This window comes from Cryobacterium sp. 10C3 (genome assembly GCF_034314285.1).
Classification (GTDB): Bacteria; Actinomycetota; Actinomycetes; order Actinomycetales; family Microbacteriaceae; genus Cryobacterium; species Cryobacterium glucosi.
On sequence record NZ_JAVIWF010000002.1, the window covers coordinates 55603 to 113273 of the forward strand.

Consider the following 57671-nt stretch of genomic DNA (forward strand, 5'->3'; position numbering starts at 1 on the left):
GGGCGAAGAGGGCTTCCCGCATCGCGAACGTCAGTCCGGGTCCGACCTTGAGGATCGCCCAGTGGTCTTCGACGAGTTCGGCGAGCCGGCCCGTCTCCTGGTAGTCGGTGGAGTGGGCCTCGAACACCAGCCCCGGCTCGTCGTTCAGGACGGTCCGCAGCTGCACGGTCCCTTCGCGGTGGTAGTCGATGACCTGCAGGTGGTCGAATTCCACGGCGGGCTGCACGACGAGCGCGATGATGCGTGGCCAGATGTCGGTGAGGCCGACCTTCTCGAACGCGGCGCGGTGTCGGTCGAGGGTCGCTCGGGCCGCCACGGCGGATGTCGCAGTCAGGGTGCCGAGGGTCTCGTGCGCGCCTCCCGGTACCGGGACCTCTGTGCCGATCACGTACAGGATGTCGCTCGGGAGGCCGGCGCGCGTGGCTGTATCCTCGGCAACCCGCAACAGCCGTGCTGAGCGATCGGCCGCGAGGTCGTCGCCGGCCGGCACGGGATCCCCGGCGCAGGACATGCTGCAGTCCAGGTGGATCTTGGTATAGCCGGCTTCGACGTATGCCGTGACGAGGGCGTCGGCATTCGCCATGGCCTCGTCAGCGCTGAGGTTCTGCCATCGGTTGGGACCGAGGTGGTCGCCACCGAGGACAAGCCGGTCCCTGGCGAAGCCGACCCTGTCGGCGATCGAGTAGACCAGATCGCGGAAGTCGGCCGGACGCATGCCGGTGTACCCGCCGAACTGGTCGACCTGGTTGGATGTGGCCTCGATGAGAACGTAGGTTCCGTCGGCATCCGCCTGGCGGATGGCAGCCTCGAGCACGGTCGGGTGCGCCGAGCATACTGAATAGATTCCGACGGTTTCACCCGCCTTATGCCGACGTACCGTGTTCCAGAGTTGATTAACCATTGTGCTCCTTTGCAGTCCCACGGGCGTCCCGTTGTTCGGGGCGGGGTGGTTCGATCGATGGGTCTCGGGGGTGGATGGGTCAGCGGGTACCCAGCCCGGTGAGGAGGGCTGAATCCGAGGTGGTGGGGTTGTGCGCCGCTGCCGTGTCGAGCACGGTGCACAGGTGCGTGACGGTGCGGGAGATGGACTCGCAGCCGTCGCGAATGTATGTGCGCGGATCGGTGACATCCGGGTTGGTGGCCAGGAACCGCCGGACGCCGCCCGTGAATGCGATGTTCAGTGCCGTTCCGACGTTGATCTTGCGCATTCCGGCGGCGATGGCCGCGACGAGCGTCGTGTCGCTGACGCCGGAGGATCCGTGGAGGACGAGGGGGACGGGCACGATTCCGGCGAGTTGGGCGATGAGCGCGAGGTCGAGCTCGGCAACCTGTGACGTCATCGCGTGTGAACTGCCGACCGCAACGGCGAGCCCGTCGACGGTGGTCTGCGCGACGAAGTCACGCGCCTCATCGGGCTGGGTGCGTGCGAGCGGAGAGTGTGCGCCGTCTTTGCCGCCGATTTCGCCCAGCTCAGCCTCGACCCAGAGGCCGCGGGCGTGGGCGCGCCGAGCCAGTTCGCGGGTCTGGCGAACGTTCTGGTCGTGGGGGAGATGAGCGGCATCGACCATGATCGAGCTCACGCCGAGATCGTTCGCCAGATCGATGGCGTGTTCGGTGAGCGCAAGGTCCTGGAAATGGTCGAGATGAATGGAGATGGGCGCGGAGGACTCGGCGGCGATCTTCGCGCAGGCCGCGATGATCGGCGAGATCCTGCCGTTGTGGAACCGGATCGCGTTCTCGCTCACCTGGAGAATCGCGCCGGTATTGGCGCGCTCCACTCCGATCGCGATGGCTTCGGCGTGCTCGAGGGTGATCACGTTGAAGGCGAGAACGGCACGGTTGCCTGCGCCGAAGTGGTCGATGAGATCGCGAGTTGTGGCGAGCAAGATGACGAGCTCCTCCCGGCAGTGATGGAGTGCGATTCGGGCGATGTCGGCTCGACACCATCCGTGCACTGCACCATCACGATGGCCATGGCTTGATACTGCGCCAGAGTGCGCGGAGCGCGCAATTTTGCTGCTAAAGTGGACAGAAATACTGCGCGTTTCAATTTCGGTAAGGCGTCTCATGATCCAGAACGGCTCGTATCCATCCACCCCTCGTGCGGTCTCCGGCAAGCGCTCAGAGCGGATGCGCTTGGTGCTGTCGCTCCTTCACGAACAGACGAGCATGTCGCAGTCCGCGCTCGCGGAGGCGCTCGGTATTTCGGCGGCGACCCTGCGGCGCGATCTGGCGGACCTGGACGAACAGGGGCTGCTCGTGCGGACGCATGGCGGGGCCCGCGCCCTGGATGCCCGCAGCGAAATTCCCGTTCGGCTCCGGAATACCCAGTTCCGTGAGGCCAAGCAGTTGATCGCGCGTCGTGCGGTGGAAATGATCCCCGCTGGACCGTATGCGATAGCCCTGAGTGGGGGGACCACGACGGCCGAGGTCGCCCGGGCGCTCAGTAATCGGTCAGGACTGACCATTGTGACGAATTCGCTCACTATTGCGCTGGAGTGCGCGGCACGCCCGAAGCTCAAGGTGATCATGACGGGAGGCGTCGTTCGGCAGAGCTCCTTCGAGGCGGTCGGCTCGCTGTCCGAGAACACGTTCAAAGCGATCAACGTGGGCACTGCCATTCTGGGCACCGACGGCATCAGCGTGTCAGGGGGTGTGACGACCCACGATGAAACCGAAGCGCGCACCAATCACGCCATGGTTGCCAACGCCCAGCGTGTGATCGTCGTTGCCGACGGTTCGAAAGTCGGACAGGTCACCCTCGCGAAGATGGCCGACCTGAGCGAGATCGACGATTTCGTCACAGATTCCGACGCGGACCCCGCCGCGCTTCAGTTGATCGCAGACGCCGGGGTAACCGTACACATCGTCGACCTCAGCGCTGTGCGTCGGTAGGGCACGGCATAGTCCTCAGAATGTTCGCCGTGACACAGAGGCCGCGGCCGACACGCAGGCGGGAGGACGTTGCGCGCGCGGCGATGTGGTCGTGATCAAATTTGATTTCTGAATAAGTAAGCCATTTAATTAACTGAGTAAGTCTCGTATTCGTATTCGATTCGGGGTAGAATCGGGGCATGGCAGGAGCTTCCGATCCCCAGTCACACACCCCGCAGGCCCACGATTCAGTGGCCGCGGGTGATCAGCCCACCGCAGTCGTCGAGTCGGCCTATTCGGTCGCGGTTGCCGAGGGTTTCGAGGGCTCGGAGGGTCTGGCCGGCTCGGTGCCGTCGGTGCATGCGGATGCTGTCGCAAGGCTCGCCGAGGCGCAGGCGGTTCTCGCCGATGCCCTGGCGGCGATCCCGGTCGGGCTGCTCAGCGACACAGAAGCTGTCACGGCGCTGAGTACCGTGGAGGCGATCGGTCGGACGGTGGATGCGGCCCGGGTGAGCACGGCGACGGATGTGGACCGGAGGGCCCGGGTCCTCGGCCGCGAGGGCCTGGCCTGGCGGATGGGCTGCACGGGCCCGTGGGATGTCCTCACCCGGGTGACGCGGGTGTCGGCCCGGGAGGTGAAGCGGCGCGTCAAGCTCGGCGACGCGGTGTTGCCGCGGCCGTGCGGCGGGAGCAGCTGGTTGCCGCCCTTGTTCCCGACCGTTGGGGCCGCCCTGGCGGCGGGGGAGATCGGGGTGGAGACGGCGGAGTTGATCGTGGCGGGGTTGCAGGTGATCAGTCACCGGGTGGCGCCGGATGACCTGCTCACGGCGGAGCGGGCCCTGGTCGCCACGGCGGCGGGGCTGATCACCCCGGAGACCGAGGATTTGGCCGGGGCCGGTGTGCCGGTGACGACGGACTTGATCCGGGGCATGGTCGCGCAGTGGCAGGCGGCCCTGGACCCCGACGGGATACTGCCCCAGGAGGACCTTTTCGAGGCGAAATCCAACATCGGCTTCGGCCAGTTGAAGAACGGCTTGTATCCGGTGAAGGGTGGGGTGACGCCGGAACTGTTCGGGATCATGAACACGATGTTCGACGCCTTCCTGAGCTTCCATTCCCGGCCCGCGTTCCCCACCGCCGAGGAACAGGCCCTGATGGACTCCGGGCAGATGATCCCCGGCGCCGAGACCGCGGGTACCGACGCCGACACAGGCCCGGAGCTGGACGTGATCGAAGCAGAGCTCCGGGAGCGGCGCGCGGACACCCGCACGAGTGGGGAGAAACGCGCCGACATCCTCCGGGCGTTGTTCGAACACGCCGCCCGCGACGAGGACACGCCCAGCATGGGCGGATCCGCCCCGACCGTGATGGTGCACGTGAACGCCGCAGACCTCGCCTCCGGGGTCGGGGTGGGGTGGATCGACGGGGTCGAGGCCCCGGTATCGCTCAAGACAGTGCACCAGCGCATCTGTGACGGCGGCTTCCAAGGGGTCCTGTTCGGGGCGAACAACGAAGTCATCAAGCTGGGTCCGGAGCGGCGCTATTTCAACCGGGCGCAGCGCCGGGCGATTACCGCCCGGGACGGCGGCTGCATAATCCCCGGCTGCAAAGCCCCGGCGCACTGGGCCGAAGTACACCACGTGAAGCCCTGGGCGCAGGACGGACCGACCAACGTCGACAACGGGGTACTACTGTGCTGGTTCCACCACCACACCATCGACACCTCCGGGTGGGAAATCCGGATGGTGAAAGGCTCACCACAAGTCCGGGCCCCCGGACTCATCGACCCGCAACGACTCTGGCGGCCACCGAACCGACACCGCGCCCACCAGATCCTCACCGGACCACCCAACCGCGACTGACCGGCCCGGCTGAATCAGGTGACAGTGATGTCCGGCACCGACGGGATGTTCCTGACCGCCGTGGACCCGAAAGCCACGATAGCTTCGCCGCGGAGCGTCTGGGACTGTCCCGGCGCGACCAGCATGGCGTCGCGGAGGCCCAGGGCAAGGGAGTCCGTGCCTGGCGCGCCGTCGATCTCGACCTCGCCCTCGAGGACGACGACCAGGACGCTCTCGTCGGGTCCCGGCATCACCGATAACGGGTCGGTGAGACGCTCGACCCGGAGGGAACCCGTCGCGGCGGTGCGGCGCAGCATCAGGTTCAGGTCGTCGGAGCTCTCCGCCGAACCTGTCGATGAGACGAGGCTCTCCCCGGGAAAAGCGCAGACCTCGTACTGGCTGATGTGTTGCAAGGTGCCGTCGATGGTCAGGTCGAGCCCGGCCGCGGACAGCGGGACGAGGTATCGGTCGATGCCGGCGAACTCGGAGAATGCCGAGTCGCCGGCGATCGTCGCGATGCTGACCCTCCAGTCGAAATCGTCCATTGTCGCCGCAGGGGGCGCTACGGCCACAGTGCTCGTCCAGCCTCCGCCATTACGCCAGGCGACCGGCACCCGGGCGCTCGCGCGGGAGACGGCGTCAGAACGCTGCTCGGGCGGCATGGGTCACCACCGTGGGCACGCGCTGTCCGAGCAGCCAGGTGGCGGCGGTCAGCGGCACCCCCGGCCGATAGGCGATGTGCGAGATGGAGGGCGCGTCAAGTACCTGCAGATCGGCGCGACCGCCGACCCGGAGCGAGCCGACGGCATCCACCCCCGAGTCACGCCCGAGGGCGCGGGCACCGCCTCGAGTGGCCGCGCGCACGGCTTCCTCAACGGTCAGGTGCATCTGCAGCACGGCCGTTGCGATGCAGAACTGCATCGAGGTCGTGTATGAGGTGCCGGGATTGCAGTTGGTCGCGATCGCCACGGTGATGCCCGCGTCGAGGAGCGCGCGGGCCGGCGCGAGTGGTTCCCGGGTGGACAGGTCGCAGGCCGGCAGTACGGTCGCCACCGTGTCCGACGCGGCGAGGGCATCGAAGTCGGCGGGAGTCAGGTAGTTGCAGTGGTCGACGCTCGCCGCCCCGAGCTCGACGGCCAGGGCGACACCCCCGCCGTGCCCGAGCTGGTTGCCGTGCACACGCAGGCCGAGCCCCGCCGCCCGGCCGGCGAGCAGGACCTCCCGGGATTGTTCGACGTCGAAGGCCCCGCGCTCGCAGAACACGTCCATGAAACTGACCCACGGCCTGACGGCGGCCAGCATCGGGCCGGTCACGAGGTCGAGGTAGTCGCGGGCGCTGATGCCCTCCGGAACCAGATGCGCGCCCAGGAAGGTCACCACGTCCGCCCCGCGAGAGGCGATCTCCGCGGACCGGCGCTCCGTTTCGACGTCGAGGCCGTAGCCGGTCTTGGTCTCGAGGAAGGTGGTGCCCTGAGCCCGCGCCTCGTCGCGCAAGGCTCGGAGATTGGACTCGAGTTTGGCATCCGTTGCGGCCCTGGTCGCGTTCACGGTGGTGCTGATGCCGCCGGCGGCATATTTCGTCCCGGCCATGCGCGCCTCGAATTCAGCGGAGCGGTCGCCGGCGAAGACGAGGTGGGAATGTGAGTCGACCCACCCCGGCAGCACGGCCCGCCCGCCGACACTCGTGCGCACGTCGGCGACGGGCGGATGCTCGGCGTCGCCGATCCAGGCGATCCTGCCGTTGTCGATGACGAGCGCGGCGTTCGCGCGACGGTCCTCGTGGCCGGCGAACGTGCTCAGCTCGCCGATATCGGTGATCAGTTCGGAGGTCATGCGCGTTCCTTCGGGATCAGGCGGACCGGGTTCATGCGGTCGATGGTGTCGTCGAGCCGGTGCAGGGCGGCACCGAGCAGGACTGCGGGGTCGGCAGCGGGCGACACGAGAAGCCCGTCGCTCGCGATGATACGTCCGCCGACGATGACGCGGCGCACATCGCTCGCGGTAGCGACAAGCGGGAGCTGGTCGGGACCCGCGCCGACGGTGCGGACCGAGGCGGTGTCGAGTTCGACGAGGTCCAGCCACGCACCGACCTGCAGCCCGCCGGTTCCGAGCCCGAGCGACGCGTAGCCGCCGCGGGTGAGTGTCTCGGTCAGTTCCGGTGGTGAGAATCGGCCGCGCCGACCGGAGGCGAGACGTTCGCCGGCCTCGAGGCCGCGGGCCTCGAGAAAGGGGTCGACAACCGCGTTCTGGTCGGATCCGAGGGCAAGCCGGGCGCCGGCATCCGCCAGGCGTCGAGCGGGCCCGATCCCGTCGCCCAGGTCGGCCTCTGTGGTCGGGCAGAACACGGCCGTCACGCCGGCGGCGCCGAGGAGTTCGACGTCGTCGTCGGTCAGGTGGGTCGCGTGGACGACGCTCAGCCGGGGAGTCAGAGCGCCGAGTTCGTGCAGCAGGCTCGTCGGGGTGAGGCCGTATTCGGCGAGGCACTCCGCGTTCTCCTGGGGCTGTTCGGAGAGGTGGATGTGTAGTGGAACCGTTGCCGGCAACCCGGCGAGGATCGTCGCCATCGCCGACCGGGGCACAGCCCGCACCGAGTGCACGGCGGCACCGAGCGTGACGGCAGGGCCTGGACCAGCCAGAGTGCGAGCGCTGGTATCGAGGGTGTCCCGCAGGCTCGACCAGCGTTGCAGCCAGGCCTCCGCCGAGCCGTCGCCGAACCGCCGCTGCAGGTCGGCGAGCGGACGATCCGCGCCCCCGCGCAGGTAGCAGGTGTCGAGCAGGGTCAGGCGGATCCCGGTGTCTCGTGCGGCGGCCGCGACCGCGAGCTCCATGGCGTGGGCATCCGGGTACGGCCGCCCGTCCTGCCGGTGGTGCATATAGTGGAATTCGCCGACGGCCGTCCAGCCGCTGACGAGCATCTCGGCGAACACCGCCGAGGCGAGTTCGTAGTACAGGTCGGGGTCCAGAGCGGATGCCGCGGCGTACATTCTCTCCCGCCAGCGCCAGAAATCGCCGCCGTCGGCCTGCGTGCGTCCGCGCAGGGCGCGGTGGAAGGCGTGCGAATGCGCGTCGCCCATCCCGGGGACCACGGTACCGAGGACCGTGTCGCCGGCGCGCGCCGGAACGCCCCGCTCCAGCCGGGCGATCGTCCCGTCCGGGGCCGCGTGCACCCGGACCGCGTCAACGGGCGCGCCGTCGATCAGGGCGCGTGCGCACCAGAACGTCACGGTGATTCCCGGTTTCACAGCAGCTCCCGGAGAACCTGCTCGAGCGCCGCGACGCCGGCGAGGCAGTCGTCGAGCGTAGCGAACTCCTCTGGCGAATGGGAGATGCCGGTCGGGTTTCGCACGAAGATCATCGCCGTGGGCAGGCGACTCGACAGCACTCGGGCATCGTGGCCGGCGCCCGTCGGGAGAGTGGGGACGCCGTGCAGGGAGTGAACGAGCCGGTCGCGCAGCGCCTCATCGAAAGCGACGGCGCCGCTCCAGGATTCCTCGGCAACGAACGCGGTGCATCCCTCTGCCGCGGCGGCTTCGTAGACCCGCGCGGTGATCTCCGTGACGAGGCCCTGTGCTGCGGCATCCTCGGCGGCACGGGCGTCGAGCCAGACAGTGACCTGCGAGGAGATCACGTTGGTGCCACCGGGCACGGCCTCGATCCGGCCGATCGTGGCCCGGGAGCCGGTGCTCGCGACGGCGGCATCCCGAACCGCGAGCATCGAGCGGGCGGCTGCGAGCATCGGGTCCCGACGGTCGGTCATGCGCGTGGCACCGGCGTGGTTGCCCTCTCCGGTGAAGGTGATGCGCCAGCGCCCGTGGGCGAGGATCGAGGAGGCGACCGCGACCGGGCTGTCCAGATCGATCAACCCGCGGCCCTGCTCCACGTGCAGTTCGAGGAACAAGCCGATGCGTGCGAGGGCGGCCCGGTCCTCGCCGAGGCCGGCCGGGTCGATGCCGGCAGCGGATGCCGCTGCTTCGAGCGAGATTCCGTCCGCGTCGACGAGAGCGCGGGCCCGACCGGCATCGAGTGCGCCGGTCATCAGCCGGGAGCCGAGGCAGGCGATACCGAACCGGGAGCCCTCCTCCTCGGCGAAGACCAGAACGGCGCAGGGGCGTGCGGGCCGGAACCCGCTCGCCTGCAGTCGGTATATCGCCTCGAGGGCACTGACCACGCCGAGGGGGCCGTCGTACGCACCGCCGCCGGGAACGGAGTCGAGGTGGCTGCCCACGACGATCGCGTCGTCGCCGCGCGGCCCCCACCACGCCCAGGTGTTTCCGTTCCGGTCGATCTCCACGTCGAGCCCGAGCCGGACGGCGCGTCCGGTGAACCAGTCGCGCAGTTCCAGGTCGGCCGGCTGCCACAGGTGCCTGGAGTAACCGCCGCGCCGGGCATCCCTGCCGATGTCCGCGATCTCGTCGAGGCCGGAGAGCAGGCCGTGCGCCGTTGCCGGCGCCGTCATTCGGCCTCCCACATCGGCACACGCAGCCCGCGCTCACGGGCAACGGCGGCCGCCCGCTCGTAACCGGCGTCGACGTGACGCATCACGCCGGTGCCGGGGTCGTTGATCAGTACCCGTTCAATCTTCTGGGCGGCGAGATCCGTTCCGTCGGCGACGGTGACCTGGCCGGCGTGGATCGACCGGCCCATGCCGACACCGCCGCCCTGGTGGATCGACACCCAGGTCGCGCCGGACGCCGTATTGAGCAGGGCATTGAGCAGCGGCCAGTCGGCGATCGCGTCCGAGCCGTCCTTCATCGCCTCGGTCTCGCGGTACGGAGAAGCGACGGAGCCGGCGTCGAGGTGGTCGCGTCCGATCACGATCGGGGCACTGATCTCGCCGGAGGCGACCATCTCGTTGAACCGCAGCCCGGCGAGGTGCCGTTCCTTGTAGCCGAGCCAGCAGATCCTGGCGGGGAGGCCTTCGAACTGCACCTTCTCCTGGGCGCCGTGGATCCAGCGCGCGAGTTTCGCATCGTTCGGGAACAGTTCGAGGATCGCCCGGTCGGTCGCGGCGATGTCGGCCGGGTCCCCGGAGAGGGCGGCCCAGCGGAACGGTCCCTTGCCCTCGGCGAACAGCGGCCGGATGTAGGCGGGAACAAAACCCGGAATCTCGAATGCGCGCTCGCATCCGCCCAGGACCGCCTCGGCACGGATCGAGTTGCCATAGTCGAACACCTCGGCCCCGGCGTCGCGAAACCCGACCATCGCGGTGACGTGCCTGGCCATCGATGCCCGCGCCCGGATCGTGAAGTCCTCGGGGTCCGCGGCGGCGCGGGTGTGCCAGTCGGCGACGCTGATGCCCTCCGGCAGGTAACTGAGCGGGTCGTGCGCACTGGTCTGGTCGGTGACGATGTCGATCGCGACTCCGCGTTCGAGCAGTTCGGTGAAGACGGATGCCGCGTTGCCGACGAGTCCGACGGAGAGCGCCCGGCGCTCCGCCTTCGCGGCGAGGACCCGGGTGACGGCGTCATCGAGGTCGTCCGTCATCTCGTCGAGGTAGCCGTGGTCGACGCGGCGCTGCAGTCTGGCGGGGTCGACGTCCACGATCAGCACCGCGCCGCCGTTCATCGTCACGGCGAGGGGCTGGGCCCCGCCCATGCCACCTGCCCCGCCGGTGAGGGTGAGCGTTCCGGCGAGAGTGCCGCCGAATCGTTTGTCCGCGATCGCGGCAAAAGTCTCGAATGTGCCCTGCAGGATGCCTTGGCTGCCGATGTAGATCCAGCTGCCGGCGGTCATCTGGCCGTACATGGCCAGGCCCGGCCTGCTCGAGCTTGCGGAACTCGGGCCACGTCGCCCAGTCCCCGACGAGGTTGGAATTGGCGATCAGCACCCGTGGCGCCCAGGTGTGGGTGCGGAAGACCCCGACCGGCTTGCCGGACTGCACGAGCAGGGTCTCGTCGTCCTCGAGCTCACGGAGGGTGCGCACGATCGCGTCGAACGCCTCCCAGCTGCGGACGGCCTTCCCGGTGCCGCCGTAGACGACGAGATCGTCGGGACGCTCGGCGACTTCGGGGTCGAGGTTGTTCATCAACATCCGCAGCGGGGCTTCGGTCATGCCAGCTTTTAGCCGTCAGGGTGGTGCCACTGAGCAGCGCGAACCGGACGGGGGAGATGCTTCTGGGCCACGATTTTCTTCCTTCTGGTTGATGCCGGCCGGCGCCGGTTGGTTAGTCGGTTGGTTTTGTCTGATTCTGCGGCAGCGGGTCGGAACCCAGCCGTTCGGAGATCTCGCCGGCGACCCGGATGAGAAAGGCGCCGATGCGATCCAGTCCGGGATCGGTGACGCGGTAGTTCGGGATGACGACCGACACGGTTGCGACGATCTTGCCGACCGAGTGAACGGGCACGGCGATCGCAGTCGAGTCATGGTCTGCTCCGCTTCGGACGACGGTGAAACCCCGGGGACCGACAGCGCCGGCGAATGCCCGTCCGGCAGCCGTCGTCGAGCGGGGAATGACCCGGCCGACCCAGTTGGCGAGCTGGACCGGATGTGTCCCGTGCACGCCGGCCGCGTACAGCATGGTGTCCGACGTCGACGGCAGTCCGAGGTAGGCGTTTTCGCTCGTGAGCTCGACGATCTCGTGCAGCTTCGGCTCCGCGACGGAGACGATGGTCTCCCGGGAGAGCGCCTGGGCGCCGAGCCGGATGGTGATGCTCCCCGGCCGGTAGTCGCCGCTGTCGTCCCGCGAGACGAACCCCGTGGTTTCGAGGGTCCGCAGGAGCCGGAGGGCGGTCGAGATCGACAGGTCGCTGCCGCGCGCGGCTTCGGTCAGGGACACGGCGCCGTGTTCGCACACGTAGGCGAGGAGGCCGAGTGCGCGTTCAACGGTCCGGGTGCCCGTGGATTCCGGAGCGTCCAGGCTCATGCCGCCGCCTTTCGAGAGAATCCGATCAACTGCGACCGGAGAATTTCCATCTAGTGACAACATGATTTCATTTTTTACGCTCCGGACAAGGCCCGGCAGTTCCGCACGGGCAACTGTTGCCGTGCTCAGCCGGGCTGGGGTGCCTCGAGGGGGATGGCTTTCGGCTTGCGCAGGGCCCGGGTTGCGGGCAGGACCAGGACCAGGATCACGAGGGGGATCAGGAAGGCGATGCCGAAACCGGTCTGGTCGGCGACCACCCCGACGATGACGGTGCCGAGGATGGCGCCGGCGTAATTGAAGAGGTTCACCCTCGCGATGATCTCGTCGCTGCGGGACGGGAGGACGTCGCCGGCGGCCCCGAAGGACAGCGGGACGAGCGCCCCCGCGATCACGCCGGTGAGGGCGAAGCCGATGATCGCGCCTGCTTCGGTCGGAACCAGGGCGATCACCACGAATCCGATGCCGCCGAAGACGATGGCCGACGTTGCGATCACCGTGCGGGCGGTACGGCGGACGAGGTAGTCCACGCCGAGCCGTGAGATGAGCACGACGATCTGGTATGCGGCGTAACCGAGCGGCGCAGCCCAGGCCGCCGTATGGAGCGTGCCGCTGAGGTAGATGCTGCTCCAGGTGCTCACGGCGGAATCGGCGACGAACGCGGCGAGGATGAGCGCCCCGATCACGAAGACGGGCCAGCGCGGAATGCGGGTGGCGTCGCGGGCGTGCCCGGGCTTGCGGGCCGCATGACCCGTGTCGAGGAGCCGCCAGCCGGCGACGATGACGAGCACGTCGACCACTCCGACGATCGCGAGGACCGCCCCGGCGCCGGCCGGGGTCTCCACGAGCGCGACCATCAGGAATGCCCCCACGATCGCGGCGAGCGTGTAGGCGGCGAAGAACCGCCCCAGGAGGGGGCGGGGCCTGCCCCTCTGCACGAGGACGCCCTGCATCGCGCTCGAAGCATCCACCGCGCCCAGCCCGACGCCGTAGAGCAGTACGGCACCGATGTAGATCGGGGCCGGCTGTGCGGTCGCCATCATGAAGAACCCGACGGCCTGGGCGGCGAGCCCGCTGAGCAGCGCGGCCTTGCTGTTGCGGCGGATGGCGATCGCGTCGGCGAGGACCGATCCGCCCGCCGCGGCGAGCGAGACCCCGAGGAGAAGGAGGGCCACCATGGTCGCGTCGAGGGACTGGCGTGCCTGGATGGTGGGCAGGGAGGTCGCGATCACTGCGTACCCGAGTCCCTGCACGGCATAGGTCGACCCGACCGAGACCAGCTCCGCCCGTGGGACGGGGAGGTGCGGGCTCAGCTCCACAGCGGATGCCGCTTCCGGACGATGGAGAAGGCCTGCCTGGCTATATCGATCGTCATGTCCACGTCCGTTTCGGTGAGGGCGGCGTTGATGAAGTGGTTGTGGTGCGAGGTGATGAATACCCCGCGCTGCACGCATTCGGCGACCCATTCCTGGTGAAGCATGAGTGAGTCGTCGTCGGCGAGACGCAGGTAGAACAGGGCTGGTTCCCCCGAGGATACAAGGGTGAAGTCCTCGCCGTGTGCCGCCGCGACGAGACCCGTGGTCAACCGGGTGCCGAGCCGGGCGAACTGGGTGGGCGCGTCGATGCGGTGCAGCTTGGTGATCGTGGCGATCGCGGCGGCGAACGGCACGGCGCTCATCCAATAGCTGCCCGTGTATGTGATGCTGCTGACGGCGTCCTTAAGGAAGTCGCGGCCGCAGAGCGCGGACACGTTGTAACCGTTGGCGAGGGCCTTGCAGAAGCAGATCAGGTCGGCACTGAAGCCGTAGTAATGGTCGGAACCGGCCAGGTCGAGCCGGAAGCCGGCCCGGACGTCGTCGACGATGAGGACGACGCCATGCTCGTCGCAGAGCCGGCGAACGGCCTGCCAGTACCCCTCGGCCGGGAGCGCGTTGTCCACGAAGTTCCCGTGCATGTACGGCTGGGCGATCAGCCCGGCGATCTGGCCGGCATGCTGTTCGAGAGTCTGGCGCAAGGCCTCGATATCGTTGAACGGAATGGTCAGGTTGTTGGCGACATCCTCTTCGAGGACCCCGGGGTAGTCGAGCTTCTGCGACCAGGGTGCCACCCCGTGGTAGTAGCCCTTCACGAAGATGATCTTCTTGCGGAGGGTCGCTGCGCGTGCCGTCATGATCGCGAGGGTCGTTGCGTCGCCGCCGTTCTTGGCGAAGAAGGCCCAGTCTGCGCTCGCGACCGTCTCGACGAGGAGTTCGGCGAGGTCGACCATGATCGTCGACGGGATCGAGACGACGTCCTCGAGTTCGGCCTGCCTGCGGGCGGCCGCGTGGACCTCGGCGTCGCCGTACCCGAGCACGTTGGGGCCGTAGCCGCACATGTAGTCGATGTATTCGTTGCCGTCGACGTCCCAGAACCGGCTTCCCTCCGCGCGGGAGGAGAAGAGCGGGAAGGAGGCCTGTGGGATGTAGCAGCCCTCCGAGGGGCCCTGGTGGCCGTAGATCCCCGACGGGATCACCTTCGTGGCCCGCGCGAAGGCGGCACGGCTGAGCGGGTATTCGAACGGCTTGATGGGATTCATGGGCGTGACGGGGGAGAGGGTGTCGGTCATGGCGGGCTACTTTCCGAGGTAGGAGCTGACGCGGTCGAGGATCCTGCTGGTGTTGTCGACGAGCGGGATCATCCCGCGCATCGCCATCCGACCGTCGCAGATGCAGGCGAGGGCGCTGTATCGCCCGCTGAGCACCCCGCCGGCGACATCGAGGTCCGCGAAGGTGAGCGCCGCACGGGGAGAGCCGGTGGGGTCGGCATCGAGGCGGATGCTGCCGCCACGGACTGCCAGCCGGTAGCGGAGTCCCTCCCCGACTTCGATGTCCACGTCACCGTCGGGCATCTGCGCGACGCTGAACTGTCCGCTGCGGTCTTCGTTGCCGATGATCGTGATCGCCGTCGCGGCGACGTGCAGGGTGAGCAGGGCGGTGATCTCGGTGAAGCCCGCGTCGGCGAGGCGGTCGGGGGTCGGCTGCAGGTAGGAGCCGAGGAGGTTGCTGAGCGGCGTGAACACGGTGAGCAGGAAGCGCAGTCCGGCCGGTCCGGCGGCGGGAATCGGGCCGGCCGTTCCGTCGACGACGGCGTTGAGGTGCGCGGCCGATCGGAAGACCAGCAGGGCGCGGGCGGCGCCCGGTGTGCGTCCCGGCGTGATCCCGTCCTTCGCGAAGCTGAGGTCGAGGCTGAGTCCGGCCGGTCCGCGGAAGCTCACCGCCACCGGGCGTTTCAGTTCGGCGAGGAGCGCCTGGGCATCGGGAGCGAGTTCGGCGAGCCGTGGCAGCGCGCCGAGTACCGCGTGCAGGTTGACCTGGGCGCGCACGTGGGGGTCGGTGTCAGTGAGCACGGGGGTCCTGTTCGGTGTTGTTGCCGGTGTTGTTGCCGGTGTTGTGGCCGGTGTTGTTGAGGGAGTCGTTGTCGTCACAGTCGAGATCGAGATCGAGATCGATATCGAGGTGGATGCGCATCCGGATGTCGTCGCTCTCGTCATCACTCGGTTCGGTGGCTGCCTTGTCGGGCGCGGATGCGTGTCCCGCGAGCGACGCAGCGACGAAGCCCGCGAGGGACCTGGCGGCCTCGGTGTCGCGGTCCGCGAGCCAGGTCGACGTCATCCCGTCGACGATCGCGACGAGGTAACGCGCGAGTTGCTCGACGGGTACAGTCCAGGACTGCCCGGTGAGCTCGGTGACGCGGCGCAACGACTCCTTCGCCGACCGGTAGTAGACGTCGTATTGGGTGCGTGCCGCTTCGGCGGTCCCGGTGCGGGAGGCGTACAGGGCAAGTTCCGCGAGGGCGAGTTCACGGTGCGGGTTGGCCACGAGCCAGTCGATGTAGGCGTCGAGGCCGGCCCGGAGCACGGCCTTGACGCTGCGGTCCTGGTCGGTTCCCACGCTCGTGAACACGAGGAACTTCTGTTCCTCTGTGTTGGTGTCGATCACGGCCGTGAGCAGATCGTCACGGGAGTCGAAGATGTAGTGGAAGGCGCCGAGCGGCATCCCGGCTTCGGCGACGATGGCGCGGGTCGTTGCGGCCGTCAGCCCATCGCGGGCGATGACGCGCGTGGCCGCCGCGATGAGTTCGTCCCGACGCTGTGCGGGCGGGATGCGCCTCATCCGCGGGCTCCCGACGTGCGGCGTGCTGCGACGTCCGTGACGACGGCGAGATGACCGGGCTTCTTCGGCGATGGTGGATCTGTGGGTGGAGACAAAGGCACGTGTGCTCCCGGTTGCAAAGTTGGACAGTTGACCAACTAGGCAAGATTTGCACGCCGGCCGGGACAGGCACAATGCCGGGACAGGACGTTTTACACGCCGGTAATCTGATGAAACATGCTCGCCACGGGCCTCCGGCAGATCAGGCCGTTTCGGTTGGGGCGCTGTGCACGACGCGGGCCAGCCCCGCAGGCACTGTGACCGTGCCCGAGATCGTCTCGCCGGTGATGAGCTCGGCCCCGGATGCCGGGTGGGTCGCGTCGGCATCTGTGTGATTGATGACGAAGGTGAAGTCACCCTGAGCACTTGTGCGGGTCACCACCTCGATTCCGGGCTCCGACCCGATCCCGACGCCGACGGAGGTCAGTATCTCACCGAGAAGGGAATCGAGATCATGGCCGATCAGGCGCGTTGACACGTACCAGGCGGTGCCCGCACCGAGGGAATTCCGGGTGATCGCAGGTCCCGCGGCGGCGGGCCCATCGAGGTAGCGGGAGTGCACCTCTGCTGTCGACACGTGGATGTCGTCGGTCCAGCCGGATCCCGATCTTCCGTTGCTCAGGCCAACCGATTCGTTTTCGTGCAGGGGACGGAATTCGTGGATGGCGAGGCCGAGCACGTCGCGCAGCGCGCCGGGAGCAGCCCCCGGATAGACGGCATCCTGTTCGTCGACGATCCCTGAGAAATAGGACACGACGAGTGTGCCGCCGCCGCGCACGTATTCGGTGAGATTGTCGGCAGCAGCGCGACCCAACAGGTACAGGCTCGGGGCCAGCACCACGTCGTACCCGCGCAGATCTGCGGCCGGGTGTGCGAAATCGACGGTGACGCCCTGGTTCCACAGGGCGGAGTAGAACGCCTCGATGCGCTCGCGGTGGTCGAGCTCGACGCTCGGGCGCCACTCGAGGTCCTGCGCCCAGAACGATTCCACGTCCCAGAGGATGGCCACCCGGGCCTGCACGCGGCTCGCGCGGACGGGCTCGAGCCGGGCAAGGGTGGCACCGAGTGCGACCACGTCGCGCCAGGCCCGGGTCTCGGTACCGGCGTGGGGCAGCATGGCGGAGTGAAACTTCTCAGCGCCGTATCGGGAGGCCCTGAACTGGAAGAAGAGGATCCCGTCGGCGCCACGGGCGAGGTGGGAGAGCGAATTCCGGGCGAGTTCCCCGGCCGTCTTGGCGATGTTGCGCGGTTGCCAGTTGACGGCTCCCGTGGAATGTTCCATCAGGATCCACGGTGCACCTCCGGCGAGCGAACGGGTGAGATCGGCGTCCATGGCCAGGAGGATGTGGTTATCGGCGCGTTCGGCGACGAGATAGTGGTCGTTGGAGACGATGTCGACCTCGCGGCTCCACGTCCAGTAGTTGGCTGAGAGGCAGTTGGTGGCCATGAAGTTGGTGGTCACCGGGATGTCCGGGGTGAACCGGCGGATGGTGTCGCGTTCGTTGATGAAACACGCCAGCAGGGCGTCGGAGGAGAATCGTTTGAAGTCGAGGCGTTGGGCCTGGTTCGTCACGGAGGCGGACAGTCGGGGCGCATTGATTTCGTCCCATTCCCCGTAGCGCTGTCCCCAGAATGTGGTGCCCCAGGCATCGTTGAGTGCGCGGAGGGTGCCGTAGCGCTTCTGCAGCCAGAGCCGAAAGGCCGCGACGGAGTAGTCGTCGTATGACTCGCTGATCGGGGCCCCGTATTCGTTGTGCACGTGCCACAACACCAATGCGGGATGCCCCGCGTACCGACGGGCGAGCTGCTCGGTGATGTTGGCGGCGGCGCGGCGGTATTCGGGCGAACTGGGACTGACGACCCCACGTGAGCCGCCGGCCAGGTGCACACCGTCCCGGGTGACCGGGTGAGCGGCCGGGTATTTCTTCCAGAACCAGGCTGGGGGAGCCGCGGTCGGGGTGGCCAGGTCGATGTCGATCCCGGCAGCGTGAAGCAGCTCGAACAGGTCATCGAGCCAGGCGAAATCGTATTCGCCTTCACGGGGTTCAAGCAGGACCCACGAGAAGATGCCGAGGCTCACGAGGTTGATGCCGGCCTGTTTCATCAGCGCAATGTCCTCGAGCCAGACCTCACGCGGCCACTGTTCCGGGTTGTAGTCGCCGCCGTAGCGCAGGCTGGTTGTGCCGGGCATCCAGCGGTCCTGCTGAACCGCGACTACTCGGGAGAGAGACTCGAATGGCATGGGTTTGTGGCTCCTTCGACTGTGTGCGCTCCCAGTTCTATCACAGGATGCGGCTCTGTAGAAGTCCGGGATTCGCCTAGTTGACAGAACAATGGCTAGTGTGAGGTACTAGAACCGCTCACAGTCAAGGTCGACAAACGTTCACCGAGTCGGGGCGAACCCATCACAGCACCAGCTTTCTTCAAGGAGGACGAATGCGCACTTCATTCCGTGTCGGAGCAGTGGCCATGGCCGCTGCGGCCGCTTTGCTCATGTCGGGCTGTTCCAGCCCCACAACCGGCGGAGACACCGGTGCCCCCGTGTCACTGAACTACTGGGCCTGGGCTCCCAACCTCGACAAGGTCGTCGACATCTGGAACAAGGCCCACCCCGAGATCCAGGTCACGGTCCAGAAGCAGGACGGCGGTGACCCCGCGATCACCAAACTGCTGACCGCCGTCAAAGCGGGAAGCGGCGCCCCGGACCTGATCCAGGCCGAGTACCAGAAGATCCCCACCCTGGTCGCGGCGAATGCACTCGCCGACATCTCCGGCGACGTCGGCTCCGACGTGAAGGGCGCCTTCGCTGACGGCGTCTGGAACTCGGTCACCCTGGGCAGTGACGCGTTGTACGCGATCCCCCAGGACACCGGCCCGATGATGTTCTACTATCGCGCCGACGTCTTCGAGAAGCTCGGCCTCACGGTCCCGACGACCTGGGATGAGTACGCGACTGACGCCCGTGCGATCCATGCCGCCAACCCGGCTGATTATCTGGGCACCTTCTCCTCGAGCGACGCCGGCTGGTTCACCGGGCTGACCCAGCAGGCCGGCGCGTCCTGGTGGGGGATCGACGGGGACGCGTGGAGTGTCGACATCGACAAGACTCCGACCCAGAAGGTCGCGGCGTACTGGGGCGGCCTGGTCGAAGAGGGCGTCATCGACAACAAGCCGATGTACACGCCGGCATGGAACGCCGGGCTGAACACGGGCACCCAGGTGGGCTGGTTGAGCGCCGTCTGGGCTCCCGGCGTGTTGGCCGGCAACGCCGCAGACACCGCGGGCCTCTGGAAGGTCGCACCGATGCCGCAGTGGGATGCCTCGGCTCCCTCGACGGGTAACTGGGGTGGTTCCTCCACCGGGGTGACGACCCAGTCGACCCACCCCAAGGAAGCCGTCGAGTTCGCCACCTGGCTGAACACCGATCCGGCCGCCGTCGCAGCGCTAGTCAGCACCGCGAACATCTACCCGGCCGACGCGTCCGCCGCAGAGTCCGCCTTGACGACGGCCCCGGCCTTCTTCAGCAACCAGCCGGACTTCTACACCGTCGCCGCCCAGGTCGCCAAGACCGTCTCGCCGTTCAACTACGGCCCGAATGTCAACGTGGCGTACAGCGCATACAACGACGAGTTCGCCAAGGCCGCGGATGCGAAGTCGAAGAGCGCCTTCCTGGCCGCGGTCACCAGCATGCAGAAAATCACCACCGATGACCTGACCAAGAGCGGGTTCACCGTCAAGTAGTGCCACCGGGGAAGGCCCGCCGGCCTCAGGCATCCGCGGGCTTTCCCCACTTCTTCTCCCTTCGATTGAGGATCACCTGTGACTGCCACTGTGACCGAGGCGCCGAAGCCTCGAACGCGAACCGACCTCCCGTCGAGTACGCGAACGGGAAATTTCCGTTCGAGAGTACTCACCCCCTATCTCATGCTCGCGCCGGGCATCATCCTGTTCCTCGCGTTCATGGCCGCCCCGATCGCGTACACGCTGTTCCTCAGCCTGCAGAAGAAGCAGGTCAAGGGGCTCGGGCTCGGCTCGGGAAGCCGCACGACGGCGTTCGCCGGCGTGGAAAACTACATCACCTCGCTCACCAACGCTGATTTCGGAGCGAGCGTGGGCCGGGTGCTGCTCTACGGTCTCGTCCTGATCCCGCTCATGCTCGGCCTGGCCCTGCTCTTCGCTCTCTTGCTCGACTCGCGCCGAACCCGGGCCGCGGGATTCTCCCGGACCGCCATCTTCCTGCCCTTCGCCGTGCCCGCCGTGATCAGCTCGCTCCTCTGGGGCTTCCTCTACCTTCCGGCGGTGAGCCCGTTCTACTGGGTCTTCGAACGCCTGGGCTGGGACGTGCCCGGAGTGCTGGACTCATCAACGGTGCTCTTCGCGATCGCGAACATTGCGCTCTGGGGCGGGGTCGGTTTCAACATGATCGTGATGTACACCTCGCTGAAGGCCGTGCCGACGGACATCTACGAGGCGGCGAAGCTCGATGGCTGCACGGAGGTGCAGGTGGCCTGGCGGATCAAGATCCCCATCATCGCTCCCTCCATCGTGATGACCGCCCTCTTCTCCATGGTCGCCACGCTGCAGGTGTTCGCCGAACCGACGACACTGCGCCCGCTCACCAACAGCCTCTCGACGAGCTGGTCGCCACTCATGCTCGTCTACCGTGACGCCTTCACCCGCGACGACATCTACTCTGCGGCCGCGACCTCGATCATCATCGCTGTCGTCACCTTTGCTTTCTCATTCCTGTTCCTGCGAGTCGTGCAGAAACGCGCGTTCGGCCAGGAGGACTAGACCGTGACCACCTTCAGCATTCCCCGAACCAGGCCCCGCAGGGTCCGCGGATCAGCCGACTCGATCCGGGTTAAGCCGAGTTTCGTCTCGACCGGCATCCTGCTCGTCGGCGCCATCTATTGCCTCTTTCCGGTGTTCTGGGTTGTCATGGCCGCGAGCAAGAACAGTTCTGAGCTGTTCTCCACGTTCACGCTGATGCCGAGCACCCACCTGTGGGACAACATCGTCGAACTGACCCAGTACCGGGGCGGACTGTACTGGCGCTGGGTGCTCAACACGGCGCTCTACGCCGGGATCGGGGCACTCGCCTCCACCTGGATCTCCGCCATCTCCGGTTACGTCCTCGCGAAGTTCGAGTTCCCGGGCAAGAAGGCGGTCTTCTCCGTCCTGCTGATGGGCGTGCTCGTTCCGGGCGTCATCCTGGCGATCCCGCAATACTTCCTGTTCGCCTCCGTGGGGATGACGAACACCTTCTGGTCCGTGCTGCTGCCCCAGATCATCAGTCCGTACGGCATCTACCTGGCGCGGATCTATGCTGCCGCCTCTGTGCCGACCGACGTCATCGAAGCCGCACGCACCGAAGGCGCAGGCGAACTGCGCATCTTCAACCGGATCGCGTTGCCGATGATGGCCCCTGGCCTCGTGACAATCTTCTTGTTCCAGTTCGTGGCGGTGTGGAACAACTTCATGCTGCCGTACATCATGCTCGGCAACGACGCACTGTACCCGGTCACGGTCGGATTGAGCGGCCTGCTCAACCAGGGTGCGACCGCCCCGGCGATGTACACGCTCGTGATCAGCGGTGCGCTGCTGTCGATCATCCCGCTGGTGATCCTGTTCCTCGTACTGCAGCGCTACTGGAAGGTCGACCTGGCCGCCGGGGCCGTCAAGTAGGCGCGGGTAGGCTTTGTCCGTGACCCCGCCCACCGCCAAACGCCGCCCCACGATCGATGATGTCGCCGCGGAAGCCGGCGTCTCTCGAGGCACCGTCTCGAGGGTGCTCAACGGCGGTCACTGGGTGAGCCCGGATTCCCTGCAGAGCGTGAATGCGGCCATCAAGAAGACCGGATACCGGGTCAACCCGCACGCCAGGAGCCTCGCCACGAGCCGGGCCAACTCGGTCGCGTTCCTCCTCACGGAGGACCAGGAACGCCTGTTCGAAGACCCGAACTTCGCCGTGCTGATGCGTGGCGCCTCCAAGGCTCTCTCCCGGCACGACATCTCCCTGGTGCTGCTGATGGCCGGAAGTGAGGACGAGCAGCGTCGGGCGACCGAGTTCGTCACGGCAGGTCACGTCGACGGTGTCCTCCTGGTTTCCTCGCACAGCAGCAGGCACGGGCTGATCTCGGACATCGTGGCCGCGGGCATCCCGGCGATCGCCTGTGGGGTGCCGCTCGGGTTCGAACGCAAGCTGGGTTACGTTGCCGCCGATGATTACGACGGGGCCCGGGAGATGGTGAAATATCTGCGTGGGACCGGACGCGCCCGGTTGGCGACGATCACCGGTCCCGGAGACACGTCCGGCGGAATGAAACGGTATCAGGCCTACGTCGACGAGCTCGGCGATGACTTCGACGAGACGCTGGTCGCGCATGGAGACTACAGTCGCGCGAGCGGTGCTGAGGCAATGACCGAGCTGCTGGACCGGCGCCCGGACCTGGACGCAGTCTTCGTGGCGAACGACATGATGGCGGCCGGCGCCATCGACGCCCTGGTAAGTCTCGGCCGGAGGGTTCCGGAGGATGTCGCCGTCGCCGGATTCGACGACGCGCCCGTCGCTCTCACGGCCGTGCCACCACTGACCACGATGCACCAGCCATTCGACCGGATCAGCGAAGAAATGGTGCGGCTCCTTCTCGAAGTGATCAAGGGGGAGCGGACCGCCGCGATCGTCGTGCCCACCGATCTGATTGTGCGGGGATCGGCGTAATACCGATGCGGCATCCGCGGCGCTCCTCCCGGTCTAGAGTGAGATCGCGTCCGTCCGTTTCCGGGGTCTGGCGGCGCTTGCGCTCGGGGGATGTATGAATCGCATGGTCAGTCCGATCTTTCCGAACCGATCCGAACCGGTCGGGAACAACGCGGTGCCCGGCGCCGGCGCTGAGCTGCTCGCGCGGGCGTTCGCCGCGACGTCCACTGTCTCCCTGATCACCGACGCGGCGCAGAATATCCTGCACGTCAGCGCCGCGTTCACGGCGATCACCGGGTACAGCGAGGACGAGATCCTCGGGACCAACTGTCGGCTTCTGCAGGGATCGGGGTCCAGTGCCGCCGTCCGGGGGTCGATCCGGCAGGCACTCGAGGCTGGGGAAGGCTTCGAGGGCGACATTCTCAACTATCGCAAGGACGGCAGCGCCGTTCTGGAACGGACTGAGCATCGTGCCGCTCCGGGACCCCGCCGGCGTGATCACGCACTTCGTCAGCGTGCAGCGCGATATCAACACGAGGATCGCCCTGCAGGAGCAGCTGGACTTCCAGGCCGGCCACGAAGCCGTGACCGGACTTCCGAACCGGTTCGGCTTCGAGTCGTACCTGCAACGGCGATCAACGGATGCCGCACCCACAGGCCGCCCCGACCGTGCCGGGCTCGGGCTGATCGCCCTCGAGCATGTCGGGCAGGTCCGGCATTCGTTCGGATTCTCCGGAGCCGATGACGTGCTCGCGGAATTCGCCCGACGACTGAAGGGCCGGCTCCGCGGTGGCGATTACCTCGCGAGCTTCAGCGGCGACCAATTCGTCGTCGTCCTCGAGGGCCTCTGTGACGACGCATCGCCTGAGCTGGCCGCCCGGCTCGAGCGCCTGCACGAAGCCGTCGAGACCCCGTTCCCGGTCGATGGCGAGTCCGTGATGCTCGGGATGACCATGGGGATCACGCCTTTTCCCGCGCGGAGTTCCGGGCCTCACGTTCTCCGGCTGGCGAGCCAGGCGCTCCCCGAGCCGGGGTCGGATCTGTCACGTCCGGACTCGTGGTGGCGACTCGCTCCCACAGGACCGATTGTCGAGTGGGACACGACGATGGCCGCGAGCGATTTCCGCCGAGGGGAGCGATCCCGCGCGCATCGGGAACGCCTGTTCGCCGGGGGACTGTCGATGCACATGCAACCGATCATCGGGCTGTTCGACGGGACCCTCCGTCGCGTCGAGGCCCTCGCCCGGCTGACTCTCGCCGACGGCACCGTCGTCCCGCCGGACAGCTTTGTGCATCAGCTCAGTAGCAACGACCTCGACGAGCTCTTCCGGATCGGACTCAACGAGGCCCTCGGCTGGGTCGCCCGGTGGGAGCAGGACGGACTGGCCCTCGACGTCTCGGTGAACCTTGCCCCGTCGACCCTGCGGCACCCCCGGTGCACCCGATGGGTCGCGAATGCACTGCGCCGGCACGGGCTGACCCCGAACAGGCTCAGCCTCGAACTGCTCGAGACGCAGGAGCTGGATGCGGCCGCCTCGCGCTCCGTTCTCGAGGAGCTCACCGGCCTCGGCGTCGGGCTCGCCCTCGACGACCTCGGCTCCGGCCACAGCAGCCTGAAACGGCTTGCCCAGTTGCCGTTCGACTCGATCAAGATCGACCGCGGGCTGCTCGCCGGCGTCGCCACGAAACCGGTCGAGACGCTCAGCCTCATCGCGACCCTGTCCCAGATGGGTCGGGATATGGGCGCGGCCGTCGTTCTGGAGGGAATCGAGAACGCCGGCCTCGCCGAGGCGGCATCCGTGCTCGGCGCCTCGCTCGGCCAGGGCTACTACTTCGCACGCCCGATGCCGGCCGCGGACGTGCCGTCCTGGGCGGCAGGTTTCGGGCTTCCCGAGGGATTCCATCGTCCTGACCGGGCCGGCCGACTGCACACCGAGCTCGGCGCGCTCGCGTATCACTGGCAATTCACACGCTGGGGATCCCCGCATCCCTTCGTCATCGATGCCTGCCCCCTGACGGGATTCATCGCCGACCGCGGCATCGTCGGCAGCGCACCGCAGCTCTGGCATGACCTCCAACATGGCGTGGACGGTGGTCACGATCGAGCCAGCGGCCTCCTGCTCGACTGGCTGGTCGACCAGAGCACGGGCCAGGTGGGCCAGACTGCACAGACTGCACAGACTGCACAGACTGCACAGACTGCACAGACGGGACATATGGGCCAGACGGGCGGGCTCAGGGCTGGCGCATAGATTCACTGGCTAACGTCGTGAGGTACCCCACTGGGTACCTCGTCGACACCGGTACCTCGTCGACACCAGTACCTCGTCGACGGACCGTCGAATGATGCTCGCGAAGGGAGTCGTCGTGCCCCAGCTGGAGAGGCAGGACGGCAGACGAACGCGCCGGATCGCGATCATCGGTATGGCCGTGGCACTCTGCGCCGTTCTCGGCTTCACCGGCTGGAACCTCGTGGGCCTGGGATTCGGCGCCGTGCCCGGCACCGTGGTCACGTGTCCGACGGCCGACCCCGTCGTCGTCGGCGCGATCACCGTGCCCGCCGGGCCTGTTGCCGGCTATTGCCAGGACCGCCTGGTCAATGCCGCGCACATCATGAATGCCGGGCGGGATCTCGGGATCGGGACGCACACCCAGACCGTCGGCGTGATGACGGCCCTGGGCGAGTCGGGTTTGCGGGTGCTCGACCACGGCGACGCGGCAGGTGCCGACAGCCGCGGGCTGTTCCAGCAGCGCGACAACGGCGCCTGGGGAACACTGGCCGACCGGATGGACCCCTACGTCTCTGCGCAGAATTTCTTCACCAAGCTGACGAAGGTCGCCGGCTGGAAGGAGATGGAGCCGACACTGCTTGCCCACGCGGTCCAGGTCAACGCCGACCCCGAGCACTACGCGGCGTACTGGGCGCGGGCGGAGGACATCGTGGCGGCTCTCGCGATCCCCACGGCCCCGTGACGCACGGGGCCGCGAGGCCTGGGGTCGTACAGCACGGACTCAGCTGCGGCGAGTGACCAGGTAGTCCAGCGCTGCGGTGTGGAGCTCGGCGTCGAAGCCGCGGGCGACCCCGTCGATCTCGACGATCGGCACGATCTGCCGCACGCTCGAGGCGAGCCAGACAGAGTCTGCGGCCTGCAGCTCGTCGGGAGTGACGGTGCGGTACTCGGTGGTCAGCCCGTTCGCCTCCGCGTACGCGAAGAAGGCGGCCTGTGCCGTGCCGGCCAGGATGCCCTGGTCGGTCGACGGCGTGACGAGGTGCCTGCCGAACTGCAGCACGGCTGTCGATGTCGGCCCTTCCAGGACGAACCCGTCGCTGCTGATGAAGATCACGTCGTCGGCTCCCCGGCGCTCCGCCTCACGGTAGACCGACTTGTTCACCGCGTAGGAGAGGGTCTTCGCTCCCTGCAGCAACCACGGGGACGTCTGGGCGACATCGTGGCGGTAACCGCGGTCCAGGGTGACCACCTTCAGGCCGTGGGTGCGCGCTTCGGTGAAGTCGGGTTCCGGGTCGACGAAGACCCAGCCCGTGCACCGGCCGGCGCCCTCGATGCCGCGGGTGAGCACGAGCTTGACCGACAGGCGTGGGTGGGTCGACGCTGCGATTCCCTGGCGGATGCCCTCGCGGTAGAGGTCGAGGCACGGAGCCGGCAGGTCGAGCAACCTGGCCGAATTGGACAGACGGGCCAGGTGCGGCTCGAGGGCCTGGCCGAAACCGTCGATGGCGTCGAGCGTTTCGAAGATGCCGTCGCCGCGGGTCACCGCGAGGTCGAGCACCGAGATCTGCGGGTCTGCCGGGTCGGCCCGACGGACCGAGGCCGCGAGCGCGGAGGCATCCGTTCCGGTCTGGGTCGGGTCGTCCAGCATGAACAGCACGCGGGCGTCCGCACCGTCTGTGGGCGAGGCGTCCGCGTTCGTCGCAACGGGATTCGTGTCTGCTGTGCTCATCGTTCTACTCCATAGTGATCGTGGCTGATCGTGTTCTCGGAAATCCAGTCGGGCAGCACCGCGTAGCCGAGACCCGGCCCGGTGGGAACGGTCACCATGCCGTCGAGTGCGGTGACCGGGGGTCGATGATGTCCTTTGCGTAATACTTCTCCGACGCCGACACATCGGACGGGTAGCTGAAGTTGGGCAGCGACGACAGGGCGACGTTGGCCGCGCGCCCGATGCCGAACTCGTGCATCCCGCCGCACCACACCGGGATGCCCGCATCCCTCGCGAGATCGTGTGCGGCGCGGGCAACCGTGAGACCGCCCATCCGTGACACCTTGATGTTCAGGATCCGGCCGGCGCCGAGGGCGATCATCGTGCCGATGTCGTCGAGGTCCACGACCCCCTCGTCGAGGCAGATCGGGGTCTCCAGGGTGGCCTGGAGCCTGGCATGGGCGACGAAATTGCGGGGTGCGTACGGCTGTTCGATCATGCTGAGGCCGAATTCGTCGAGACCGCGCATCAGGGCCGTGGTTTCGTCGGTATCCGCGTAGATCCCGTTCGCGTCGACATGGACGTCCTGCTTCGGGAAGGCGGCGCGTACCGCCCGAACGGGACCGATGTCCCAGCCCGGCTTGATCTTGAGTTTCACCCGGCGGTAGCCGGCGTCGACATGGCGGCTGACCTCGGTGAGCAGGGCGTCGATGGAGGATTCGATGCCGAGGGAGACGCCCGCGGCGACCTCGGCGCGGGTGCCGCCCAGTGCCGCAGACAGCGGTTCGTCGCGCGCGCCGGAGTACAGGCTCCACGCGGCCATGTCGAAGCCGGCCTTGGCGAACTCGTGGCCGCGGATGCGTGCCCACGTCGTCGCCAGCTCGGCCGGCGTCTCCCACTCGTGCCCGATGATCGCGGGGACGATGTATTTCTTCGCGACGAGGAGCGCCGTGTCCACGGTCTCCGAGGAGTAGAAGGGGTCGCTCGCCGAGGCGATCTCGCCCCAGCCGACCGCGCCGGATTCGTCGGTGAGGCGCACCACGATGTGGTCGAGGTGGCTCTTGCGGTGAGAACTGGTCTCGAAACCGTGCACCAGCGGCAACCGGGTGACGAACAGGGAAACGCCCACTACCTTCATCGTGCTCCTTCGGTGCTGCGTTCGGTGCTGCGCTCGTCCATCGTTCACTCCACGTAACTGTTCAGGATCTGGTTCAGCTGCTCCCGCTCGGCGAACCTGCGCCGGGCTCCTTTGGCACTGGCAATACTCAAGGTACTCACCAGGTGGATGACGGCGGCGACCGCCGTGGGGAGTCGGCGTACGAGGCGCTGCTGGTCGGCACGGTCACGGTTTCGGTGGCGAAGGCTGCGACCGGAGCATCGGGGGAGTCCGTGACGGCGATCACGGTTCCGCCGGCCTCGGCGAACCGTTCGGCGACGAGCACGCTCTGCCGCTGGTACCGGCGGAACGAGAACACGACGAGCACATCGGTCGGGCGGACGTCGCTGAGGACGTCGATCGAGCGGACGGCGGCTTCGTCGATAAGGAGCACCTGAGAGAGTCCTGCCGAGAGGTCCCAGGCGAACAGGGTCGCGTATGCGAATGACTTGCCCGCGCCGAGCACATACCGCCTGCGGGCGGCCACGATCCGGGCCGGCGCGCGAACGAGGGCATCGTCTTCCCCGAGGTGGGCGAAGGTCTCGGCAAGGTTCTTCTTTTCGCTCTCCACGATGCGCGCGCGCAAGACCGACGACGACGACCGCTTCTGCAGTCGTGCGGCGTACCGGTCCTCCGGGCTTGTGAGGGCCTCGTTCGCCTCTGTCAACGGGCTGCCTGGCGGATGCGCGGCGCGGCCTCCTGGGAGCTGGCCGCGACGAAGACGTATGCGGCGCTCGTGCCGTCAACCCGGACGCAGGATTCGGCGACGTAGCCGCGCTCGAACAGCTCGGTGAAGGTTTCGGCCACGGCGGCTCTCAATGCCTGGACGATGACGGGGGCGAGCGTCTTCGCGGGATTGTCGGACGGGATCGGCACGTGGATGACGTCGCCGTCGCCCACCGGCCGACCCCAGTGCCGGGGTAGCGTCGTTCCCAGTGCTGTGGGGTCCACGACGGGGAAGCCCGGGGGATCGACGCCGCGGCGCGGGGCGGCGTGGCCGACTCGGTACCGGTGGCGCCCGAGAGCGCCCAGTCGACGATCAGGCGGTCGGAGAACGGCTCGTCGTAGTAGTTCGCGGTGAAGCGCACTCCGCAGGCGCCGAGCACGTCGAGGTTGAAGTGGGCATTGCGGGCAAGGGTCGGGTCGAACGCCCAGCGCATCGAGGTGAGTCCCTCTGCTCTCGCGATGATGGCCTGTTCCTGCTTCAGCAGGCGGCCCACTCCCTTGCCCTGCCAGGCGGGGTCGATGAACGCGGCCTGCGAGTACAGGTAGGGCGCCCCGGATTCGAAACCCACGAAGCCGTAGGCGAAACCGACGAGCTCGCCGGCGCCGTCCCGCGCGGCAACGGCCGCACCGCCGTTGCCCACGATTGCCGAGAGCAGCTTCGGGTTCAGGCTGTGATCGGCCGCGGTATAGCCGAACACCCGGGTATACAGCTCGCTGGCGTGGCTGAACTCGGCGCGTGACCGGGTGGATTCCACCGTGAGTTTCAGGTCACCCATGTTGTGTCGTTTCCCTGTCCTCGTCTTGTCGGAACACGATGTTCCAGAACCAATCTGACAATCATAAACAACTTATGTGTCGTATTCGTTTCGTAACTCTCAAGCAAATCCGCGAACTGGTCGAAGGATAGGTAACATATCTTCTACCTGTTCCGAGCCTGCCACCGCCTGAGGAGATGCCGTCATCACATCCACTGGACCCGTCATTCCGGACGCCTCCGCGCGGGCTCGTGCGCTGGCGACCCTCGAGCACTACGTGCTGCGCGAAACGCCGACCGGGGCGGGCGCGGCCATCACGGCGTTCGCGGATGCACTCGCCGCCCGCTATTCCGGACTCGGCGGCACGGTGGTGCTGCACCCGACTCCGGGAGGCCCCCACGTGGTCGCTGACTTCCCCGGGAGGGGCAGTGGCGTCGGCGCCGCTCCCGTTCTCCTGATCGGGCACTCCGACACGGTGTGGCCGGTCGGCACCCTCGCCGGCGACGTGCCGTGGACGAGCGATGGAATCCGCATCACCGGCCCAGGGGCCTACGACATGAAATCCGGCCTGGTGGTCATGGAAGAGGCCCTCGAGCTGCTCCGCGCCCTGGGCGATGCCGGTGCCGTGGACCACGTGCCGGTGCGGATCATCGTCACGGCAGACGAGGAAATCGGCTCCCCGACCTCTGGCGCGCTGCTCCTGGCCACGGCCGACGGCTGTTCTGCGGCGATCGGCTTCGAGTCGCCGCACCCCGACGGCGACCTCAAGGTCGGGCGTCTCGGCAGCACCCGCCTCGCTCTCGCCGTCTCCGGTGTTCCCGCCCACGCCGCCCTCGACCCCGAGAAGGGAGTCTCCGCGACGGAGGAGATCATCGACCAGTTGCTGCGGGTGCGCGACATCGCGGCCAGGGCCACGATCCGCGCCGAAGAACACCCGGCCGCCAAGGTGCTCTACAACCTCGGTTCCATCACAGCCCCCGGCCTGGCCAACGTCGTCGCGGACGACGCCGTGGCCGTCCTCGGCTTCCGCTTCTCCGATCCGGACATCGAAGGCGAAGTCCTCGACGAGATCGAGGCGCTGACTCCCGTCCGCCCGCGTGCGCAGGTGGCCGTCACCCGGCTGTCCTACCGCCCGGCCTGGCAGCCACGCGCCGCCGACCAGGCCCTGGCCGCCGTCATCTCGGGCTGCGACGCCGGGTTCGGCGACGGTGGTTCCGACAGGGCTCCACTCGGCGCTCGTCCAGCGGCCGGCGCCGCGGACACCAACCTGCTCGGCGCATCCGCTCTCGGTATCGTCGACGGTTTCGGACCCCGCGGCGGCGGTGCGCACGCCCGCAGCGAGCACATCATCATCGAGTCGCTCTGGGAGCGCATCCGCCTCCTCGCCGAGGTCCTCACCGTCATCCACCTGCCGCGCTGAGCAGTCTCGCCCGTCGCGGGTCGACGCGGCGGCCGATCGATCCTCTTTCGCGTGGTTCGGAGCGATGTCATACTCGCCTCGAACGGGGGTGCCGGAAACCGGCCGGATGAGGGGGCCAGCGGCGTTCGCGTCGGATTGCGGGTGACTCGATGAGTAAGTGGACGGCAATCGCGGTCCTCGGCAGTGCGCAGTTCGTCATGGTGCTCGACAGCACCGTCATGAACGTGTCGATCTCGACGGTTGTCACAGACCTGGACACCACGGTCGCGGCCATGCAGAGCGCGATCACGTTCTACACCCTCACGATGGCGGCGGTCATGCTGCTCGGCGCAAAGCTCGGCGACATCTGGAGCCGGCGGCGCGCGTTCGTGATCGGTGCGGTCGTCTACTCGTGCGGTTCCCTGTTGACGGCACTGAGCCCGAATTTCGCGGTGCTCTTCCTCGGCTGGTCGGTCATCGAAGGACTCGGCGCCGTGCTGGTGATCCCGGCCATCGCAGCTCTCGTCGCGGAGAACTACCGGGACAGGGACCGCGTGACCGCGTACGCGATCATCGGCGCCGTGTCCGGGGCCGCGGTCGCGGCCGGCCCCCTGATCGGAGGCTACGTCACGACCTACCTGAACTGGCGCTACGTCTTCGTGTCCGAGGTCGTGATCATGATCGGCGTCGTCCTCACGGCGCGCCTCATCTCCGACAGCAGCAGGCCGAGCAGCACCCGAATCGACGTCCCGAGCGTCCTGCTCTCGGCGGCGGGCCTCGTCCTCGTCGTGTACGGGATGTTGCAGAGCAAGACCTGGGGGTGGATCCTCCCGAAACAGGCTCCCGAGATCAACGGGACCCCGATCGAGCCCCTGGGCCTGTCCCTCGTGCCCTACCTGATCCTGCTGGGCGTCTTCCTCCTCTGGCTGTTCACCGGTCGCCAACGGCGACTGGGCGAGACGGGCCGCGCCCCGCTCCTCGACGTCGGGATGTTCTCGATCACGCAGCTGCGGGCCGGGCTCTCCGTGCTCGGTGCGCAGTACGCGTTCACGGCCGGGGTGTTCTTCATGATCCCGATCTACCTGCAGATGACCCTGGGGCTCAACGCGCTGGAAACCGGGCTGAAGATCTTCCCGCTGTCGATCGCGCTCATCCTCTTCTCTGTGGTGGGCACCCGGTTGTCGACGCTGTGGTCACCGCGCCGGATCGTGCGCGTCGGTCAGCTCGTCCTGGTAGGAAGCGCCGTATGCCTGCTCGGTTCCGTCTCCCTGGACCTGAAGAGCGTCGTGTTCGGCGTCGGGATGTTCACCGCGGGAGCTGCACTCGGCCTTCTCGCCTCGCAACTCGGAAACGTGAACATGTCCAGTGTCGGCGAGGAGAGGACGAGCGAGGTCGGCGGGCTTCAGGGAGTCTTCCAGAACCTCGGCTCGTCGCTCGGTACCGCTTTGATCGGATCGGTGCTGATCGCGTCGCTCTCGTCCTCGTTCCTGAGCTCGGTGGAGAGCAGCAGCCTTCCCGACTCCGCGAAAGCCGCGGTCAGCACGCAGACAGCGGCCGGTGTCGCCATCGTTCCCGTCTCGAGTGTGGCCGGCATCGCGACGGACGCGGGACTGTCGAGCTCCGACAGTGCCGAGTTGACCAGGATCTACAGCGAATCACAGGTGTCCTCCCTGCGGGTGTCCTTCTTCGCGCTGGTCCTCTTCGCCCTCGGATCCCTGGTGTTCTCCAGGAACATTCCGAACCAGACCGTCGCGAGGCGTCAGGGGAAGACCCCGGAGGCGCGGCAATCGCCGTGACCTGGCCCATTCCCGGCGGTGCCATTCCAGGCAGTGCCCATTCCAGAAGCGGCCGAACGACAGTATTTTGTCAGCGACGAGGGCATCACACGGGTGTCCCGGTATCCGAGGGAAGACGGCTCATGGATAATTTCTGGAACTTTGTCGGGTTCTTCTTCTGGTCCTTTGTCTTCCTCGCCTACCTGATGGTGCTCGTGACCGTCATCGGGGACCTGTTCAGCGACCATCAGGTCAGCGGCGGGGTCAAGGCCATCTGGATGGTCTTCCTGGTCTTCCTGCCTTTCCTCACCGCCCTCGTCTACCTGATCGCGCGGGGTTCCGGGATGTCCGAGCGCCAGGAGCAGCGCAGGAACCAGTACCGGGGCCAGACGGATCAATACATCAAGACCGTCGCGGGTTCGTCGCCGTCCACGGAAATCGCGGACGCGAAGAAGCTACTCGACTCCGGCGTCATCACCCAGGCCGAATACGAGCGGCTCAAGGCCCGCGCGCTGGGCTAGTCCTGCCCGGGGAGAAAACGACAGAAGAAAACGACAGAGAGGTCGTCCAGCATGGATGTCGTCCACCATGTATGAGGACAGGGCCGCGCTCGACAATGTCGTCGAGCACGCGACCGTGGAGGAGCGCAAGGCCAGGGGCAAGCGGGCCAGGGAGCAGACTCCCCGCGCCAGTCACTCGGGTTGGTCGCCGGCCGCTGACCGGCCAGACCCGGTCGCGCTGCTCGAGGAACAGAACCTCACCAGGGAGCAGGACCTGGTGCCGGTCCGGCACGGCCGGATGCTGGTATCGCCGTTCACGTTCTACCGGGGCGCGGCCAGGATCATGGCCGCCGACCTCAAGGACACCCCGAGGTCCGGGCTGATCGTGCAGCTCTGCGGTGACGCCCACCTGTCCAATTTCGGCCTGTTCGCCTCGCCAGAGCGCGCCCTGCTCTTCGACCTGAACGACTTCGACGAAACCCTGCCCGGCCCGTTCGAATACGACGTCCAGCGGATGTGCGCGAGTTTCACGATCGCGGCCCGCAACAACAGGTTCACGAGCTCCCAGGTCCACGACGTGACGCTCGCCTCGGTGCGGGCGTATCGCGAGGCGATGGCGGAATTCGCGAAGATGCGCACGATGGACGTCTGGTACGCCCGCATGACCGAGGACACGGTCTTGGCGACCCTCCAGGTCGCCGCGGGCAGGACGAGCGGAGACCGGACGGAGCGCAAGGCTGCGGTGAACGCGGAGAAGAGGACCAGGGCGATCGCCGAGAAGGCCCGCACCCGGGACAGCCTGCAGGCGCTGTCGAAGCTCGCGGAGTTCGTCGACGGGGAGTACCGCATCATCAGCCAGCCGCCGATCGTCATCCCCGTCCGGGAGCTGACGACGACAACGGGACTGTCGCCCGACGAGATCGAGGAATCGGTGCGGACGGCGTTCCGCTCCTACCGTGCCAATCTCCAGGACGATCGCCGCCAGCTGCTCGAACGTTTCGAACTCGTCGACGTTGCCCGTAAGGTCGTCGGCGTCGGGAGCGTCGGCACGCGCGCCTACATAGCGCTGCTCCAGGGGCGTGCCCAGCAGGATCCCCTCTTTCTCCAGGTCAAGGAGGCCAGGGCCTCGGTGCTCGAGGACCACCTCGACACGAGCCGCTACGGACAACCCGGTGAGCGCGTCGTACAGGGACAACGGATGATGCAGGCCGCGAGCGACATCTACCTGGGCTGGACGAAAGGGGTGCAGCAGAACCGGTTCCTGTACTGGCGCCAGCTGCGCGACATGAAGGGGTCCGTCGTCGTGGAGAACATGGTGCCGTTCGGCATGACCCTCTATGCCGGACTGTGCGGCTGGACGCTCGCTCGCGCGCACGCACGCTCGGGTGACCCCGTCGCCATCGCCGCCTACCTCGGGAAGAGAGCTGAATTCGACACGGCGATCACTGATTTCTCGCTGCGCTACGCGGACCAGAACGACCGCGACTATGAGGCCTTCGCCGAGGCCGTCCGTTCCGGACGGCTGCCGTCCATCGCCGGCCTGTAGGAACGTCAATTCCGAACCAGCCGCGCAGCGCTGCAGCCTAAGATTCAGGAGGGTCATCCTCAGCGGCGTCCCGCTCGCCTGCCGAACTCCGGCAGCTGGCTGACGACTGGCCTCGAAGGACGACCCACCGATGTTGCACAAAACCAGCCTGCTCGCCGGGCTCACCGCCCTGGTCCTGCTTCCGCTCGCCCTCACAGGATGCTCGACGAACGGGAGCACCGCGACCGGATCGGACGCGGCATCCGCCGGGAAGACGACCATCGCGGTGGTCACCCACGGAAACCCGGGCGACGCGTTCTGGGACGTGGTCAAGAGTGGCGCAGAGCAGGCAGGCACCGACCTCGGCGCGACCGTGACGTACCAGGGCGACGGTGACCCCGTGCGTCAGAGCCAGCTGATCGATTCGGCCGTCGCGACGCATCCGGACGGACTAATCGTCTCGATGGCGAACCCCGACGGGGTCAAGGCGTCCGTCGAGAAGGCCGTGGCGGCCGGCATCCCGGTGATCACGATCAACTCGGGACTCGAGGAGTCCCTCGCCTTCGGCGCCCAGACCCACGTCGGCCAGAGCGAGTACGCCGCCGGACAGTCCGCGGGGGAGCGCCTCGCCAAGGCGGGAGCCACGAAGGTGATCTGCGTCATCCACGAGGCAGGCAACACGGGCCTCGAGGACCGCTGCCGGGGAGCCGCCGCCGGGCTCGGCAGCCCGGTCACGAACGTGCAGGTCGACATCGCCAACCTCGCGGACGCCCAGAACACGATCAAGAGCACGCTCCTGGCCGACCCGACGATCGACGGTGTGCTCAGCCTGAACCCGGGCATCGCCGTCGCCGCGAGCCAGGCCATCACCGACGCAGGCAGCCACGCGCAGCTCGCGACCTTCGACGTGTCCAAAGACGTGACGACGCTCATCGAGGCCGGCTCGATCCTGTTCGCGGTCGACCAGCAGCCATACTCCCAGGGCTACCTTCCGGTGGTGTTCCTCACCCTGCAGAAGCGCAACGGCGACGTCGTCGGCGGCGGCCAGCCGGTGTTCTCCGGCCCCGGGTTCGTCACGAAGGAGAACGCGGCGCAGGTCGCCACCTACGCGGCACACGGAACCCGATGACCGGGCTGCTCCGCCGCCCCGAGGTCGGGGCGTTCGTCGCCGCGTTCGGGATCTTCCTGTATTTCTCGATCTCGACATCCGCTTTTCTGACGCCGGCCGGCGTCGCAACCTGGCTGTATTCGTCGTCGCTGTTCGGGATCATGGCCGTCGCCGTGGCGCTCCTGATGATCGGCGGAGAGTTCGACCTCTCCGCGGGCGCGATGACGGGAACGACCGGCCTGATCGTCGGCATCGCGACGACGCAGTGGGGCCTGAACGTGTGGCTCGCCCTCGTGCTCGCGCTCGCCGCGGCCCTCCTCGTCGGGGCATTCAACGCGTGGCTCGTCACCTCGACCGGCCTGCCGAGTTTCATCGTGACCCTCGCAACCTTCTTCATCCTGCAGGGCCTGAACCTCGCCGTCACCAAACTGCTCACCGGGACCGTCGCGATCCAGGGCCTCGGAGCCGTCACCGGCTTCGACCAGGCCCGGGTGCTCTTCGGCTCCTCGTTCCCGCTGTTCGGCATGGACGTCAAGATCTCGATCGTCTGGTGGATCCTGCTGACCGCGCTCGCGACCTGGGTGCTGCTGCGCACCCGCTTCGGCAACTGGGTCTTCGCGGTCGGCGGCCAGGCCGCAAGCGCCCGCCAGGTCGGCGTGCCCGTGCGCCGGGTGAAGTTCGGGCTCTTCCTCACGACCGCAGGCGCCGCCTGGCTCGTCGGAATGCTCCAGCTCTTCGACGTATCGACCGTGCAGGCGACGACGGGCATCGGCCAGGAATTCGTCTACATCATCTGCGCCGTCGTCGGCGGCTGCCTGCTCACCGGCGGGTTCGGCTCCGCGATCGGCGCGTCCCTCGGCGCCCTCATCTACGGCATGGCGCTCCAGGGCATCGTCTTCGCCCAGTGGGACAGCAACTGGCTCAAGGCCTTCCTCGGCGGCATGCTGCTGCTCGCAGTACTCGTCAACCTCTGGGTGCGCCGCCAGGCCGGTGAGCGCTCATGACCGCGGCGGAGCCCCTGGGCGCGGCGGAGCCCCTGGGCGCGGCGGAGCCCCTGGGCACGGCGGAGCCCCTGGGCACGGCGGCGGATGCCCGGACGCCTCTTCTCGAGGTCCGCGGTCTCGGCAAGAGCTACGGTTCGGTGCGTGCGCTGAGCGGGGTGACGGCCTCGATCGGAGCCGGCGAGGTGCTCTGCGTGCTCGGCGACAACGGCGCGGGCAAGTCCACACTGATCAAGGTCCTCGCCGGGGCACACGGGCACACCGAAGGCACCCTCCTCGCCCACGGCGTCGAACAACACTTCGGGAGCCCCCGTGACGCGCTCTCCCTCGGCATCGCGACGGTCTACCAGGACCTGGCCCTCGTGCCGCTGCTCCCGGTCTGGCGCAACTTCTTCCTCGGAGCGGAGGAGACGGTCGGCCGCGGGCCGTTCCGCCGCCTCGCCGTCGCCAGGATGCGGGCGACCACCCGGGACAGCCTTGCGACCCTGGGCATCACCCTCCGCGACGTCGACCAGCCGATCGGCACCCTCTCCGGCGGGGAACGCCAGGCCGTCGCGATCGCCCGCGCCGTGCACTTCGGCGCGAAACTCGTCATCCTCGACGAACCGACGTCCGCGCTCGGCGTCACCCAGGCCGGCCTCGTGCTGCGGTACATCGCGCGGGCCAGGGACAGCGGCCTCGGCATCGTGTTCATCACGCACAACCCGCACCATGCCTGGGCCGTCGGGGATCGGTTCCTCGTGCTCAACCGCGGCACGAGCCTCGGCGAGTTCGCGCGCGACGGGATCACGGTCGACGAGCTCACGAGGCTGATGGCCGGCGGCGAGGAGCTCGACGCGCTCGGTCCTGTGCTCGGCCGACCGGCATCCGCTGGGGACGCCCGCTGACCGAGGTGCGGGCCGACACCCCGGCCTCACACGCCTGTTCTACACTGGGGAATCGTCGTGCGGTGTGCAGCACCGCGTCCCGATCCGAGGAGCGAGCGTGACCGAGACCCCCGTTCCGCAGGGCGCAACCCAGGCCGCAGCGCAGTCCGCCGCCCAGGACGTGCTCGAGGCCGGATCGCGCACGGCGGAGGCGCGCACCCTCATCGACATCCTCTTCGCCACCGAAGCCAGGCACCCCAACGCCCTCGCGCTCGAAGACCAGTCCGGCACCGTCAGCTACCGCCAGCTCCGGCACCTCGTCGACGAGCAGGCCCTCGCCCTCAGCCAGGCCGGCGTGCGCCGCGGGGACACCGTCGGCATCCGCATCCCCTCCGGAACCCGCGAACTCTACGTGTCCATCCTCGCGACCCTGCGGGTCGGCGCCGCCTATGTCCCGGTCGACGCCGACGACCCAGAGGAACGCGCTCACCTGGTCTTCAGCGAGGCCCGCGTCGTCGGCGTGATCGGCCGCGGCGGCGTCTTCGAGTTCCGGCCGGCGGTGGACGACGTCATGCTCAGGCAGCGGATGCTGCCGCCAGAGGAGGACCTGACCCTCGCGCACACCCACCGCACCCTGCCCCGCGGCAGCGACGACGCCTGGGTGATCTTCACCTCCGGTTCGACGGGGGTGCCGAAGGGCGTCGCCGTCTCGCACCGCTCCGCGGCCGCGTTCGTCGACGCCGAGGCCGGACTGTTCCTCCGGGCCGACCCGATCGGCCCCGCCGACCGGGTGCTTGCGGGCCTTTCGGTCGCTTTCGACGCCTCCTGCGAGGAGATGTGGCTGGCCTGGCGGAACGGCGCCTGCCTCGTCTCCGCTCCCCGTTCGCTGGTGCGCAGCGGCGTCGACCTCGGCCCGTGGCTGATCGCGCACGGGATCACCATCGTGTCGACGGTGCCGACCCTCGCCGCCCTCTGGCCGGAGGAAGCCCTCGAACGGGTGCGCCTGCTCATTTTCGGCGGAGAAGCCTGCCCGCCCGAACTCGCCGACCGGTTGCAGGCCAGGGGCCGTGAGGTCTGGAACACCTACGGGCCGACCGAGGCGACCGTCGTCGCGTGCGCCGCGCTGCTCGACGGCAGCGCGCCGATCCGGATCGGCCTGCCCCTCGACGGCTGGGACCTCGCCGTCGTCGATTCCGCGGGCGCCCGCGTCGCCGAGGGCGAGACCGGGGAACTCATCATCGGGGAGTGGGCCTCGCCCGCTACCTCGACCCGGCCAAGGACGCCGAGAAGTACGCCCCGCACGCCGGCCTCGGCTGGCCGCGCGCCTACCGGAGCGGCGACCTCGTGCGCTTCGAGGCGGCCGGCCTCGTCTTCGCCGGCCGCGCCGACGACCAGGTCAAGCTCGGCGGACGTCGCATCGAGCTCGGCGAGATCGAGGCAGCGCTGCGCACGCTGCCGGGCGTCGCCGGTGCCGCCGCTGTCGTGCAGCGCACCCCCGCCGGGAACCAGGTGCTCGTGGGCTACCTCGCACTCGTCGACGGGGCATCCGCCTTCGACCGCGGCCAGGCGACCGTGCGCCTGAGGGAGGAATTACCCGCCGCTCTCGTGCCGTTGCTCGCCGTCGTCGACGAGCTGCCCACGCGGGTCTCCGGCAAGGTCGACAAGGCTGCAATTGCCCTGGCCGCTCCCGGCGACGGGCGACGACACGGATGCCGGCCTGCTGTCTCCGACGGCGGCCTGGCTCGCCGAGAAGTGGGCTGCCATCCTCGGGTCCACCGTCGAGGGTCCGGACGCCGACTTCTTCGCACACGGCGGTGGCTCGCTCACGGCCGCCCAGTTCGTCTCCGCGCTCCGCGAACGCTACCCGGACACCCGGGTCAACGACATCTACGACCACCCCCGCATCGGCGCTCTCGCCGACGAACTCGACTCCCGCACCCCCGCCGCGGTGGCCGCGGCGCGCACCGTGCTTCCGGTCCCGTTCCGCAGCCAGCTCCTGCAGACCCTGCTCGGCATCCCGCTGCACGCGCTCGTCGGCGCCCGCTGGCTCGTCTACCTCGCGGCGGCGAACAACCTGCTCGCCGCGGGCGGCGCCACGTTCGCGCCGACCCTGTCCTGGTGGTGGATCCTCACCGGATTCCTCGTCTTCGTCACCCCGCCCGGCAAGATGGCGCTCTCCGTGCTCGCGTCCCGGCTCCTCCTCCGCGGGGTGAAGCCGGGCGCCTACCCGCGGGCGGGGTCCGTGCACCTGCGGCTCTGGCTCGCCGAGCAGGTGTCCCTGCTCGTCGACGCCGTGAGCCTCGCCGGAGCGCCCTGGATCAGTTACTACGCCAGGGCCCTCGGCGCCCGCATCGAACCGGGCGTCGACCTGCACGCGCTCCCGCCCGTGACGGGGATGCTGTCCATCGGCGAGCGCGCCGCGATCGAACCAGAGAGCGACCTGTCCGGCTACTGGATCGACGGCGACGTGCTGCGCATCGGACGGGTGAAGATCGGCGCCGGCGCCACGATCGGCGCGCGCAGCACCCTCCTCGGCGGAGCGGTGATCGGCGAGGGCGCCGTGATCGAACCCGGCGCCGCCGTGTCCGGACACGTGCCGGAAGGCGAACGCTGGGCCGGCTCGCCCGCCACCCGGGTCGGGGCCGCCCGCGGAGCCTGGCCGGCCGAACACCCGCCACGCGGCCGGCGCTGGCTTGCGGCATACGCCCTCGGCGCGCTCGGCATGACCGCGATGCCCGCGGTCGCGGTGATTCTCGCCGCCCTCCTCGTCGGCGCCGCGATCGGCGACGCCGGCACCCTGGGCCTCGCGCTCGGCCGGGCCGCGCTGATGATGCCGCTCGCCGTGGTGGTCGCCGGGCTCGTGTACGCGCTGCTCGTCGTGCTCGCCGTACGGGTGCTCGGCGTCGGGCTCCGCGAGGGCTACTACCCGGTGCGCAGCCGGTTCGGCTGGCAGGTCTGGATGACCGAGCGCATCCTCGACGGCGCGCGCACTCTGCTCTTCCCCGTCTACGCGAGCCTGCTCACCCCGGTGTGGCTGCGCCTGCTCGGCGCGAAGGTCGGCGCGGGCGTCGAGGCGTCGACCGTGCTGCTCATCCCCGCGCTCACCACGATCGCGCCCGCAGCGTTCCTCGCCGACGACACGATGGTCGCCTGTTACGAACTCGGCGGCGGCTGGATGCACATCGGGCCCGCGAAGGTCGGCCGCCGTGCCTTCCTCGGCAACAGCGGCATGGCCGGCGCCGGCCGCACGGTGCCGCGCAACGGACTCGTCGCCGTGCTCTCGTCCACGCCGCGCAAGGCCAAGCGCGGGTCCTCGTGGCTCGGCAACCCGCCAGAGCGGCTGCGGCGGCTCGTGACGGATGTCGACGAGGCGCGCACGTTCCAGCCGTCCGCCCGTCTCCGCACGGCCCGTGCCTTCTGGGAGGTGCTGCGGATCGTGCCGGTTGTCGTGACCGGGCTGATCGCCCTCGGCGTGCTCGCCGCGCTCGACGCCCTCTGGCTCGGCCTCGGTCTCGGCTGGGCGATCCTGCTCGGCGGGATCGTGCTCCTCGCGGCCGGTGCCGTCGCCGCGGTCGTGACGAGCCTCGCCAAGTGGGCGCTCGTCGGGAGGATCTCCGTGAGCGAGCATCCGCTCTGGTCATCGTTCATCTGGCGCAACGAGGTCTCGGACACCTTCGTCGAGATGGTCGCCCGGCCGTGGTTCGCGGCGAAGGCCGCAGGGACCCCCGCCCTGTCGATGTTCCTGCGCACGATCGGGGCCCGGGTGGGCCGCGGCGTCTGGTGCGAGACATACTGGCTGCCGGAAGCGGACCTCGTGGCCCTCGGCGACGGGGTCACCGTGAACCGGGGCTGCGTCGTGCAGACTCACCTGTTCCACGACCGGATCATGCAGCTCGACCAGGTCGCGCTCGCCGAGGGTGCCACCCTCGGACCGCACAGCGTGATCCTGCCCGCCGCATCGGTGGATGCCGGAGCGACGGTCGGCCCCGCGTCTCTCGTGATGCGCGGCGAGCGGGTTCCTGCCGGGTCGGTCTGGTCAGGGAACCCGATCTCGCCGTGGCGCAGACTGCCGTGGACACCGTGAGCCCGCAGACCGGCGGGAAGAACGGCGCCGAAAAGGGCTCCGCAGGCAAGGGCTCCGCCGGCTCGCCCGGCAAGGTCGCCCTCAACCTCCCGACGACGATCGGCGCCGGCACGGCCGGCGATCCCTATCTGATCGGCGCGGGCAACGGCGGCTACCGGGCGCTGCACTACGACCTCGACCTGGACTACCGGGTCGCGACCAACCAGTTGCGCGCGACCGCGACGATCACCCTCGTGGCGACGATGCGCCTGGACCGGTTCAGCCTCGACTTCGACGGGCTGAGCGTCGACCGGGTCACGGTCAACGGCGCCCGGCCGCGCAAGTTCGTGCACACCGGACGCAAGCTCGTGGTGACCCCGCTGACGACGATGGAAGCCGGGGAACGGTTCGAGATCGCCGTGCGGTATCGCGGGGCGCCGCATCCGCTGCGGAGCATCTGGGGAGAGGTCGGCTGGGAGGAACTGCTCGACGGCGTGCTCGTCGCGGGCCAGCCGTGCGGGGCCGCGTCCTGGTTCCCCTGCAACGACCACCCGAGCAACAAGGCGACGTACCGGATCGCGGTGAGCTGCGAGGCGCCGTACACCGTGGTCTCGAACGGCACGCTCACCGCGAAGTCGACCCGTTCCGGCCACACCAGGTGGACCTTCGAGGTCGTCGAACCGATGGCGACCTACCTCGCCTCCGTGATGATCGGCCGGTACCGTTCGAGTGTGCTGCCGCCGGTTGCGGCGGGCGGCCCGGCCCCGGTGCCGATCATGCTGCACTTCCCGTCGAACCTCGCGCACAACGTCGGCGTCGACTTCGGCAGGCTCGGCGAGATGGTCTCGGTGTTCAGCACGACCTTCGGCCCCTACCCGTTCCCGGGGTACTCGGTCGTCGTGACGGATGACGTGCTCGAGATCCCGCTCGAGGCGCACGGCCTCGCCGTGTTCGGCCGCAACCACGTCGACGGCAACCATGGCAGCGACCGCCTGATCGCCCACGAGCTCGCGCACCAGTGGTTCGGCAACAGCCTCACCGCCGCCGCGTGGCGCGACATCTGGCTGCAGGAGGGTTTCGCCTGCTACGCGGAATGGATCTGGGGCGAACACGCCGGCGGACGCACCGCGGAGCAGAGCGCGGTGTTCCACCGCGGCAGGCTCGAGGCGCAACCGCAGGACCTCCTCATCGGCGATCCCGGCCCGCACAACATGTTCGACGACCGGGTCTACAAGCGCGGTGCGCTCGCCCTGCACGCCGTGCGGCGCTCCCTCGGCGACGCGGTGTTCTTCGACACCCTGCGCGCCTGGGCCCGCGCGAACCGGCACGGCCTCGTCTCGACGGATGCCTTTGTCGAGTTCGTCTCCATCCACACCGGGAGCGAGGAAATCCGCCGCATCATCGACCGCTGGATCTACCGGACCGCCCTCCCCAAGCTCTGACGTCGGGGGCGGCGAGCAGTCGGAGGGCCGGCTGAGACGCGGGGCCGGTTCCGGGACGGGCGAGCACGGCGACCCGGCCGACGAGCCCGAGACCGGCGCCGGGGTCGAAGCTCGCGAGGAGGATGCCGGCCAGGGCGACGCCGGCGCCGGGCCAGGAGGCGAGCGCCGGGCCGAACCCGGCCGTTGGGGCGGGGGCGAGGGTGAGGTCGCGCGGATCGACGCGGAGGCCGTCTCCGGTCGACTTCAGGATCGCCTCCTTCGCACACCAGATCCCGGCGAGGTCTGCGGCGTTCGCCGCCCGCTCGCGAGGAGACAGGGCGACGTCGGCGAGGGGGAGCGGGCGACGGCGTCCACGCTTTCGACGTCGACGCCGACGGGCCCGGCGAAGCTCACCGCGACGGCGACGTGGCCGGACGCCCGGCTGAGGCTCAGGTGAACGGTCGGGTGCGGCGCAGACCCGGATGTCACGGCCGCGAGGGAGGGCACCCCGTGCTCGGCGCTCCCGCAGTGCGGGCAGCGGCGACAGACCCGCACGCTCGCGGGATCGAGGCCGAGCGCCCACGCGGCGGCCGCCGCCAGCACGGCTCGGTCGGCGGCATCCGTTGGTGAACGCGGCGCGACCATGACGATCACCTCGCCGATGGATTCCATGCACCAAGTGTGGCCGAACCCACGGCCGGTGGCACACTGGTAGCTGCACTCGAGGAGCACGACATGACACTGATTGACAACGCGGTCTACGTGGACGGTCGACGCCTCGCGACGCCCGCCTCCCTCGATGAGACCTATGCGACTCTGACCGAATGCGGCGGCTTCGCCTGGATCGGGATGTACCGGCCAGAAGAGGCTGAGCTGCGCTCCATCGCCGCGGAGTTCAACCTGCACCACCTGTCGGTCGAGGACGCGCTCAAGGGACACCAGCGTTCCAAGCTCGAACGGTTCGACGACATCCTCTTCGTGGTGCTCCGCCCGGCCCGGTACATCGACGCCGAGGAGCGGGTCGAATTCGGCGAACTGCACGTCTTCGTCGGGCCCGATTTCGTCGTGACCATCCGCCACGCCGAATCCCCGGACCTCGCGAAGGTGCGCGCACGGATGGAGTCGACGCCGAGGCTCCTGGCCCTCGGCCCTGAGGCGGTGCTCTACGCGATCTTCGACCAGCTCGTCGACGAATACGCGCCCGTGATCGCCGGCCTCGAGAACGACATCGACGAGATCGAGGACGAGATCTTCGACGGCGACCCCGAGGTCGCCCGGCGCATCTACGACCTGTCCCGCGAGGTGATCGAGTTCCAGCGGGCGACCCAGCCGCTGATCGGCATGCTCGAGGCCCTCAAGCGCGGCTTCGCGAAGTACAACGTCGAGGTCGAGCTGCACCACCACCTCGACGACGTGCTCGACCACGTGCTGCGGATCAACGAGCGCGGCTCGGCTTTCCGGCAGATCCTCGACAACGCGCTGATCGTGCACTCGACCCTCGTCACCCAGCGCCAGAACGACGAGACCCGGCGCCTCTCGGAGACGGGCCTGGCCCAGAGTGAAGAGGTCAAGAAGATCTCGAGCTGGGCGGCGATCCTGTTCGCCCCGACCCTCGTCGGAACCGTGTACGGGATGAACTTCGAGAACATGCCGGAGCTGCACTGGGAGTACGGCTACCCCTATGCCCTCGGGCTGATGGTCGCGGGCGGCTTCGTGCTCTGGCGCGTCTTCAAGAAGAACAACTGGCTGTAGCTGCTTCGGGCGCCCGCCGCGCAGATCAGAACCGATCGCCTGAGGCCCGAAGCGAAGGGTCAGGCCGGGACGCTCGCCGTCAGCAACCCGCCGAGGAACCGGGCGATCGCCCGGGCAGCCGGCAGCGGGGCGCTGGCCTCGACGGCGGGGTTGTAGTTCGTGTTCGTGTTGACGTCGTAGGTGACCCGGCGGCCGTCGGCGGTCTCGATGAACTCGATGCCGGCGATCTCGATGCCGTGGTCGGCGAGGAAGGCCTCGTACCGGGCGATCAGTGGGTCGCTGTCGAAGCCCTCGCGCAGGGCGAACGGCTCGACCGGTGCCGCGTCGTTTCCCGGGTCGATGACACACGCGTCTGCCGGACACAGTTCGAAACTACCCGCCGAGATGTCGACCCGGACCGCGTAGACGTAACGCCCGCCGACGAACTCGACCCGGGTGATGAAGGGCCGTTCCGCGGGCAGGTATTCCTGGAGCAGAGTGATGCCGTCGGCCGGCTCCTCGAAGAGCGGCGAGGCCAGGTAGGCGTCGAACTCCTCGAACGAGTCGAAGCGCCGCACGCCGAGTCCTTTGCCGCCCTGGTTGTGCTTCGTGATGAACGGCGTCGCGAATTCGCGGGAGCGCTCACGCAGGTCGTCACGACCGAACACGGCAACGGTCTTCGGAACGTCAAAGCCCGCCGCGCGCAGGGCGCGGTGTTGCTGCACCTTGCTCACCTCGAAGTTGATCGTGTCCCCGCCGTTGACGACGCGGCGTCCGGAGTCTTCGAGCCAGCGGAGATAGGCCCGGGTGTAGTCCTTCGAGTGCACGTTTCCGCGGCTGTGCGCCGAGGCGCTCATCCGCGACCAGTACACGCCCGGTGCGGGTTCGGCGTCGAGATCGATGGAGCCACGGGTCAGCAGGACCTCCTCCGCAGCGACGCCTTCTGCGGCGAAGGCCGCGGTGAACGGCGGCAGCCAGTCGGGGTTCTCGTGGAGGATGTACACGCGCGGCAGCTCAGTCATCACTCCAGCGTACGAACACGGCAGAGGCCGCGCGACCAGGGTCGTCTCCGTGGCAGGTTGTGACGGTGCGTGACCGGCGAGCACCGCGCTCGGGGACCCGGACAACCACCGTGCCGAGCACGAGCCAGCCGACTCGGACATCCAGTTGTTCGTCTCGCTGCTGTCGGGATCGCACGGTCCTGCAGGCGGTGAAAACCGGCACGACGGCGGAGACGCCCCAGGCGCGGGCCTCGTCGATCGCGGCACGGACGAGGGCCTCACCGGTCCCGGCGCCCTGCACCTCAGGGGCCCTAGCCCTCGTTCGCGGTGCCGGTCACGCCTGGGCGGCGCGCCAGGCGTCGACGTCCGCGCCGAGCGCGGCCTTCTCCGCCGGATCGAGGAACGAGGCTTCGATCCCGTTCCGGGCGAGGAGGGCGAGCCGGTCAGGCCCGAGTCCGAACTCGGCGTCGAGCGCCGCGAGGTTGTCGTCGATGTACCCGCCGAAGTACGCGGGGTCGTCCGAGTTGACCGTCGCGAGCAGGCCGAGGTCGAGCATCCGCACGATGGGGTGGTCGGCGAGCGTGTCGATCGCACGCAGCCGCACGTTCGAGAACGGGCAGACCGTGAGCGGCACCCGCTCGCGCACGAGCCGTTCGACGAGCGCGGGATCCTCGAGGCTGCGGATGCCGTGGTCGATCCGCTCCACCCCGAGCCGGTCGAGCGCGCTCCAGACGTACTCGGGCGGGCCCTCCTCGCCGGCGTGCGCGACCCGGCGCAGCCCGTTCGCCGCGGCGAGCGCGAAGACCTCCTCGAACAGTTCCGGAGGGTAGCCGACCTCCGCGGAGTCGAGTCCGACACCGTCGATCGTGTAGCCGCTCGCGAGAATCTCGCGGAGGATCTGCAGGGCCTCGTTCGCGGGCCGGTCGCGCAGGAACGTCACGATCAGTTTCGTCGAGATGCCGAAGTCCGGGACCGAGGTGCCGAGGGCATCCGCCACCCCGCCGAGCGCGGTCAGCAACGGGATGCCGCGGCTCGTGTGCGCCTGCGGGTCGAAGAAGATCTCGGCGTGCCGCACTCCCGCGTCAGCGGCCCGGCGGAGGTAGGCCCGGGTCAGGTCCGTGAAGTCGGCGGCTTGGCGCAGGACGTCGAGGTTGTGGTAGTACAGATTGAGGAAGGATTGCAGATCGGTGAACTCGTATTGCGCCCGCAACTCCGCCAGGGTCGCGAAAGGCAGGACGACGGCATTGCGTTCGGCCAGCTCGAAGATGAGCTCCGGTTCGAGAGTGCCCTCGATGTGCAGGTGGAGTTCGACCAGGGGGAGTTTCATTTCCCCATTCTCGCAAGCCCGGTCGGCTCCGATTCACCAGTGGTGTCCTCCTTCAGCGCACCGGCGGAAGCGCCCGCCAGCGCACGGTCCAGCACGACGGTCGGCAAACACGACAAATCCGCGGGTTTTCCCGCGAATCCCCGCGAAACCCGGGGAGCCTGCGGCCGAACGGTGTTTTCCGGACTTAGGGTGTCGGTGTGTGGCGCCTCGATAGAAAACAAGATGACGACGACATCCTGTCGACCAACCCGGATGCTCCGTCGGGTGAGCCGCGGAATGCGGTCTCCCCGCAGACCGTGAGCCTCGGGGATCCCTCGGTCGTCGCGGGAAACATCGCCGAGCCGGTCTGGAACCGATGGCGCACCGAACTCGCCGAGATCGGCGGGCGCTCGCCTCTGTTGCACTTCGCCGACGAGCCGCGCACCCGCATCGAACTGAGCCAGGCCCACCCCGGAGGACTCCCGCAGTTCATCACCGGGAAGTCCACCCTGCTCTCCAACCTCATCCGCGACGAACTCGCGCTGCGCAACGCCCGCCTCGCGGCCGGTGAGATCACCCAGAAGGGCATCGAACTGCGCTCCATGCGCGGCATCGAATCGGTGCACCTGGGCATCGGCCTCGCCGAATGGCGCTTCGGCGACGTCGACTTCCTCGGCCCGGTGCTGCTCCGCCCGCTCGCGATCCGCCGCTACGGCCGCGACTTCGAGCTGAAGCTCAAGGGCCAGCCGTTCCTGAATCCCGAACTCGGCCGCGCGCTGCACGAGCAGTTCCAGATCACCCTCGACGCCGACGCCTTCGTCGCGCTCGCCGTGACCAACGGCGCCTTCAAACCGCAGCCCGTGATCGACCGCCTCCGCGGCCTCACCTCGCACCTGCCCTGGTTCAACGTCACCCCGCGCCTCGTCGCATCGTCCTTCGCCGACGTCGGCCGGGCCATGAAGGCGGATGCCGCGCACCTCGAGCATCCGCTGCTCGACGCGATCGCGGGGAACCCGAGCGCCCGACAGGCCATCGAGGGCGCATACAACCCCGTCGTGCCGATCGGCCAGGACTCCCGGCCGCCCGCGACCGACGTGCTGCTGCTCGACGCAGACCCCGAACAGGAGAACGTCGTCGCGCAGATCGCGGCAGGGAACTCCCTCGTCGTCAAGACCCTGCCCGGTACCGGAGGCACCCAGACGATCGTCAACGCGATCGGCTCCCTGATCTCCCAGCACAAGCGTGTCCTCGTCGTGAGCGCCCGCCGCTCGAGCCTCGACGGCATCAACCAGCGCCTCACCCAGGTCGGCCTCCCCGGCGTCGCCGTCACCCCACGGCTGCTGCGCCGCGACCTGATCGCCTCGATCACCCGCAACGAGAAGGCCGTCCAGCCGATGGTCGGCGACGTCGACGACGCCCTCGTGCGGCTCCGCAAGGTGCTGCTCGACTACCGCGGCGCCCTCACCCGGCGCGACCCTGCCCTCGGCGTCTCCGTGCTCGACGCCCTCGGCGAACTCGCGAGGCTCGCCCAGCTGTCCTCCCCGCCGTCGACGACCGCCCGGCTCGAGCGGCACGCGCTCGAGCGCCTCGCCCAGAACCGGGCGACCGCGGCGCAGACGCTGATCAAGGCGGCCGCGCTCGGCCAGTTCCGTTACGGTCCAGGCGACTCGCCCTGGTACGGGGCGTCCTTCGCGGTGCCGGCCGAGGCATCCGCTGCCCACCAGCTCGCCAAGCGGGTCAACCAGGTCGAGCTGCCGCGCCTGCTCGAGCGTGCCGCCGGCCTCGTCGGCCAGACCCGGCTGCGGCCCTTCGAAACCATCGCAGAGCTCGGCGTGTACCTGCGGCTGCTGCTCGACATCCGCGACACCCTCGACAAGTTCCAGCCGGCCGTGTTCGACCGTTCGCTCACCGAGCTCATCTCGGCGACCTCCGCCCGCCGCGACTCTCCGGACATGACCGGCACCAGCCGCCGGCGCCTGCGCCGCCTCGCCGAGGAATACCTGCGGCCGGGCGTGCACGTCACCGACCTGAACGACAGCCTCCGCCGGATCCAGCAGCAGCGCACCCTCTGGCAGCGCTACGTCGTCGCCGGCGTCATGCCGGAGGTGCCCGTCGGGATCTCCGACGTCCACGTCGCCTTCCAGCGCGTCTCCGAGGACCTCGCGGCTCTCGACATCCCACTGCGCAACACCGGCACGAACCGGCAGCTCGCGATGCGCCCGGTCAAGGAACTGATCTACACGATCTCCGGCCTCGCCGCCGAGAGCGAGGTGCTCGCCAACCTGCACGAGCGCACCGCGCTGCTCGCAACGCTGCGCGAACACAACCTCGACCCCCTGATGACCGACCTCGCGAAGCGGCACGTCTCAGAGGAGAACGTCGCCAACGAACTCGAGCTCGCCTGGTGGCAGTCCGTGCTCGAGACCATGCTCGGTGCCGACAAGGCGCTCCTGAACGCGAACACCCAGGTGCTCGACCGGCTCGAGGCCGACTTCCGTCTCGTCGACGAGGCCCACGCGTCGACGACCGGGCAGCGCCTCGGCTGGCTCCTCGCCGAAACCTGGAAGATCGGCATCGTCGACTGGCCCGAGGAGGCCGACCGCCTTCGCCGCCTGCTGCGCGCCGACCGCGCGACCCCGTCCCGCCTGAACAAGGCGGCCCCGCACCTCGGCCGCGTGCTCGCCCCGGTCTGGCTCGCCTCGCCGTACGAGGTCTCCAAGCTCGACGACCAGCACTTCGACGCCGTGCTCCTCGTCGACGCCGGCGCGACGACCCTCGCCGAGAACGTCGGCGCCATCCGTCGCGGCAAGCAGATCGTGGCCTTCGGCGACCCCGTCACCCAGACGCCGTCGCCGTTCGAGACCGGTATCACGGATGCCGGCGGCGGCACGAACGCCAACGCGCGCGTCAGCCGCGTCAGCCTCGCAGACCGCGCAGAGCGCGAAACCAACGTCGACGCCCTGCACGCGGACTCCGCCCTCGCCCGCCTCGGCGAACTGCTGCCCACCCTCACCCTGACCCGCAGTTACCGGGCCGGCGGCGAAGACCTCACCGAACTCGTCAACCACCGCTTCTACGGTGGCCGCATCGACTCCCTCCCGTGGGCAGGCAGCTACCTCGGTCACGGCAGCCTCACCCTGAACTACGTCGCGGGCGGCCACGGCATGCCCGACGCCGACAGCGGAGCCGTCGAGAGCGTCGACGCCGAGGTCACGAAGGTCGTCGACCTCGTGCTCGACCACGCCGTCAAGCGCCCGCGCGAATCGCTCATGGTGATCACCGCGAGCGCACGCCACGCCGTTCGCGTGCACCAGGCGGTGCTTTCCGCCTTCTCCAAGCGCACAGACCTGGCCGACTTCATCCTCAAGGACCGGGCCGAACCGTTCACCGTGCTCACCCTCGAACAGGCCGTCGCCCAGAGCCGCGACCGGGTGATCTTCTCGATCGGCTACGGCCGCACCCCGCACGGACGCCTGCTGACCAACTTCGGCTCGCTCGGCGAACCCGGCGGCGACCGCCTGCTCGCGATCGGCATGACCCGGGCCCGCCGCGCCATGGACATCGTCTCCTGCTTCCGCCCCGCCGACATCGACGAGGACCGCCAGCGCCACGGCATCCTCGCCCTCGCCCAGGTGCTCACCGAGACCGAAGCCAGGCACAACGAGGCGCAGGTCCCCGATGCCACCGAGCCGATGCTCGTCGACCTCGCCCAGCGCCTCGAACGCCTCGGCGTCACCGTGACGCTCGGCCATCGCGGCAAGCTCGCCCTCGCGGGCTCGCACGCCGGTCGAGCCGTCGTCGTCGAAACGGATGCCGTCGTCGACCGGGCGAGCCTGCGCGAGTCGCTGAGGCTCCGTCCAGAGGTGCTGCGGCGACTCGGCTGGCACTACCTGCGGGTGCACTCCTTCGAACTGTTCAGCAACCCGGACGCCGTCGCCACCCGCGTCGCCGGCCTCGTCGGCGTCACACCCCCCACGCCGCCGGCAGCTCAGTACCCGCACGCGTGACGGACGGCGCCCGCGCCCTCGTGACTGCAGTGCCGTCCGGGGAAGACCTGAAGGACCTGTCGTGAAAGACACCGACGACTGGGTCGAAACCCCGGAGAGTGCCGCCGACCGGTCGCACGGACTCGACCCGGCGAATCCCGCGTCAGCGCCGCGCCAGTCCGTCGTGAAAGCCCGCGGCGGAGCCCGCCGGGCGCGCCTGACGCCGGCGCCGGACACGGATCCGAACCCGCACCCGCCGGTCCTGCGCGAGGAGGGCGGCGTCGCACCGCACGTCGCCGGAACCGAGCCGTCACGGAGCGCGAACGAGGCCCAGTTGCGTCAGGACCGCCCGCCGCACTGGTAGCCTGCGCCCGGCATCCGCCGTTGCGTACGCGCTTCTGACGCTACGGCAGGCACGCCGGAGGAGAGCTACCTCGGGGACGGGCCGGTGTCGGGCTTGGCGGCGTCCGCGGCGAGGAGGTCGCGGATCTGGGTGAGCAGGTCGAGCTCGGTCGCGGGGACGGTCGCGTCCTTCGGCGGCAGGCCTGCCGCTCGGCGGCGCTCCTGCGCCTCCTTGAGCTTGTTGATCGGCATCACGAACACGAAATACACGACGGCTGCGATGAGCAGGAAGTTGATGATCGCCGCGAGCACGAGCCCGAAGGACAGGCTGCCGCCGCCGGGCAACGGGACATTCATCGATTTGGAGATGTCTTCCGCGTTGAAGATCGCCGCGATCAACGGGTTGAAGATCCCGGTGACGATGGCGGTGACGACGGACGTGAACGCCGCGCCGATGACGACCGCGACCGCGAGGTCGATCACGTTGCCGCGCATGATGAATTCTTTAAAGCCCTGGATCATGGGGATCCTCCTTAGGGTTTTGCGGACGGGGCCGCACTCGAAGTGGGGGTCGAACGTGATGCTGATGATACCGATGACGACGACGGGCCGGCGGATGCCCCGCCCGACTTCTCGGACGACGCGCCCGACTTCTTCTCCGACTTCTCGGCCTTCTTGGGCTTGTCAGAACCCTTGTCGGAGTGCGAACCCTTCTCGCCGTGCGACGCGGCGTCCGCGTGCGACTTGGCGTGCTTCTTCGGGTGCGCCTGCAGGGCCGCCTTCGCGTCCGAGCGGGAGTCGTTCTGGTAGAAGCCCGAACCGGTGAAGCTCACGCCGATCGAGGAGAACACCTTGCGCAGCTTGCCGCCGCAGGTCGGGCAGACGGTCAGCGTGTCGTCGGTGAAGGCTTGCTGGATATCGAACGCGGTGTCGCACTCGGTGCAACGGTAGGAATAGGTAGGCACTGAAACTCCGGCTGTAGGAACCCGGCGCGCGCCGGGAACCCTGATTGAAATAGATGAACGTGAGGGTGGATGAGTTAGAAGGTGATGATGCGCGTGGGCGTGACCAGGCCGTCGACGGGCTGGTCGTGCACTTCACGCGGCACGGAGTCGACGTATTCGTTGTCGAAGACGACGGCGTAGACCGGGGGACATTTCTCCATCGACCCGAGGGTCTTGTCGTAGTAGCCGCGGCCCCAGCCCATCCGCAGCCCGGTCGTGTCGACGGCGGCCGCGGGGACGATGATCAGGTCGACGTCATTGATCGCGATCGGCCCGAGCAGGCTGCCCGCGGGTTCTGGCATCCCGGAGACACCGGGGAATTCGGTCTGGTCCTCGCCGACGGTCCAGTCGAGCAGGCCGTCGTCCCGGGAGACCGGGAAGAGCACCCGGATGCCCTGGGCCTCGGCCCAGTTCACGAACGGCCGGGTATTGGGTTCGTTCCTGGCGGACAGGTAGCAGGAAATGGAGCGAGCGCTGAGGTCGACGACGATGCTCTGCAGGTTCGCGGTGAAGCCCGCCGTCGCGGCATCCGTCTCGACCGAGGTCATGTTCTGCCGGCGCTCACGCAGTTCGGCGCGGAGCGCCCGCTTTCGGTGAACGGTCTCGGAGTCCATATAAGTCATCCTAGATGCCGATAGCGTAGGGGCCATGGGTACACGCATCACGAAAGCCGTCATTCCCGTTGCTGGTCTGGGAACTCGCTTCCTCCCGGCCACGAAAGCAATGCCGAAGGAGATGCTCCCCGTCGTCGACAAACCGGCGATCCAGTACGTCGTCGAAGAGGCCGTCGCGGCCGGCCTGAACGACGTCCTGATGATCACCGGGCGCAACAAGAACGCCCTGGAGAACCACTTCGACCGGATGACCGAGCTCGAGGATGTCCTGATCCAGAAGGGCGACAAGGACCGCCTCGCCAAGGTTCAGTTCGCGACAGACCTCGCCGACATCCACTACGTTCGCCAGGGCGACCCGCTCGGCCTCGGCCACGCCGTCCTCCGCGCGAAGATGCACGTCGGAAACGAGGCCTTCGCCGTGCTCCTCGGCGACGACATCATCGATGCCCGCGACCCGCTGCTCGAGAAGATGCTCACCGAGCAGGTCGAACGCAACACGAGCGTCATCGCGCTCATGGAGGTCGAGCCCTCGCAGATCCACCTCTACGGTTGCGCCGCGATCGAGGCCACCGACGACCCCGACGTCGTGCGCATCACCGGCCTCGTCGAGAAGCCCGCTGAAGCGGATGCCCCGTCGAGCCTCGCCATCATCGGCCGGTATGTGCTCCGCCCCTCGGTCTTCGGCGTGCTCGAGCACACCGAGCCGGGCAAGGGCAACGAGATCCAGCTGACCGACGCCCTGCAGGAGATGGCGGTGAACCCCGAGACCACGGGCGGCGTCTACGGCGTCATCTTCCGCGGTCGCCGCTACGACACCGGCGACCGGCTCGACTACATCAAGGCCATCGTGCAGCTCGCCGTCGACCGCGAAGACCTCGGTCCCGACTTGCGCCCATGGCTCAAGGGATTCGCCGCCACCCTCGACTGATCGGGGTGACTCGGGGACTGATCCGGGTGACTACAGTGGGGGAACACCAGTTGAATCCGAGTAGACAGGCAGGTTGTGGCGATCGCGATTCCGACGCTCTTCGACGGTGATGTGACGTTGCGTCCCATCCGGCTGCGCGATGACAAAAACCTCGAACGCTCCCTGATGGAGAACCGAGGCTGGCTGCGCGCCTGGGAGGCGACCAGCCCGTACGCGCCGATGTCCTTCGACACCCGCGCGAGCATCCGCAGCCTGCTCGCGCACTCGCGCACCGGGAACGGCCTGCCGTTCGTGATCGAATTCCAGGGCCGGCTGGCCGGCCAGCTCAACGTCTCCTCGATCAGCTGGGGCTCGCTGTCGAGCGCGACGATCGGATACTGGGTCGCCGAGGAGTTCGCCGGTCGTTCGATCACCCCGATCGCCGTGGCCCTCGCGACCGACTACTGCTTCGGGCAGCTCGGCCTGCACCGGATGGAGATCTGCATCCGGCCGGAGAACGGCCCCTCCCTGCGCGTCGTCGAGAAGCTCGGCTTCCGTTACGAGGGCCTCCGCCGCCGCTACATCCACATCAACGGCGACTGGCGCGACCACTTCTGCTTCGCCCTCGTGGCCGAGGAAGTGCGCCAGGGCGTGCTGCGCCGCTGGCGCGACGGGGCGGCCCCCGCCGATGCTGCGGCGGTGACCGCCGCGGACCGGGCCGCGGCGGCGCATCCGCTCGGTGTGGCCGAGTACTGAGCATCGAACCACAACCCGCGCACAACAGAGACGCCGCGCAAAAAGACACGCCGCGCAAAAAGAATCGTCGATTCACCGGCGAGTCGGCGGACACACCCCGTCTAATCAGCGCCGGAACGGCCCCTGACTCATACCGTAGGGAGCATGAGTAGCGAGGTCCTGGGTGGCGGAGTCATGGTGGGGGTCGCCGCCGTGCTCTGGGTGGCCTATTTGATGCCGACCTGGACCCGACGACGCCAATATCTCACGATCGAACGCAATGCGGTTCGGTTGCAGCAGACCATGCGTATCCTCGCGGAGACGTCGGAGATTCCGCAGGAGGTACGACTCGAGGCGAATGCCCGCACCGTCGTGACCCAGCAGAAGCTGCTCGCGCAGGCCGAGGAGGACGCTCGCGTCGAGGCCAAGGCCGTGATGGCCGCCGCGAGTTCCGCCCGCCGCGCGGTCGCCGCCCAGGCCGCAGCAGAACGCGCCGCCGCCGCGCAGGTCGCCGCGGTACAGGCCGCCGCCCAACGCGCCGCCCAGTCCACCGTCATCGGGCACGCAGCGGCCAGGAGCCGGCGCGTGCGCCGCGTGCGTGCCCTCGCGACCCTCGTGCTCCTCGGCGGCCTCCTGGGCGTCACACTCGGCCTCGTCGCCCTGGTCTCCGGCGGCTCGGCCGTCCTCCTCGCCGTCGGCGCCGCCTCCGGCGTCCTCGCATTCGGCACCCTCAACCGCCTCGCCCGCACCAGCGCGCACGCCAGGGCCCGGTCCGTCGCCGCGGGCCCCGCCGTCGCCGAAGCCCGCTCCCGGCCGCTCGTCGGGCAGGACTTCGAACCGGTGCAGTTCGAGGAGACCCCCGTTCCCGTGCAGACCTGGACGCCGCACCCGCTGCCCCGCCCGCTGCACCTCGCCCCCGGCACGGTCGCCCAGGTCGCCATGGCTTCAGCGGATGCCGCCGCGCAGCTCCGCCGGGCAGCCGCGGAGGCCGAGGTGGCCCGCCGAGCCGAGCAGCTGCAGGTCGCGGTCACGCCGCTCCGGCACACCGGAACGATCTTCGCCCAGGGCAGCAGCCTGGGCAGCAACGTGGGCACGAACGTGGGCACAAGGCCGGCCACGAAGACAGGGCCGGTCGCCGTCGCGGGCAAGGCAACGGTCGCCGCACCGGTCAGCCGCTTCGCGTCGATGGGCATCGTCGGCGAGACCGAGCCGGGAATGACCGACCTCGACGCCGTTCTGCGCCGCCGCCGCGCCGCCGGGTAGGCACTCGGAGGAGCGCCCCGTTCCGCCAGGAGGTCGCCGCGCACGGGGTGTGCTCAGAACGAGGCCCAACGCGTGATATTCTTCATAAGCGGTTGGGGGCTATGGCGCAGTTGGTAGCGCGTCTCGTTCGCAATGAGAAGGTCAGGAGTTCGAATCTCCTTAGCTCCACCGGCAAGACAGAAGGATCGTGGCCCAGCGGCCCCGGTCCTTTTGTCGTTTCCGGGGTGAATTCCAGCCACGACGATACTCGGCGACACGTGATGGTTGCGCGCATCAGTGCGCGAGCGGGCCGGGCTTCTGCAACTCCTGGGTGATCCGGTTCGCCTCCTCGAGGAGCAGGCGACCGAGGAACTCCTGTCGCTCCGGCCGGAACCGGGGCTCGATCCCGGTCAGGGACAGCGCCCACGCCGGCCGGCCGGACCGGTCGAAGATCGCCGCTCCCATGCCCCAGCTGCCCTCCAGGATCAGCCCGGGGTTGACCGCATACCCCGTGGTGCGGGTGAGCTCGAGGTTCGAGCGGATGCCCGCCGCCGTGTGCGCCGGACCCCACGTCGCTGCGAGCTCGCCGCCCAGCAATGCCGTCACCTCGTCCTCCGGCAGGTACGCGAGGATCGCGAGCCCGGCGGAGGCGACGCCGAGCGGGAACCGCACGCCCTCGTGCAGAACGAACGACCGGATCGGGAAGCTGCCCTCTTCCCGCAGCAGGCAGACGGTCTCCGCGCCGCGGCGGATGGAGAGGAAGGCGCTCTCGCCGGTCTCCTCGGCGAGCCGGCGCAGGCTCGGCCGGGCGAGCTCCTCGATCGGGTATCGGTCGGCGGCGACGACCCCCATCACGAAGATCTCGGGCCCGTAGTGCCAGGTGTGCCGCACGGGATCGTGGTCGAGCAGCCCCTCTGCGGCGAGCGAGGTGAGCAGGCGGTGCACGGTCGGCCGGGTCAGGCCGGAGTCCCGCACGATGTCGGAGAGCGCAGCCCCGCGCGGCGCGCGGCCCACGAGCCGGAGAAGCAGGGCGATCCGGGCCGTCACCTGGGCGCCCTGCACGGTGCCGCCCTGCACGGTGCCGCTCGGTCCCTTTGCGTCAACCGTGGTCATCTCGACTCCTATGTGTCCATAATGTGGATAATGGTGAGCCTAGTGTTCACGGGGTGGATGCGCAATCGAACGCACGGTTTTCCGCGATTGACAGGGTCTTCGCCGCCCGGTTAGCATGGCCGTCAGACAGCGTGTCCACAGGGTGGACACAGTGAATGCTCAATGAGGAGACGACCATGTCCACGGTACTGACCAGCGCGGCCGACGCACTCGGTGACGTCCTCCACGACGGGATCGTGCTCGCGGTGGGCGGCTTCGGCCTCTGTGGGATTCCCGCCGACCTGATCGACGCGGTGCGGGCATCCGGTGTTCGTGATCTCACGGTCGTCTCGAACAACATGGGCGTCGACGGGATCGGTCTCGGTCGGCTGCTCGAAACCGGGCAGGTGCGGAAGGTGATCGCGTCGTACGTCGGCGAGAACCGGCTCTTCGCCGAGCAGCTTCTCGCGGGCGAGCTCGAGGTCGAATTCAGCCCCCAGGGCACCCTCGCCGAGCGCCTCAGGGCCGGGGAGCGGGAATCCCCGCCTTCTACACGAAGACCGGGGTCGGCACCCTCGTGGCAGAGGGCAAGCCCCACGCGGTGTTCGATGGCATCCGCTACGTGCAGGAACGCGGCATCGTCGCCGACGTCGCCCTCGTGCACGCCTGGCGCGCCGACACGGAGGGCAACCTCGTCTACCGGTACACCGCCCGAAACTTCAACCCGCTCGTCGCGACCGCCGGCATCGTCACGGTCGCCGAGGCCGAACAGATCGTGCCGCGCGGCACGATCGACCCGCACGACGTGGTGACGCCGGGCGTCTACGTGCAACGCCTCGTGCAGGCGGATGCCCGGGCCAAGCCGATCGAGCAGCGCACCGTGCGCGAGCGCGCGGTCGTGGTGTCGGCCTGAAGGTCCGGTCTGAGCCGCCCGCGACCCACCCACCAGAGACCCCCATCCGATCGACACCCAGGGAGTACCCCATGACGTGGACCAGAGACCAGATGG

At 68.6% G+C, this 57671-nt stretch carries 49 protein-coding genes, 1 tRNA gene and 4 pseudogenes (2 of these 54 only partly in view); 27 read left to right on the forward strand and 27 right to left on the reverse strand.

The genetic code is table 11. From position 1 onward, the window contains the following. Positions 1-901, reverse strand: partial view of a D-tagatose-bisphosphate aldolase, class II, non-catalytic subunit gene (locus RGU41_RS00855; protein WP_322135228.1) — the 5' portion only. Its footprint begins 434 nt before the window's first position; only the first 901 of its 1335 coding nucleotides appear in the window; its start codon is at positions 899-901; the stop codon falls past the left edge of the window. Between the two features lie 79 nt (positions 902-980). Next, positions 981-1886, reverse strand: coding sequence for a class II fructose-bisphosphate aldolase (locus RGU41_RS00860; protein ID WP_322135229.1), 906 nt, complete (start codon positions 1884-1886; stop codon positions 981-983). A gap of 181 nt (positions 1887-2067) precedes the next feature. Here RGU41_RS00860 and RGU41_RS00865 point away from each other — a divergent pair, with 181 nt between their 5' ends. Next, on the forward strand, positions 2068-2895 hold the full coding sequence (locus RGU41_RS00865; protein WP_322135230.1) for a DeoR/GlpR family DNA-binding transcription regulator: 828 nt from the start codon (positions 2068-2070) through the stop codon (positions 2893-2895). A gap of 179 nt (positions 2896-3074) precedes the next feature. After that, positions 3075-4736, forward strand: a complete 1662-nt coding sequence (locus tag RGU41_RS00870) for an HNH endonuclease signature motif containing protein (RefSeq protein WP_322135231.1) — start codon at positions 3075-3077, stop codon at positions 4734-4736. Between the two features lie 14 nt (positions 4737-4750). On the opposite strand, the gene RGU41_RS00875 is transcribed toward RGU41_RS00870, so the two are convergent. The 11 genes and pseudogenes from RGU41_RS00875 to RGU41_RS00925 form a co-directional block, all read right to left on the reverse strand. Further along, on the reverse strand, positions 4751-5377 hold the full coding sequence (locus tag RGU41_RS00875; protein ID WP_134559173.1) for a HutD family protein: 627 nt from the start codon (positions 5375-5377) through the stop codon (positions 4751-4753). Then, the gene (gene hutI, locus RGU41_RS00880; RefSeq protein ID WP_322135232.1) at positions 5355-6548 is read right to left on the reverse strand and encodes an imidazolonepropionase; all 1194 of its coding nucleotides are present in this window, start codon (positions 6546-6548) and stop codon (positions 5355-5357) included. The genes RGU41_RS00875 and hutI overlap by 23 nt, the downstream gene beginning before the upstream one ends. Next, positions 6545-7957 (reverse strand): formimidoylglutamate deiminase, encoded by a 1413-nt coding sequence (locus RGU41_RS00885; protein WP_322135233.1) that lies wholly within the window; start codon positions 7955-7957, stop codon positions 6545-6547. Before RGU41_RS00885 ends, hutI begins: the two co-directional genes overlap by 4 nt. Next, complete coding sequence (locus tag RGU41_RS00890) at positions 7954-9171, reverse strand: allantoate amidohydrolase (protein WP_322135234.1); 1218 nt, start codon at positions 9169-9171, stop codon at positions 7954-7956. Before RGU41_RS00890 ends, RGU41_RS00885 begins: the two co-directional genes overlap by 4 nt. Next, a pseudogene (gene hutU / locus RGU41_RS00895) lies at positions 9168-10838 on the reverse strand (urocanate hydratase). The gene RGU41_RS00890 and the pseudogene hutU overlap by 4 nt, the downstream one beginning before the upstream one ends. A gap of 41 nt (positions 10839-10879) precedes the next feature. Then, complete coding sequence (locus tag RGU41_RS00900; protein WP_322135235.1) at positions 10880-11578, reverse strand: IclR family transcriptional regulator; 699 nt, start codon at positions 11576-11578, stop codon at positions 10880-10882. 125 nt (positions 11579-11703) lie between these two features. Beyond that, positions 11704-12894: an MFS transporter gene (locus RGU41_RS00905; protein ID WP_166787377.1), complete on the reverse strand. Its 1191-nt coding sequence runs from the start codon at positions 12892-12894 to the stop codon at positions 11704-11706. Beyond that, entirely contained in the window at positions 12885-14180 is a 1296-nt protein-coding gene (locus tag RGU41_RS00910) for an aminotransferase class III-fold pyridoxal phosphate-dependent enzyme (protein ID WP_322135236.1), read from the reverse strand. Before RGU41_RS00910 ends, RGU41_RS00905 begins: the two co-directional genes overlap by 10 nt. A gap of 6 nt (positions 14181-14186) precedes the next feature. Then, positions 14187-14960, reverse strand: a complete 774-nt coding sequence (locus RGU41_RS00915) for a hypothetical protein (RefSeq protein WP_322135237.1) — start codon at positions 14958-14960, stop codon at positions 14187-14189. Continuing rightward, positions 14950-15726: a TetR/AcrR family transcriptional regulator gene (locus RGU41_RS00920; protein WP_322135238.1), complete on the reverse strand. Its 777-nt coding sequence runs from the start codon at positions 15724-15726 to the stop codon at positions 14950-14952. The genes RGU41_RS00915 and RGU41_RS00920 overlap by 11 nt, the downstream gene beginning before the upstream one ends. Positions 15727-15967: 241 nt before the next feature. After that, the gene (locus RGU41_RS00925) at positions 15968-18007 is read right to left on the reverse strand and encodes a beta-galactosidase (protein WP_416172954.1); all 2040 of its coding nucleotides are present in this window, start codon (positions 18005-18007) and stop codon (positions 15968-15970) included. 194 nt (positions 18008-18201) lie between these two features. Here RGU41_RS00925 and RGU41_RS00930 point away from each other — a divergent pair, with 194 nt between their 5' ends. The 7 genes and pseudogenes from RGU41_RS00930 (at position 18202) to RGU41_RS00955 (ending at position 25441) form a co-directional block, all read left to right on the forward strand. Further along, positions 18202-19506, forward strand: coding sequence for an ABC transporter substrate-binding protein (locus tag RGU41_RS00930; protein ID WP_322135239.1), 1305 nt, complete (start codon positions 18202-18204; stop codon positions 19504-19506). Between the two features lie 183 nt (positions 19507-19689). Continuing rightward, positions 19690-20559: a sugar ABC transporter permease gene (locus RGU41_RS00935; protein WP_322135240.1), complete on the forward strand. Its 870-nt coding sequence runs from the start codon at positions 19690-19692 to the stop codon at positions 20557-20559. Positions 20560-20622: 63 nt separating this feature from the next. Then, positions 20623-21453 carry a carbohydrate ABC transporter permease gene (locus tag RGU41_RS00940; protein ID WP_322137272.1) on the forward strand — a complete coding sequence of 277 codons (831 nt, stop codon included), beginning with the start codon at positions 20623-20625 and terminating at the stop codon, positions 21451-21453. 19 nt (positions 21454-21472) lie between these two features. Then, positions 21473-22489, forward strand: a complete 1017-nt coding sequence (locus RGU41_RS00945; protein ID WP_322135241.1) for a LacI family DNA-binding transcriptional regulator — start codon at positions 21473-21475, stop codon at positions 22487-22489. A gap of 103 nt (positions 22490-22592) precedes the next feature. Beyond that, a pseudogene (locus RGU41_RS20645) lies at positions 22593-22910 on the forward strand (PAS domain-containing protein); the annotation flags it as partial. A 28-nt stretch (positions 22911-22938) separates the two neighbouring features. Next, positions 22939-24720 (forward strand): EAL domain-containing protein, encoded by a 1782-nt coding sequence (locus RGU41_RS00950; protein WP_322135242.1) that lies wholly within the window; start codon positions 22939-22941, stop codon positions 24718-24720. A 91-nt stretch (positions 24721-24811) separates the two neighbouring features. After that, positions 24812-25441: a hypothetical protein gene (locus RGU41_RS00955; RefSeq protein WP_322135243.1), complete on the forward strand. Its 630-nt coding sequence runs from the start codon at positions 24812-24814 to the stop codon at positions 25439-25441. Positions 25442-25480: 39 nt separating this feature from the next. On the opposite strand, the gene RGU41_RS00960 is transcribed toward RGU41_RS00955, so the two are convergent. The 5 genes from RGU41_RS00960 to RGU41_RS00980 all read right to left on the reverse strand — a co-directional run bounded on the left by RGU41_RS00960 (position 25481) and on the right by RGU41_RS00980 (position 29065). Then, the gene (locus RGU41_RS00960) at positions 25481-26428 is read right to left on the reverse strand and encodes an aminodeoxychorismate lyase (RefSeq protein WP_322135244.1); all 948 of its coding nucleotides are present in this window, start codon (positions 26426-26428) and stop codon (positions 25481-25483) included. Positions 26429-26519: 91 nt separating this feature from the next. Further along, on the reverse strand, positions 26520-27545 hold the full coding sequence (gene menC / locus RGU41_RS00965) for an o-succinylbenzoate synthase (protein ID WP_322135245.1): 1026 nt from the start codon (positions 27543-27545) through the stop codon (positions 26520-26522). A gap of 136 nt (positions 27546-27681) precedes the next feature. Further along, on the reverse strand, positions 27682-28230 hold the full coding sequence (locus RGU41_RS00970) for a MurR/RpiR family transcriptional regulator (protein ID WP_322135246.1): 549 nt from the start codon (positions 28228-28230) through the stop codon (positions 27682-27684). Then, positions 28227-28370, reverse strand: a complete 144-nt coding sequence (locus RGU41_RS00975) for a hypothetical protein (protein WP_322135247.1) — start codon at positions 28368-28370, stop codon at positions 28227-28229. The genes RGU41_RS00970 and RGU41_RS00975 overlap by 4 nt, the downstream gene beginning before the upstream one ends. 8 nt (positions 28371-28378) lie before the next feature. Continuing rightward, positions 28379-29065, reverse strand: a complete 687-nt coding sequence (locus RGU41_RS00980; protein ID WP_322135248.1) for a GNAT family N-acetyltransferase — start codon at positions 29063-29065, stop codon at positions 28379-28381. A gap of 256 nt (positions 29066-29321) precedes the next feature. On the opposite strand from RGU41_RS00980, the gene RGU41_RS00985 reads away from it, so the two are divergent. From RGU41_RS00985 to RGU41_RS01025, 9 genes and pseudogenes are all read left to right on the forward strand, one after another. Beyond that, complete coding sequence (locus RGU41_RS00985) at positions 29322-30464, forward strand: M20/M25/M40 family metallo-hydrolase (protein WP_322135249.1); 1143 nt, start codon at positions 29322-29324, stop codon at positions 30462-30464. A 149-nt stretch (positions 30465-30613) separates the two neighbouring features. Continuing rightward, positions 30614-32239: an MFS transporter gene (locus RGU41_RS00990; RefSeq protein WP_322135250.1), complete on the forward strand. Its 1626-nt coding sequence runs from the start codon at positions 30614-30616 to the stop codon at positions 32237-32239. A 122-nt stretch (positions 32240-32361) separates the two neighbouring features. Continuing rightward, on the forward strand, positions 32362-32739 hold the full coding sequence (locus RGU41_RS00995) for an SHOCT domain-containing protein (protein WP_322135251.1): 378 nt from the start codon (positions 32362-32364) through the stop codon (positions 32737-32739). Between the two features lie 67 nt (positions 32740-32806). Further along, on the forward strand, positions 32807-34264 hold the full coding sequence (locus RGU41_RS01000; RefSeq protein ID WP_322135252.1) for a DUF2252 domain-containing protein: 1458 nt from the start codon (positions 32807-32809) through the stop codon (positions 34262-34264). 130 nt (positions 34265-34394) lie between these two features. After that, positions 34395-35372: a sugar ABC transporter substrate-binding protein gene (locus tag RGU41_RS01005; protein WP_134449317.1), complete on the forward strand. Its 978-nt coding sequence runs from the start codon at positions 34395-34397 to the stop codon at positions 35370-35372. Beyond that, a complete protein-coding gene (locus RGU41_RS01010) occupies positions 35369-36355 on the forward strand; it encodes an ABC transporter permease (protein ID WP_134449318.1) in 987 nt (328 codons plus the stop codon). Before RGU41_RS01005 ends, RGU41_RS01010 begins: the two co-directional genes overlap by 4 nt. Next, positions 36352-37239, forward strand: coding sequence for an ATP-binding cassette domain-containing protein (locus tag RGU41_RS01015; protein ID WP_322135253.1), 888 nt, complete (start codon positions 36352-36354; stop codon positions 37237-37239). The genes RGU41_RS01010 and RGU41_RS01015 overlap by 4 nt, the downstream gene beginning before the upstream one ends. A 160-nt stretch (positions 37240-37399) precedes the next feature. After that, positions 37400-41302 (forward strand): annotated as a pseudogene (locus RGU41_RS01020) (Pls/PosA family non-ribosomal peptide synthetase). After that, complete coding sequence (locus RGU41_RS01025) at positions 41275-42723, forward strand: M1 family metallopeptidase (protein WP_322135254.1); 1449 nt, start codon at positions 41275-41277, stop codon at positions 42721-42723. The pseudogene RGU41_RS01020 and the gene RGU41_RS01025 overlap by 28 nt, the downstream one beginning before the upstream one ends. Here RGU41_RS01025 and RGU41_RS20650 read toward each other — a convergent pair. Both RGU41_RS20650 and RGU41_RS01030 read right to left on the reverse strand, forming a co-directional pair. Further along, the gene (locus RGU41_RS20650) at positions 42680-43039 is read right to left on the reverse strand and encodes a 4'-phosphopantetheinyl transferase superfamily protein (protein WP_416173174.1); all 360 of its coding nucleotides are present in this window, start codon (positions 43037-43039) and stop codon (positions 42680-42682) included. The genes RGU41_RS01025 and RGU41_RS20650 overlap by 44 nt on opposite strands. Next, the gene (locus tag RGU41_RS01030) at positions 42967-43374 is read right to left on the reverse strand and encodes a hypothetical protein (RefSeq protein ID WP_322135255.1); all 408 of its coding nucleotides are present in this window, start codon (positions 43372-43374) and stop codon (positions 42967-42969) included. Before RGU41_RS01030 ends, RGU41_RS20650 begins: the two co-directional genes overlap by 73 nt. Positions 43375-43437: 63 nt before the next feature. On the opposite strand from RGU41_RS01030, the gene RGU41_RS01035 reads away from it, so the two are divergent. Then, positions 43438-44454 carry a magnesium and cobalt transport protein CorA gene (locus RGU41_RS01035; RefSeq protein WP_134558253.1) on the forward strand — a complete coding sequence of 339 codons (1017 nt, stop codon included), beginning with the start codon at positions 43438-43440 and terminating at the stop codon, positions 44452-44454. A gap of 59 nt (positions 44455-44513) precedes the next feature. Here the strand turns inward: RGU41_RS01035 and RGU41_RS01040 are convergent, their stop codons facing one another. From RGU41_RS01040 to RGU41_RS01050, 3 genes are read right to left on the reverse strand one after another with little or no spacing between them, the layout of a single operon-like run. Continuing rightward, complete coding sequence (locus tag RGU41_RS01040) at positions 44514-45455, reverse strand: alpha-L-glutamate ligase (protein ID WP_322135256.1); 942 nt, start codon at positions 45453-45455, stop codon at positions 44514-44516. Next, on the reverse strand, positions 45448-45735 hold the full coding sequence (locus RGU41_RS01045) for a hypothetical protein (protein WP_322135257.1): 288 nt from the start codon (positions 45733-45735) through the stop codon (positions 45448-45450). The genes RGU41_RS01040 and RGU41_RS01045 overlap by 8 nt, the downstream gene beginning before the upstream one ends. Positions 45736-45768: 33 nt before the next feature. Continuing rightward, entirely contained in the window at positions 45769-46761 is a 993-nt protein-coding gene (locus RGU41_RS01050) for an adenosine deaminase (protein WP_322135258.1), read from the reverse strand. A 197-nt stretch (positions 46762-46958) separates the two neighbouring features. On the opposite strand from RGU41_RS01050, the gene RGU41_RS01055 reads away from it, so the two are divergent. Then, positions 46959-50747 (forward strand): AAA family ATPase, encoded by a 3789-nt coding sequence (locus tag RGU41_RS01055; protein WP_134449325.1) that lies wholly within the window; start codon positions 46959-46961, stop codon positions 50745-50747. Positions 50748-50808: 61 nt separating this feature from the next. Beyond that, on the forward strand, positions 50809-51090 hold the full coding sequence (locus RGU41_RS01060; RefSeq protein ID WP_281535693.1) for a hypothetical protein: 282 nt from the start codon (positions 50809-50811) through the stop codon (positions 51088-51090). 65 nt (positions 51091-51155) lie between these two features. Here RGU41_RS01060 and mscL read toward each other — a convergent pair whose 3' ends face one another. The 3 genes from mscL to RGU41_RS01075 all read right to left on the reverse strand — a co-directional run bounded on the left by mscL (position 51156) and on the right by RGU41_RS01075 (position 52686). After that, positions 51156-51590 (reverse strand): large conductance mechanosensitive channel protein MscL, encoded by a 435-nt coding sequence (mscL, locus tag RGU41_RS01065; RefSeq protein WP_134449326.1) that lies wholly within the window; start codon positions 51588-51590, stop codon positions 51156-51158. A gap of 11 nt (positions 51591-51601) precedes the next feature. Continuing rightward, positions 51602-52033 (reverse strand): FmdB family zinc ribbon protein, encoded by a 432-nt coding sequence (locus RGU41_RS01070; RefSeq protein ID WP_322135259.1) that lies wholly within the window; start codon positions 52031-52033, stop codon positions 51602-51604. A gap of 74 nt (positions 52034-52107) precedes the next feature. Next, positions 52108-52686, reverse strand: coding sequence for a 5-formyltetrahydrofolate cyclo-ligase (locus RGU41_RS01075; RefSeq protein WP_134558258.1), 579 nt, complete (start codon positions 52684-52686; stop codon positions 52108-52110). Positions 52687-52720: 34 nt separating this feature from the next. Here RGU41_RS01075 and galU point away from each other — a divergent pair, with 34 nt between their 5' ends. The 4 genes from galU (at position 52721) to RGU41_RS01095 (ending at position 55759) form a co-directional block, all read left to right on the forward strand. After that, on the forward strand, positions 52721-53614 hold the full coding sequence (gene galU, locus RGU41_RS01080) for a UTP--glucose-1-phosphate uridylyltransferase GalU (RefSeq protein WP_134558259.1): 894 nt from the start codon (positions 52721-52723) through the stop codon (positions 53612-53614). A gap of 75 nt (positions 53615-53689) precedes the next feature. Beyond that, positions 53690-54349: a GNAT family protein gene (locus RGU41_RS01085; RefSeq protein ID WP_322135260.1), complete on the forward strand. Its 660-nt coding sequence runs from the start codon at positions 53690-53692 to the stop codon at positions 54347-54349. A 144-nt stretch (positions 54350-54493) separates the two neighbouring features. Beyond that, positions 54494-55591 carry a hypothetical protein gene (locus RGU41_RS01090; RefSeq protein ID WP_322135261.1) on the forward strand — a complete coding sequence of 366 codons (1098 nt, stop codon included), beginning with the start codon at positions 54494-54496 and terminating at the stop codon, positions 55589-55591. 95 nt (positions 55592-55686) lie between these two features. After that, positions 55687-55759: transfer RNA gene (locus tag RGU41_RS01095), tRNA-Ala, on the forward strand. Between the two features lie 105 nt (positions 55760-55864). On the opposite strand, the gene RGU41_RS01100 is transcribed toward RGU41_RS01095, so the two are convergent. Beyond that, entirely contained in the window at positions 55865-56683 is an 819-nt protein-coding gene (locus RGU41_RS01100) for an IclR family transcriptional regulator (protein ID WP_322135262.1), read from the reverse strand. Between the two features lie 176 nt (positions 56684-56859). Here RGU41_RS01100 and RGU41_RS01105 point away from each other — a divergent pair. Continuing rightward, positions 56860-57575 (forward strand): annotated as a pseudogene (locus RGU41_RS01105) (CoA transferase subunit A). A gap of 71 nt (positions 57576-57646) precedes the next feature. Continuing rightward, positions 57647-57671: the 5' end (the start) of a CoA transferase subunit B gene (locus RGU41_RS01110; RefSeq protein WP_322135263.1), read on the forward strand. 689 nt of this gene lie beyond the right edge of the window; 25 of the gene's 714 nt are visible here — the first part of the coding sequence; its start codon is at positions 57647-57649; the stop codon falls past the right edge of the window.

Coding starts and splice junctions, on each gene's coding strand:
- RGU41_RS00865 (WP_322135230.1), top strand. CDS start 2,068: ATGATCCAGAACGGCTCGTATCCATCCACCCCTCGTGCGGTCTCCGGC.
- RGU41_RS00870 (WP_322135231.1), top strand. CDS start 3,075: ATGGCAGGAGCTTCCGATCCCCAGTCACACACCCCGCAGGCCCACGAT.
- RGU41_RS00875 (WP_134559173.1), bottom strand. CDS start 5,377: ATGCCGCCCGAGCAGCGTTCTGACGCCGTCTCCCGCGCGAGCGCCCGG.
- hutI (WP_322135232.1), bottom strand. CDS start 6,548: ATGACCTCCGAACTGATCACCGATATCGGCGAGCTGAGCACGTTCGCC.
- RGU41_RS00890 (WP_322135234.1), bottom strand. CDS start 9,171: ATGACGGCGCCGGCAACGGCGCACGGCCTGCTCTCCGGCCTCGACGAG.
- RGU41_RS00900 (WP_322135235.1), bottom strand. CDS start 11,578: ATGAGCCTGGACGCTCCGGAATCCACGGGCACCCGGACCGTTGAACGC.
- RGU41_RS00910 (WP_322135236.1), bottom strand. CDS start 14,180: ATGACCGACACCCTCTCCCCCGTCACGCCCATGAATCCCATCAAGCCG.
- RGU41_RS00920 (WP_322135238.1), bottom strand. CDS start 15,726: ATGAGGCGCATCCCGCCCGCACAGCGTCGGGACGAACTCATCGCGGCG.
- RGU41_RS00925 (WP_416172954.1), bottom strand. CDS start 18,007: ATGCCATTCGAGTCTCTCTCCCGAGTAGTCGCGGTTCAGCAGGACCGC.
- RGU41_RS00930 (WP_322135239.1), top strand. CDS start 18,202: ATGCGCACTTCATTCCGTGTCGGAGCAGTGGCCATGGCCGCTGCGGCC.
- RGU41_RS00935 (WP_322135240.1), top strand. CDS start 19,690: ATGCTCGCGCCGGGCATCATCCTGTTCCTCGCGTTCATGGCCGCCCCG.
- RGU41_RS00955 (WP_322135243.1), top strand. CDS start 24,812: ATGATGCTCGCGAAGGGAGTCGTCGTGCCCCAGCTGGAGAGGCAGGAC.
- RGU41_RS00960 (WP_322135244.1), bottom strand. CDS start 26,428: ATGAGCACAGCAGACACGAATCCCGTTGCGACGAACGCGGACGCCTCG.
- menC (WP_322135245.1), bottom strand. CDS start 27,545: ATGAAGGTAGTGGGCGTTTCCCTGTTCGTCACCCGGTTGCCGCTGGTG.
- RGU41_RS00980 (WP_322135248.1), bottom strand. CDS start 29,065: ATGGGTGACCTGAAACTCACGGTGGAATCCACCCGGTCACGCGCCGAG.
- RGU41_RS00990 (WP_322135250.1), top strand. CDS start 30,614: ATGAGTAAGTGGACGGCAATCGCGGTCCTCGGCAGTGCGCAGTTCGTC.
- RGU41_RS00995 (WP_322135251.1), top strand. CDS start 32,362: ATGGATAATTTCTGGAACTTTGTCGGGTTCTTCTTCTGGTCCTTTGTC.
- RGU41_RS01000 (WP_322135252.1), top strand. CDS start 32,807: ATGTATGAGGACAGGGCCGCGCTCGACAATGTCGTCGAGCACGCGACC.
- RGU41_RS01005 (WP_134449317.1), top strand. CDS start 34,395: ATGTTGCACAAAACCAGCCTGCTCGCCGGGCTCACCGCCCTGGTCCTG.
- RGU41_RS01010 (WP_134449318.1), top strand. CDS start 35,369: ATGACCGGGCTGCTCCGCCGCCCCGAGGTCGGGGCGTTCGTCGCCGCG.
- RGU41_RS01015 (WP_322135253.1), top strand. CDS start 36,352: ATGACCGCGGCGGAGCCCCTGGGCGCGGCGGAGCCCCTGGGCGCGGCG.
- RGU41_RS01030 (WP_322135255.1), bottom strand. CDS start 43,374: ATGGAATCCATCGGCGAGGTGATCGTCATGGTCGCGCCGCGTTCACCA.
- RGU41_RS01035 (WP_134558253.1), top strand. CDS start 43,438: ATGACACTGATTGACAACGCGGTCTACGTGGACGGTCGACGCCTCGCG.
- RGU41_RS01040 (WP_322135256.1), bottom strand. CDS start 45,455: ATGACTGAGCTGCCGCGCGTGTACATCCTCCACGAGAACCCCGACTGG.
- RGU41_RS01050 (WP_322135258.1), bottom strand. CDS start 46,761: ATGAAACTCCCCCTGGTCGAACTCCACCTGCACATCGAGGGCACTCTC.
- mscL (WP_134449326.1), bottom strand. CDS start 51,590: ATGATCCAGGGCTTTAAAGAATTCATCATGCGCGGCAACGTGATCGAC.
- RGU41_RS01075 (WP_134558258.1), bottom strand. CDS start 52,686: ATGGACTCCGAGACCGTTCACCGAAAGCGGGCGCTCCGCGCCGAACTG.
- galU (WP_134558259.1), top strand. CDS start 52,721: ATGGGTACACGCATCACGAAAGCCGTCATTCCCGTTGCTGGTCTGGGA.
- RGU41_RS01090 (WP_322135261.1), top strand. CDS start 54,494: ATGAGTAGCGAGGTCCTGGGTGGCGGAGTCATGGTGGGGGTCGCCGCC.
- RGU41_RS01100 (WP_322135262.1), bottom strand. CDS start 56,683: ATGACCACGGTTGACGCAAAGGGACCGAGCGGCACCGTGCAGGGCGGC.